43 protein-coding genes and 1 pseudogene (1 of these 44 running past the window's edge) are annotated in these 57,671 nt (G+C 61.8%); 21 read left to right on the top strand and 23 right to left on the bottom strand.

Going from position 1 to position 57,671, the window contains the following annotated elements; genetic code table 11:
• The 5 genes from BGC09_RS14840 to BGC09_RS14820 all read left to right on the top strand — a co-directional run.
• Positions 1 to 8, top strand: the final stretch of a protein-coding gene (locus tag BGC09_RS14840; RefSeq protein ID WP_069804766.1) for an EXLDI protein. 514 nt of this gene lie to the left of the window's left edge; only the last 8 of its 522 coding nucleotides appear in the window; the start codon falls outside the window, past its left edge; the stop codon is at positions 6 to 8.
• Positions 9 to 535: 527 nt separating this feature from the next.
• Positions 536 to 1,570, top strand: coding sequence for an ABC transporter ATP-binding protein (locus BGC09_RS14835; RefSeq protein WP_069804765.1), 1,035 nt, complete (start codon positions 536 to 538; stop codon positions 1,568 to 1,570).
• On the top strand, positions 1,567 to 2,430 hold the full coding sequence (locus BGC09_RS14830) for an ABC transporter permease (protein ID WP_141727800.1): 864 nt from the start codon (positions 1,567 to 1,569) through the stop codon (positions 2,428 to 2,430). Before BGC09_RS14835 ends, BGC09_RS14830 begins: the two co-directional genes overlap by 4 nt.
• A 346-nt stretch (positions 2,431 to 2,776) precedes the next feature.
• On the top strand, positions 2,777 to 5,077 hold the full coding sequence (locus BGC09_RS14825; protein WP_069804764.1) for a sensor histidine kinase: 2,301 nt from the start codon (positions 2,777 to 2,779) through the stop codon (positions 5,075 to 5,077).
• Between the two features lie 317 nt (positions 5,078 to 5,394).
• Positions 5,395 to 7,056 carry a tetratricopeptide repeat protein gene (locus BGC09_RS14820; protein ID WP_069804763.1) on the top strand — a complete coding sequence of 554 codons (1,662 nt, stop codon included), beginning with the start codon at positions 5,395 to 5,397 and terminating at the stop codon, positions 7,054 to 7,056.
• Between the two features lie 160 nt (positions 7,057 to 7,216).
• Here the strand turns inward: BGC09_RS14820 and BGC09_RS14815 are convergent, their stop codons facing one another.
• Positions 7,217 to 8,170, bottom strand: coding sequence for an alpha/beta fold hydrolase (locus BGC09_RS14815; RefSeq protein ID WP_069804762.1), 954 nt, complete (start codon positions 8,168 to 8,170; stop codon positions 7,217 to 7,219).
• A 499-nt stretch (positions 8,171 to 8,669) separates the two neighbouring features.
• On the opposite strand from BGC09_RS14815, the gene BGC09_RS14810 reads away from it, so the two are divergent.
• Together BGC09_RS14810 and BGC09_RS14805 are read left to right on the top strand one after the other, a co-directional pair.
• On the top strand, positions 8,670 to 9,476 hold the full coding sequence (locus tag BGC09_RS14810) for a class I SAM-dependent methyltransferase (protein ID WP_069804761.1): 807 nt from the start codon (positions 8,670 to 8,672) through the stop codon (positions 9,474 to 9,476).
• A 168-nt stretch (positions 9,477 to 9,644) separates the two neighbouring features.
• Entirely contained in the window at positions 9,645 to 10,535 is an 891-nt protein-coding gene (locus BGC09_RS14805) for a DNA methyltransferase (RefSeq protein ID WP_069804760.1), read from the top strand.
• A 128-nt stretch (positions 10,536 to 10,663) separates the two neighbouring features.
• On the opposite strand, the gene BGC09_RS14800 is transcribed toward BGC09_RS14805, so the two are convergent.
• The gene (locus tag BGC09_RS14800) at positions 10,664 to 12,754 is read right to left on the bottom strand and encodes a WD40 repeat domain-containing serine/threonine-protein kinase (protein ID WP_069804759.1); all 2,091 of its coding nucleotides are present in this window, start codon (positions 12,752 to 12,754) and stop codon (positions 10,664 to 10,666) included.
• 198 nt (positions 12,755 to 12,952) lie between these two features.
• Here BGC09_RS14800 and BGC09_RS14795 point away from each other — a divergent pair, with 198 nt between their 5' ends.
• A complete protein-coding gene (locus BGC09_RS14795) occupies positions 12,953 to 13,564 on the top strand; it encodes a class I SAM-dependent methyltransferase (RefSeq protein WP_069804758.1) in 612 nt (203 codons plus the stop codon).
• On the opposite strand, the gene BGC09_RS14790 is transcribed toward BGC09_RS14795, so the two are convergent.
• Positions 13,554 to 14,609, bottom strand: coding sequence for a WD40 repeat domain-containing protein (locus BGC09_RS14790; RefSeq protein ID WP_069804757.1), 1,056 nt, complete (start codon positions 14,607 to 14,609; stop codon positions 13,554 to 13,556). The genes BGC09_RS14795 and BGC09_RS14790 overlap by 11 nt on opposite strands.
• A gap of 499 nt (positions 14,610 to 15,108) precedes the next feature.
• Between BGC09_RS14790 and ruvB the strand changes: the two genes are divergently transcribed.
• Positions 15,109 to 16,230, top strand: a complete 1,122-nt coding sequence (gene ruvB / locus BGC09_RS14785) for a Holliday junction branch migration DNA helicase RuvB (RefSeq protein WP_084658934.1) — start codon at positions 15,109 to 15,111, stop codon at positions 16,228 to 16,230.
• Positions 16,231 to 16,283: 53 nt separating this feature from the next.
• Here the strand turns inward: ruvB and recF are convergent, their stop codons facing one another.
• The 4 genes from recF to BGC09_RS14765 all read right to left on the bottom strand — a co-directional run bounded on the left by recF (position 16,284) and on the right by BGC09_RS14765 (position 21,861).
• Positions 16,284 to 17,465 carry a DNA replication/repair protein RecF gene (gene recF / locus BGC09_RS14780; protein ID WP_069804756.1) on the bottom strand — a complete coding sequence of 394 codons (1,182 nt, stop codon included), beginning with the start codon at positions 17,463 to 17,465 and terminating at the stop codon, positions 16,284 to 16,286.
• A 345-nt stretch (positions 17,466 to 17,810) separates the two neighbouring features.
• The gene (gene dnaN / locus BGC09_RS14775) at positions 17,811 to 18,959 is read right to left on the bottom strand and encodes a DNA polymerase III subunit beta (protein ID WP_069804755.1); all 1,149 of its coding nucleotides are present in this window, start codon (positions 18,957 to 18,959) and stop codon (positions 17,811 to 17,813) included.
• Between the two features lie 271 nt (positions 18,960 to 19,230).
• The gene (locus BGC09_RS14770; protein WP_069804754.1) at positions 19,231 to 20,361 is read right to left on the bottom strand and encodes a CaiB/BaiF CoA transferase family protein; all 1,131 of its coding nucleotides are present in this window, start codon (positions 20,359 to 20,361) and stop codon (positions 19,231 to 19,233) included.
• A 252-nt stretch (positions 20,362 to 20,613) separates the two neighbouring features.
• Entirely contained in the window at positions 20,614 to 21,861 is a 1,248-nt protein-coding gene (locus tag BGC09_RS14765; protein WP_069804753.1) for a MerR family transcriptional regulator, read from the bottom strand.
• Positions 21,862 to 22,786: 925 nt separating this feature from the next.
• On the opposite strand from BGC09_RS14765, the gene rplU reads away from it, so the two are divergent.
• Together rplU and rpmA are read left to right on the top strand one after the other, a co-directional pair.
• Positions 22,787 to 23,311: a 50S ribosomal protein L21 gene (gene rplU / locus BGC09_RS14760; protein ID WP_069804752.1), complete on the top strand. Its 525-nt coding sequence runs from the start codon at positions 22,787 to 22,789 to the stop codon at positions 23,309 to 23,311.
• 31 nt (positions 23,312 to 23,342) lie between these two features.
• Positions 23,343 to 23,663: a 50S ribosomal protein L27 gene (gene rpmA, locus BGC09_RS14755; RefSeq protein ID WP_052890943.1), complete on the top strand. Its 321-nt coding sequence runs from the start codon at positions 23,343 to 23,345 to the stop codon at positions 23,661 to 23,663.
• 315 nt (positions 23,664 to 23,978) lie between these two features.
• Here the strand turns inward: rpmA and BGC09_RS14750 are convergent, their stop codons facing one another.
• A complete protein-coding gene (locus BGC09_RS14750; RefSeq protein ID WP_069804751.1) occupies positions 23,979 to 25,460 on the bottom strand; it encodes a hypothetical protein in 1,482 nt (493 codons plus the stop codon).
• A gap of 725 nt (positions 25,461 to 26,185) precedes the next feature.
• On the opposite strand from BGC09_RS14750, the gene purH reads away from it, so the two are divergent.
• Entirely contained in the window at positions 26,186 to 27,757 is a 1,572-nt protein-coding gene (purH, locus tag BGC09_RS14745) for a bifunctional phosphoribosylaminoimidazolecarboxamide formyltransferase/IMP cyclohydrolase (protein ID WP_069804750.1), read from the top strand.
• A gap of 153 nt (positions 27,758 to 27,910) precedes the next feature.
• Here the strand turns inward: purH and BGC09_RS14740 are convergent, their stop codons facing one another.
• From BGC09_RS14740 to BGC09_RS14725, 4 genes are all read right to left on the bottom strand, one after another.
• Complete coding sequence (locus BGC09_RS14740; RefSeq protein WP_052890941.1) at positions 27,911 to 28,288, bottom strand: hypothetical protein; 378 nt, start codon at positions 28,286 to 28,288, stop codon at positions 27,911 to 27,913.
• 264 nt (positions 28,289 to 28,552) lie between these two features.
• Positions 28,553 to 29,497: a pseudouridine-5'-phosphate glycosidase gene (locus tag BGC09_RS14735; protein ID WP_069804749.1), complete on the bottom strand. Its 945-nt coding sequence runs from the start codon at positions 29,495 to 29,497 to the stop codon at positions 28,553 to 28,555.
• A 79-nt stretch (positions 29,498 to 29,576) separates the two neighbouring features.
• Positions 29,577 to 30,797, bottom strand: coding sequence for a M20 family metallopeptidase (locus tag BGC09_RS14730; protein ID WP_069804748.1), 1,221 nt, complete (start codon positions 30,795 to 30,797; stop codon positions 29,577 to 29,579).
• Positions 30,798 to 31,058: 261 nt separating this feature from the next.
• A complete protein-coding gene (locus BGC09_RS14725; protein WP_069804747.1) occupies positions 31,059 to 31,742 on the bottom strand; it encodes a sigma-70 RNA polymerase sigma factor region 4 domain-containing protein in 684 nt (227 codons plus the stop codon).
• A gap of 577 nt (positions 31,743 to 32,319) precedes the next feature.
• On the opposite strand from BGC09_RS14725, the gene BGC09_RS23130 reads away from it, so the two are divergent.
• Together BGC09_RS23130 and BGC09_RS14715 are read left to right on the top strand one after the other, a co-directional pair.
• A complete protein-coding gene (locus BGC09_RS23130) occupies positions 32,320 to 34,557 on the top strand; it encodes a MerR family transcriptional regulator (RefSeq protein WP_069804746.1) in 2,238 nt (745 codons plus the stop codon).
• Between the two features lie 304 nt (positions 34,558 to 34,861).
• Positions 34,862 to 35,515: an ATP-binding protein gene (locus BGC09_RS14715; protein ID WP_141727799.1), complete on the top strand. Its 654-nt coding sequence runs from the start codon at positions 34,862 to 34,864 to the stop codon at positions 35,513 to 35,515.
• A 201-nt stretch (positions 35,516 to 35,716) separates the two neighbouring features.
• On the opposite strand, the gene BGC09_RS14710 is transcribed toward BGC09_RS14715, so the two are convergent.
• A complete protein-coding gene (locus BGC09_RS14710) occupies positions 35,717 to 36,988 on the bottom strand; it encodes an ABC transporter permease (protein ID WP_084658928.1) in 1,272 nt (423 codons plus the stop codon).
• Between the two features lie 89 nt (positions 36,989 to 37,077).
• On the bottom strand, positions 37,078 to 37,917 hold the full coding sequence (locus tag BGC09_RS14705) for an ABC transporter ATP-binding protein (RefSeq protein WP_218104061.1): 840 nt from the start codon (positions 37,915 to 37,917) through the stop codon (positions 37,078 to 37,080).
• Positions 37,918 to 38,294: 377 nt separating this feature from the next.
• Here BGC09_RS14705 and BGC09_RS14700 point away from each other — a divergent pair, with 377 nt between their 5' ends.
• A complete protein-coding gene (locus BGC09_RS14700; protein WP_069804743.1) occupies positions 38,295 to 38,948 on the top strand; it encodes a hypothetical protein in 654 nt (217 codons plus the stop codon).
• Positions 38,949 to 38,987: 39 nt separating this feature from the next.
• Entirely contained in the window at positions 38,988 to 40,313 is a 1,326-nt protein-coding gene (locus tag BGC09_RS14695) for a thymidine phosphorylase (protein WP_069804742.1), read from the top strand.
• Here BGC09_RS14695 and BGC09_RS14690 read toward each other — a convergent pair.
• Positions 40,274 to 41,647 carry a serine/threonine protein kinase gene (locus BGC09_RS14690; RefSeq protein ID WP_084658924.1) on the bottom strand — a complete coding sequence of 458 codons (1,374 nt, stop codon included), beginning with the start codon at positions 41,645 to 41,647 and terminating at the stop codon, positions 40,274 to 40,276. The two genes, BGC09_RS14695 and BGC09_RS14690, sit on opposite strands and share 40 nt — an antisense overlap.
• 283 nt (positions 41,648 to 41,930) lie before the next feature.
• Between BGC09_RS14690 and BGC09_RS14685 the strand changes: the two genes are divergently transcribed.
• The gene (locus BGC09_RS14685; RefSeq protein ID WP_069804740.1) at positions 41,931 to 42,485 is read left to right on the top strand and encodes a gamma carbonic anhydrase family protein; all 555 of its coding nucleotides are present in this window, start codon (positions 41,931 to 41,933) and stop codon (positions 42,483 to 42,485) included.
• A gap of 110 nt (positions 42,486 to 42,595) precedes the next feature.
• Here BGC09_RS14685 and BGC09_RS14680 read toward each other — a convergent pair whose 3' ends face one another.
• Complete coding sequence (locus tag BGC09_RS14680; RefSeq protein WP_069804739.1) at positions 42,596 to 44,623, bottom strand: copper resistance CopC/CopD family protein; 2,028 nt, start codon at positions 44,621 to 44,623, stop codon at positions 42,596 to 42,598.
• 487 nt (positions 44,624 to 45,110) lie between these two features.
• Between BGC09_RS14680 and BGC09_RS23290 the strand changes: the two are divergent.
• Positions 45,111 to 46,343: pseudogene (locus BGC09_RS23290) on the top strand (glycosyltransferase); the annotation flags it as partial.
• A 33-nt stretch (positions 46,344 to 46,376) separates the two neighbouring features.
• Here BGC09_RS23290 and BGC09_RS22260 read toward each other — a convergent pair.
• Positions 46,377 to 47,039, bottom strand: a complete 663-nt coding sequence (locus tag BGC09_RS22260; RefSeq protein WP_084658940.1) for a response regulator transcription factor — start codon at positions 47,037 to 47,039, stop codon at positions 46,377 to 46,379.
• 669 nt (positions 47,040 to 47,708) lie between these two features.
• Between BGC09_RS22260 and BGC09_RS14665 the strand changes: the two genes are divergently transcribed.
• The 3 genes from BGC09_RS14665 (at position 47,709) to BGC09_RS14655 (ending at position 51,512) form a co-directional block, all read left to right on the top strand.
• Positions 47,709 to 48,668: a phosphate ABC transporter substrate-binding protein gene (locus BGC09_RS14665; protein WP_084658922.1), complete on the top strand. Its 960-nt coding sequence runs from the start codon at positions 47,709 to 47,711 to the stop codon at positions 48,666 to 48,668.
• 2 nt (positions 48,669 to 48,670) lie between these two features.
• Positions 48,671 to 50,683, top strand: a complete 2,013-nt coding sequence (locus tag BGC09_RS14660) for a HAMP domain-containing protein (protein ID WP_069804735.1) — start codon at positions 48,671 to 48,673, stop codon at positions 50,681 to 50,683.
• Positions 50,684 to 51,296: 613 nt separating this feature from the next.
• Complete coding sequence (locus BGC09_RS14655; protein ID WP_069804734.1) at positions 51,297 to 51,512, top strand: helix-turn-helix domain-containing protein; 216 nt, start codon at positions 51,297 to 51,299, stop codon at positions 51,510 to 51,512.
• A 409-nt stretch (positions 51,513 to 51,921) separates the two neighbouring features.
• Here BGC09_RS14655 and BGC09_RS14650 read toward each other — a convergent pair whose 3' ends face one another.
• The 6 genes from BGC09_RS14650 to BGC09_RS14625 all read right to left on the bottom strand — a co-directional run.
• Positions 51,922 to 52,461, bottom strand: coding sequence for a DinB family protein (locus BGC09_RS14650; RefSeq protein ID WP_069804733.1), 540 nt, complete (start codon positions 52,459 to 52,461; stop codon positions 51,922 to 51,924).
• 15 nt (positions 52,462 to 52,476) lie between these two features.
• Positions 52,477 to 53,526 carry a ParB/RepB/Spo0J family partition protein gene (locus BGC09_RS14645; protein WP_069804732.1) on the bottom strand — a complete coding sequence of 350 codons (1,050 nt, stop codon included), beginning with the start codon at positions 53,524 to 53,526 and terminating at the stop codon, positions 52,477 to 52,479.
• Positions 53,519 to 54,289, bottom strand: coding sequence for a ParA family protein (locus BGC09_RS14640; protein ID WP_052890922.1), 771 nt, complete (start codon positions 54,287 to 54,289; stop codon positions 53,519 to 53,521). The genes BGC09_RS14645 and BGC09_RS14640 overlap by 8 nt, the downstream gene beginning before the upstream one ends.
• A gap of 301 nt (positions 54,290 to 54,590) precedes the next feature.
• A complete protein-coding gene (locus BGC09_RS14635) occupies positions 54,591 to 55,442 on the bottom strand; it encodes an ABC transporter permease (protein ID WP_069804731.1) in 852 nt (283 codons plus the stop codon).
• Positions 55,435 to 56,319: a molybdate ABC transporter substrate-binding protein gene (gene modA / locus BGC09_RS14630; RefSeq protein WP_218104059.1), complete on the bottom strand. Its 885-nt coding sequence runs from the start codon at positions 56,317 to 56,319 to the stop codon at positions 55,435 to 55,437. The genes BGC09_RS14635 and modA overlap by 8 nt, the downstream gene beginning before the upstream one ends.
• 249 nt (positions 56,320 to 56,568) lie before the next feature.
• The coding region (locus tag BGC09_RS14625; RefSeq protein ID WP_069804730.1) for a magnesium transporter at positions 56,569 to 57,671 on the bottom strand (1,103 nt) is incomplete at its 5' end.

The following is a 57,671-nucleotide window of genomic DNA, read 5'->3' as shown; positions in this document are numbered from 1 at the left end:
ATATCTAGCAGGGACCTGACGGGGCAGGAACGTATCTCTTCGCCACCTATCATGGTATTCTTAACCATGAAAATGTTGATATTTTCGTGGGACCATGATAAAATCTCAAGAGATATGGCATATATAGCCACATAGTTGGAGAATTGTGCCAGACAGGAGGCCCTTCCGGGAAAACAGGCGCGCCAGCCTGTCGCGGACTGCCCTGACTCACTCGCGGATGCGGACCTCAGCCTGGGCCATGACAACCTTGCTGTGAGCCTGACCGGTAAACTGCCAGCACCGCCGGGAGGAGAGCCGTCAGCAGCGGGTCCTGCTCAGCCAGGCAGCCTGGATTGTCTTGGAGGGAGGGGACTACAACACTGGCTCACTCACGCTGTCTATGGGGAGTGTCTAGGTAATCATAGCAGCTTAAGCCGGTCTCCTCCCGTTGCGGTAGCGCTGCGCCTGTTTGCAGATCTATCGCGGCTGGTGAAGCTTTAGAAAGTGAGCAAAGATCGTAAAAATGCCTCAAACAGATATGGAGAGAAAGACACTGATGCAGAGAGAGGAGACAGAAGAGCTGGCCATTGAGGTGCGCGATCTGGTCAAACGCTATCCGCGCAGTAAGGTGAATGCCGTCGATGGCATTTCCTTCAGCGTGCGTCGCGGTGAGATCTTCGGTCTGCTCGGCCCCAATGGGGCAGGGAAGACCACGACCATCGGTATTCTGACGACCAGCGTCCTGCCCACCAGCGGCACGGTGCAGATCATGGGCATTGATGTGGTGCGTGATCCCATCGGCGTCAAGCAGCGCATCTCGATGGTGCCCCAGCGCAGTAATCTGGACCAGAGCCTGCGTGCGCGCGAGATTCTGACCTTCCATGCTGCCTATCATGGCGTGCCACGGGCGGAGCGCGAGGCGCGCGCCGAGGCCTTGCTCAAGGAGCTGGGCCTGGAGGGGCGAGGGCGCGAAAAGATCAGGCGCTACTCGGGCGGAATGGCGCAGCGGCTGATGCTGGCCCGCGCCCTGATGCACTCGCCAGACGTGCTCTTCCTCGACGAGCCGACTAATAGCCTTGATCCGCAGTCGCGCCTCTTCTTGTGGGACCGCATTCGCGCCATGCACGAGCGTGGGGTGACGATTCTCTTGACCACACACGATATGGAGGAGGCCGAGCAGCTCTGCGAGCGCATTGCCATTATGGACCATGGCCATATCCTGGTGCTTGATACGCCCGATAATCTCAAGAAGCTGGTGCCAGGTGGGACGCGCCTGGAGCTGCGTCTGCGCCTTCCCCAGGCGGCTGTGGCTTCCCATAACGGGGATGGCGCTCCCTCCCCCGATGGTCTGCGCGCTCTGCTAGAGCAGTTGCCAGGGTCACCCCGCGTCGAAGAGCTGCCCGCCGAGGATGGACAGGAGAATCATGGGACCCGCTCCTTCCGCCTCTATGGCGAAGAGGCGGGCGAGCTGGCAGTCGAGGCCATGCGCGTCGTCAGCACCAGCGGCGCTGAGCTGCGCGATCTCCACGTGGCCCGCCCAAGCCTTGAGGACGTCTTCATCTACCTGACAGGGAGGAATCTCCGTTCATGAGTGTTGAAACATCGATAGATGCAATTTTTCTTGAGAAGAAGACGAAGGAGAGGCGGCCCCGCAGCCGGCTGCTGATGATCCTGGTGGCCTTTCTGGCCATCTTGCGCCGCGACCTGGTAGTGACGGGGCGGGAGTTCATTCCCTTCCTGATTCAGGTGCTCCTTCAGCCGCTCTTCTTTCTCTTCATCTTTGGCAAGGTGCTGCCCTCGATTGGCGCTGCTCAGCAGAGCTATGCCTCGCTCCTGCTGCCTGGCATCGTCGGTCTAACGGTGGTCACCACGGCTCTCCAGGGCGTGACTTTGCCTCTGGTGCTCGATCTGGGCTTTGGGCGCGAGATCGATGATCGTCTGTTGGCGCCGCTGCCGGTGAGCCTGGTGGCGCTCGAAAAGATTCTCTTTGCGGCCCTGTGTGGGTTGGTGGCCGGCGCGATCATCTTCCCACTGGCCTATTGGGTCCTCGGCAGCAGTTACAGCGTGCGTGCCGATGCCATCGGGATCATCATCGGCATTATGGTGCTCACCGCTCTGGCGGGGGCCACTCTTGGCCTGACGATTGGGACATTGGTGAAGCCTGAGCAGATTGGTCTGATGTTCGCTCTGATCTTTACGCCGCTCATCTTCACTGGCTGCACCTACTATCCCTGGAGTCAGCTGGATGGTATCCGCTGGTTTCAGGTGATCGCCCTTTTCAATCCTCTGACTTATGCCTGTGAGGGCCTGCGCTATGCAATGGTGCCTCCGATCCACGGCTATACCCTGCCGACTCTGGAAATTGGCTGGGTGCTGCTGGGTTTGGGCGTGACCTTCGTTGCCTTCCTCTTCCTGGGCATCTATACCTTCCGCCGCGCAGTGGTCAGCTAGGCTGCGGCTGGCCCCTGTCGCTCAGAATCTGCCGGGGACGAGTGCTTCCGAGACTGAAACGGCCTGCCCTCTGCCGGACCGCCGCCCGCGGTTCAACAGACGGCGGGCCGTCCTTGTGCGGCCTGGCTGCAACGCAGGCCCGTTTGATCAGGCCCCCCGTAGACAAGCATATGAGCGAGCTTGTAAAAACTTGACGTACTCCCGCTCTCCCTGTTACACTTAGACTGCTGCCACAAAACATATTGATATATCTATTCCAAGAGAAATGCCCGTATTGGTGGAACTTCCTCGAAAGCGTCTCTGAGCCGAAAGCTGAAATAGCGGTGAAGGAAAGAGCAGGAGCGCCATGAGCACATTCCCGGAACTGCCACCGGTTCCCTCTGGGGAGAGCCTTTCTCCGCCGGCGGGCGAAGCTGCCGGCATTGAAGAGCGCCTTCGGCGTAGTGAAGAGCGCTACCGCTCGCTGGTAGCGGCCACTGCTCAGATTGTCTGGGTTGCCAATGCTCAGGGACTGGTTGAGGAAGACTCGCCCTCTTGGCGGGCCTATACCGGGCAGAGTGTGGAAGAAGTCCTGGGGTTAGGCTGGCTCGATGCTGTCCATCCTGATGACCGGCCCGGGACGCTGCACGTCTGGTCGCAGGCGCTGGCCTGCGGTGGTTTTTACGAGATTGAGTATCGCATTCGGCGCTACGACGGTGTCTATCGCACCTTCTGGGTACGCGGCGTTCCGGTCCGCGAGGCCGACGGCAGCATTCGCGAATGGGTTGGCACCTGCACCGACATCACAGACCGCAAGCGACTCGAAGACGAGCTTATTCAGACGGCCTATGAGGCGACGCTGCGAGCTAATCAGCTGGAGGCGACCTTTGAGGCGATGACCGATGCGGTCTTTATCTTCGACAGCGAAGGGCAGATTCTCAGCGTCAATGCCGCGGCCCGTCGCTTCTTGAGCCGGGTGGCGCCACTCCCTGAAAAGGAGATGACCGTCGATGACTATCTGGCCAGGCTCGATCTGCGCGATGCCACTGGACAGCCACTAGCACGTGACCAGTGGCCCTCGCAGCGCTTACTTCAGGGCGAGGTACTCGCCGATGCTCCGTTCAGCGATCTCCTCTTGTGCCTGCCCAACGGCTGTCAGCGGCGCATTAGTGTGAGTGGCTCGCCAGTGCGCGATGACCGCGGCTCTGTGATTGGGGCTGTGGCCATTGCTCGCGATGTGACCGAGCGCTATCTGCTGGAACGTCGCACCCATGAAGCTCTAGAGGCCCTGCTTGCGCTGGCCGAAGCCCTGGTAGAGATCCCGCGCGATCTGGTCGCCTCTCCTCAGTCTCAGCCAGCAAGCTTGCGATCCACTGAGGCAGGTCCCCCTTGCGAGCAGCAGCAGCACGAAATCACCCACCACCTCGCCCGACTGATCTGCCAGGTCCTGACCTGCCATCAGGTCTCCATCCTGCGTTTGTCTCCCGAGAATGAAACGCTTCAGCTCTTGGCGTATGCTGGCGATAACGACCATGACGGACGCTGGCCGCAGTGGTTGCCCGGGGATGACGCGGCTGAGCCACAGCTCACTCGGTGTTTCCCTCCCGAGGCTGTGGCTGCCCTGCGCGCCGATCGTTTGCTCGGCCAGAGTGATGCTGACTGCAGAACGTTTCCAATTCAGGCGGGTGAGCGTTATGCTGCAGTGATTGCCCCGATGCTCATTGACCAGCAGCTGATTGGTCTGATCCGTATTCAGCATGTCGAGCGTGAGCACGAATATAGCGCTGAAGAGGTGGCGCTCATCAGAGCTGTGGCTCGTCTGGCGGCCCTGGTCACCGAGCACGAGCGTCTCTTGCACGAGCGGGCGGAAGCGCGCGCCAATGAGCTGGCCTTGCGCGAGAGCAACCGCCGCATGGATGAGTTCCTTAGCATTGCCAGTCACGAGCTCAGGACCCCACTGACCACCATCAAAGGGAATGTACAACTCGCCCGGCGCCATCTGCAGCGTCTGCCTCTGACCGCTGAGCAGCGTGAGAAACTGGCCATCGTCCAGGAGCTGCTGGAGCGGGCGGATCGTCAGACCGGTCTTCTCACGCGCCTGGTGCGCGACTTATTGGAATCCTCGCGGGCCCAGGCCGATCGCCTCGTGGTACAGCGTCGGCCAGAGAATCTGCTGGCCATCGTCCGCCAGACGGTGAGCGATCTGCAGTCGACCTCGACTCAGCGGCGTATTCGCCTCCTGGTTGCTGGCCAGGAGCTGGTGCCGGAGAGCGAGCCGGAGCCCGTCATGGTGCTGGCTGACGCTGAGAGCGTTGGCCTGGTTGTCACCAATTATCTCACCAACGCCATTAAATACTCGCCGCGCGAAAGCCCGATTGAGGTCTCTGTTGAGTGTGAAGACTGCCAGGTTCGGGTCGCTGTCCGTGATCAGGGGCCGGGTTTGCCCCCTGCTGAGCAGCGGCGCATCTGGGAGCGCTTCTATCGCGTGCCTGGCATCCAGGCCCAGGGGAGCGCCAGCCCGGGCCTGGGCCTGGGCCTGCACATCTGCAAGACCATCATTGAGCGCCACCAGGGGAGCGTCGGGGTCTCCAGTCAACCGGGAGTCGGCTCAACCTTCTGGTTTACCCTTCCCCTGCTCACAGAGGCTGGCGAGGGGGTAGGCCAGTGAAGCGCGCTCTGGCTGTCTGCTGGCCTTGCCTGTCTGCTTGAATGCTTGACAGATGTGGCTCCATTTTCTAAGCTAAAAGTGTCAGCCAGATCAACCCATCGCTCATCGTCTCTCGCCGTAGCTCATCGACCAATCTGCCCCTGTCGTCCGCCGCTGGCTTGTCTATAGCTTGTTGCCTTGCTCTACATTGCAAGGAGCGAGGGCCGTCAGATCAAAGAGATCCAGCGGCTCTGGTGGACGAGTATCTCAAGCGAGGGCTGGAACAGTCGATTGTTCCAGTAGGGACGAAGTAATCCAGCAGGGGGCTGAGTGCTGGTATGATCAACCATCATGATATGCGACAAGATGCCGAGTGGGCAGCGGCGCAGCTTGAGCGTGGTCATATCCTTGCGAAGCTGTCCGCTGGAGATCGGCAACAACAACTGAGAGAAGCCATTGCCTGCTATGAGGCGGCGCTGCAGGTCTACACGCGGGAGGAGCATCCGCGCGAGTGGGCCTCTGCTCAGAAGGGGCTAGGGGATGCTCTGGCCCAGCTGTCCGCTGGTGAGCGTGAAGCGAATTTGAGACGGGCCAAGAGCTGCTACGAGGCGGCGCTGCAGGTCTACACGCGGGAGGCCTACCCACGCGAGTGGGCGCAGCTCCAGCACAACCTGGGCACTGTCTACAGCCAGCTGCCAGGCAGAGAGCGCGGAGAGCAGCTGAGGCGGGCCATTGCCTGCTACGAGGCCGCCCTGCAAATATATACCCATGTCACCCATCCCTACGAATGGGCGACCGTGCAACAGAAGCGCGGCAACGCCTATCTACAGCTGCCTGGTCAGCCACGTCGCCTCACTATTGAGAGCGCCATCATGTGCTACCAGGCGGCCAAGCGAGTCTTTACTCGCGAGGCCTATCCGTGGGAGTGGGCGCGGCTCCAGAACAATCTTGGCATTGCCTATGCTGAACTGGCCAGCGTCGGCCAGCAAGAGGAGCGGCGTCCTTTTCTGGATCGGGCCTTGATTTGCCTGCAGGCTGCGCTGGAGATGCGCACACCCGAGACTGCGCCGCTGGACTGGGCGGCGACGCAGCTCAACCTGGGCAATGTCTACCGCAGTCTGCCCGGGCGCAAGCGTCAGGAATATCTGGCGCGGGCCATCGACTGCTACCGGGCCGCCCTGCGTGTCTATAGCCGGGCCAGCCATCCCGTCGAGTGGGCACTGGTGCAGAGCAATCTCGGCAACGCCTATGCTGATTGTGTGGGGCCGGCCCGCTGCGCCTTCTTACACAAGGCCATTGCGGCCTATCGGGCGGCGCTACAGGTCTACAGACGGGAGGCTTTCCCGTACGAATGGGCCAGAGTCCAGCACAATCTGGGCGTGGCTCTGCAGCAGTTGGCGGACCAGCAGGCGGGCCTGCTCCACCAGGCGCTGCGCTGTTATCAGGCAGCGCTGCAGGTCTACAGGCGCGAAAGCCATCCCGAGGAATGGGCCCAGCTTCAGCGCGCCCTGGGAGACGCCTGGAGCAGCCTGCGTGAAGGTAGTCATTACCGTCATCTGCAGCAGGCTATAGCCTGCTATACAGCGGCCCTGGAGGTCTACCGGCCTGAGAGCGCGCCGACCCTCTGGGCGGCTACTCTCCAGGCCCTGGGTCGGGCCTACCGCCGTCTGCCGGCTCGAGGCCAACGGCGTCAGGGGGCACTGCGCCAGGCGCTGGCCTGCTACGATCAGGCCCTGCAGGTCTACAGGCGCGAAGCCTTCCCCTTTGAGTGGGCCCAGCTACAATTTGAACGCGGCAAAGCCTACAGCCAGTTGGGGCGTGATCCTCGCAGCAGAAGTGGCTACCTGGAGCAGGCGCGCAACTGCTACCGGGCCGCTCTGCGCGTTTTCTACCGCCTGCGGATGGATCGTCAGGCTGCAGCGGTGGACCTGGCCCTCAGTCGCCTCCAGCAGGCTCAGGCCCTGCAGTTCCGCCCCCATCAGCCGCATCGTCGCTCATGAGCCTGAGCGCAAGGGAAGAAGACAGCGGGGGCCAGAGCGAACGAAAGAAGCCGCCGCCTCACCGAACGGGGCGGTGGCTTCTTTCTGGGCCTTGATCGTGCAATCCGGGCGCCCGCAGGCGCTGCCTGGGGGAACTCTTGTCTGGCAGGGTCAGGGTCACTTAGACGGCGCTGCCGACAAAGGAGCGCAGCAGCGAATGGAAGGTCTCCGGCTGCTCCTCCTGCAGATGCTCACCGCAGCGTTCAAGCACGTGCGTTTCAATCTGGGGATTGACTCGCTTGAAGGCCGCGCTGGTGCCCGCCCCGTTCTGGCCCCAGAGCGCCATCACAGGCACAGTCAGACGCGCGAGTGGCTCACTGACATCGGCGTGCAGGTTGCCGGCCAGGAGGTCGGCCACGGGGAAGCGTGCATCGGGCTGATGAGCGCTGATATAGGCATATTCGATCAGCTCGTCGCTGATGAGAGAGGGATCGTAGTAGGCGCGCTCTTCATAGTAGTTGCGGATGGCGCGCCGGGTTGTTACTACATTGTAGGCGAACTGACCGACGAGGGGCAGACGCAGGCCGAGGCGCAGGGCTGCCCGAAGCGGACTCAGGGAAGGCTCTTCGAGCATGGTCGCCGGGGGCGAAACCAGAACCAGCCGCTCGTAGCTGCCCGGATGGCGGTAGGCATCGGCGATAGCATAGGCCCCGCTCAGTCCACGTGCCGCAACGAGGGCCGGAGCACGCACCGCCTCACGCAGGAAATCGCTGATCAGGTCGCTGAAAATCTGCGGTTCGTAGGCAATGGCCGGGCGATCGGAGAGGCCGAAGCCGAGCAGATCCAGGGCATAGACGCGAAAATCTTGCGCCAGGACCTCAAGGTTACGCCGCCACTCGTAGGACGAGGCACCGGGCCCGAGGCCGTGGACGAGAACCACAGGCTTCGCCTCGCGCGGTCCCTGTATGGTGTAAAAGACGTCACCGTATTTCCAGGGATAGCGGCGCCCCTCGCCGGCAAGGCCGGGGCTGAGTTCGCCGGCCAGCGCTTCAGTAATCTTATTGACCACTGCCACCGTCCCCAGAACACCACTGGCAATGAGGCCGGTCGCCACAATTTTCCCTCTGATTTTCATAGAGATGCTCCTTATGTTCTTCGGCTGCTGAGAAAAGTATCAGTATTGTTTTGTTCGCAAATGGATGGCGGCTATCCAGCGGGAACAGTCAGCGCGCCCCCGACCGCTCTCCTGGTGAGAGCTGTTTGCTGCCGGCGCCTCCGCGTCGTCAGGCGCCTGCCCTGCTGTCAGGCGGGCGCGGACATGGGTCAACCGTAATATATCACGTGGGCTGAAGGAGCGGGAGAGCGGGATCAGCCAAAGAGGATAAAGGCGTCATCAAGGGGAGGTTCAAGGCCCCTTGCGTAGCAGGCCCACCATGTGTTAAACTCTACTATAGATGGTGAGAGCGGTTCCTCTGCCGTTCTCCTCCATCGTTTTCCTTCTCTAACCGTTTCCCCTGTCTCTGCTACTGCCCCTGCAAAGGGGCATTTGTGCGTAGCAAGCCTGTACTGAAATCTGTACTGGACCTGCTCTTTACGCACCGTCTTGTGTTGATGTCTGGCTGGTGAGGACCAGTATGGCCTATTGTGTTGGTGAGTATTACGAGCGAGCTGAGGATTACGATCTGGAATATCAAAGCCAGAGCGAACAGGATGTTCCCTTCTGGCACGAACTTATCAAGGAATATCGATCCAGGCATGTGCTAGAGCTGGCCTGCGGCAGCGGGCGTCTTGGCCTGCCCCTGGCGCGCAGCTTTCCCGAACTGCTCATTGAGGGCCTGGATAGCTCGCCCCAGATGCTCGCCGCCTACCGGCGCAAGCTCGGAGGCGAGCCACTGGAGGTGCAGCGCCGCGTCATCCTCCATGAAGGGGACATGCGCGACTATCACTTGCCCGCCTGCGGCGACTTTGACCTGATCTTTCTGCCCTTCAACTCGGCTGGCCATCTCTATACCATTGAAGAGCAGCTGGCCACCTTTCGCTGCACCTATGATCACCTGGCGCCTGGCGGGCGCTTCGTTGTTGATGTGCTGCTCCCCAACCTTGACTATCTCAGCGCGGCTCTCAATCGTCCCACCCAGCTCTATCTGGAAGACGAAATCAGCGATCCCGCCGACGAGAGCACCCTGCTCATCTACAGCAGCCGTCGCTACGATCCCTGTGAGCAGCTTGAGCACATGGTCTGGATTCACGAACGCTTTTCCGAGCAAGGAGAGAACGAGCGCTATCTGACGCAGCTTGATCTTCACATGTACTTTCCGCGTGAGCTACAGCTGCTCTTGCTGGCCAGTGGTTTCGCGGTCGAGACCATCTATGGTGATTACGAGCGGCGGCCTTTTGGTAATGGTACCAGGCAGATTATTGTTGGGCGCAAAAGAACGTAGTCTGAGGAGGTAGAATAATAGAGTAGGTAGATAGATCGATCCAGTCAGCCAGGAGCAAGAGAGCTGACGGGTCGTGAGTCTTGGTCCAGGTCCCTGTTGCGATAGCCAAACACCACCCTGCCTGTCTCCGGGCGAGCGGGGGGCGGGAAGGGAGGGACAGCCAGCCTCATGGAAGCCCAACCGAAGAAACTCATAATTAGTGGCCAACGTACCTGCCACTGTGATCCCTCCCATCTTAACTGCCTGACGCCCAAAGAATGGATCAAATGCCAGTTGGGCGTCTGGCAGTTCTCCTACGAGAAACGCGATATTCGCGACAAGCAGAAGCATCCGGCGGCCTTCCCTATTGCCCTGGCGCGGCGCTGCATTGAACTCTTCACACACTGTGGGGAGCTGGTGCTTGATCCCTTTATGGGCAGCGGGACCACGCTCATTGCGGCCCGTGATGTTGGGCGCAACGCCGTCGGCTTCGACATCCATCCTGACTATGTTGCCCTGGCGGAGGAGCGGCTCAGCCGTGAGTTGCGGCCTGGCGATCCGCGGGTGGTCCAGACTCGTCAGCTGGCCCTTCAGGATGACGCGCGCAACATCCCCTTGTACCTGGACCCCGAGAGTGTTGCCTGTATTGTCACCTCGCCCCCCTATGCTAACCTGCTCAATCGGGCGCGCCTCAACAAAAGCCGGCGCGGTCAGGCGCGGAAGAACGATCAATACCACCGCGTTGAGCAGTACAGCCAGCTGCCTGAAGACCTGGGGACGCTCGAGCTAGAGGCTTATGCCCAGGCCATGCGCGAGATCTTCGCCGGGCTACGGCCCTTGCTCAAGAAGCGTGCTCATTGTGTGGTCAACGTCACCGACATGTGGTGGGAGAATCAGCGTATCACCATTCACCTGGCCGTGATCGAGGCGCTGCGCCTGGCTGGCTATGAGCTGCGCAACATCATCATCTGGGACCGTACCAATATTGTCAATCGTGTAGGGATCTTCGGCTGGCCCAGCAATTATATCACTATGGGCACCACCTTCGAGTACCTGCTTGACTTCTGGAAACCCGAGTGAGCGCTGGTCAGTGGGCAGAAAGTGCCCATGCCTTTCCCGGCGAGGTCAGGCGCGGGAAGGGCATGGGTGGAGCGAGGAGCCACCTGCCTGGGCGGGGGCGGGGCAGGCCGGGCGCCCGGCCCGCCTCATCAGGCTACCTGCCAGACGTGGATCTGGCCATCGTCGCCGGCGGAGGCCAGGCGTGTGCTGTCGGGCGACCAGGCTACGGCGTTGACGTCCTCGGGGTGCTCGCTGTAGGTCAGGAGGTGGTCGCCACTCGTGGCATCCCAGACCTGGACGGTCTTATCTTCGCTGGCGGAGGCCAGGCGCGTTCCATCGGGCGACCAGGCCAGGGCTGTCACCTCATCGCTATGATTGGTATATGTTAAAATATGATGCCCGTTGGTGGCGTCCCAGACCTGGACGGTCTTATCTTCGCCGGCGGAGGCCAGGCGCGTGCTGTCGGGTGACCAGACCAGGGTCGTGACGCTGTCGGAGTGGCCTTGATAGACGAAGATGACCTCCCAGGAGCTGGCGTCGTAGATGCGCACTGTCTTATCCAGGCTGCCAGAGGCGATGCGCGTTCCATCGGGTGACCAGGCCACGGCGCTCACCAGGCTTGTATGGCCGCGCAATGTCGCCACGCGCTTACCCGTCATGGCCTCCCACACAAGGGCCTGCTTGCTCAGGCTGGCGGAGACGATCAGGTCTCCATTGGGGGACCAGCTCAGCGAGATCACCGAATCCTGATGGCCGCGGAAGGCTGTCACACGGCGTCCGCTGGCGGCCTCCCAGACATGGGCTGTATGATCGTTGCTTCCCGAGGCGATATGGTTCCCATCGGGCGACCAGGCGGCGGTGCGTACCGGCTCTTGATGGCCGCGGTAAGCGAAGATCTCCCGTCCCGTCGTGGCGTCCCAGACCTGGAGGGTGTGATCGTAGCCGCCAGAGACCAGGCGGCGCCCGTCGGGTGACCAGGCCAGGGCAAAGACGCGCTCGCTGTGGCCGCTGTAGGTATAGAGACGCCGGCCAGGCGTTGGGGTTGACGGCGACACCTCCAGGCGTGGAGTAATAGAGGATGCGCCAGGTGCTGGCGTCGGTAGCGGCGTCCGCGTCGAGATCACCTCGGGTGGTGCGCCTGATCCGGCAGGAGTGGCCGGTGGAGCGAGGACGGGCGTCTCCGACGAGGCCGCCGTCTGCGAGGGCAGCGTCTGCGACTGATTGATAAGCTGGCCGCTTGTCTGAAGCGCGGCGATGCGTTGCAGCTCCTGCTTAATAGCGGCCATCGAAGCCGGGCGCTGCTGCTCATCGAGGCTGACCATCAGCATAATCAGCTTCTCCAGCTCGTACTCCAGCGGCTGGGTATAGGAGTGCAGTGCCGTAAAGCGGAAAGGGGACTGCGTAGGATTCTGGCCGGTCAGCAGGTGATGCAAAGTGGCGCCCAGGCTATAGACATCGGAGCGCGGCGTTGTCTGCGCCTTGCCGTACTGTTCGGGGGCGGCGTAGCCCCAGGAGGCGAAGGCGCGGGTATCGCGCACCTGGCCTGGCTTAAAGTGGCGAGCGATGCCAAAATCGATCAGGTAGAGATGGCCCTCGGTGGTGCGCATCACATTGCTCGGCTTCAGATCGCGGAAAATGATCGGCGGCTGGCGGCTATGGAGATAGCCGAGCACCGAGCTGAGCTGAATACCGATATCCAGCACCTCAGCGATCGGCAGGCCGGGTGGGCCATTTGGATGCTCCCGCTGCCAGCGCAGCAAATACTGCTCCAGAGACTCGCCTTCGATGAAATCCATCACCAGGTACCATTGTCCCTCTTCCGAGAAATGGTCGTAGATGCGCGGCAGATTAGGGTGCATCAGGTTCGCCAGGAGCAGCGCCTCCTGCTTGAAGGCCACCGCTGCTTCAGTGATCTCTTCCGGGCTTAGACCACTCTGGCTCATCTCCTTGATCGCCACCGGGCGGTCGCCAAACTGCGTATCCTGAGCGCGATAGACGGCTCCCATACCGCCCTTGCCGAGCAGGGCCACGATGCGGTAGCGCTGCCGCAGCAGATGATTGAGCGGGAGCTTGCCGGTGCTGGCGCTCACGTCAGACGCGGTTTCCCTCTCGATCCCGGGCATCGTCGAGAGAGGGCGCTCTGGCAAGGGCTGCCCGCAGTGGAAGCAGAAGCGAGCCTGTGAGCGATTTGCCTGGCCGCAGCGGTCGCAATAGATGGGAGTAGCATCGTCGTTGTTCATCCGTTACGTTACTCCGTTGAGAGAGGAGCCGGGCCGACCAGGACGCAGACAGAGACTGGGGCCACGGTCTCCGGTCGTCGTTGCGTTGCGTGCTTCTGTATACTGCACGTTAGCTGAGGCGCGCAGGTTGCCGGTGTAGGAGAGTCGGCTCGCGCTCTCAGCTATAGTAACATTCTCTCAAGAAAGCTGTCAAACGCCATGCAGAGTATTCATCATCCGCTTTTTGCCGCCGTTTACGAGCGGCTGAGCCGGGCAGGAGGAGAGTGGGAGGAGGCCCTTAGAAGGGAAGTAGTAGGGGCAGCCCAGGGCCATGTTCTGGAGGTGGGGGCTGGCACGGGGCTAAACTTCGCCTATTACGACCCTCGTCGAGTGGAGGGGGTCGAGGCAGTTGAACCAGACCCGGCTATGCTGCGCTATGCGCAGCGGCGCCAGGGGGAGGCCCCTGTGCCCTTGCGGCTGCACCAGGCCCGTGTAGAAGAGCTACCCTTTGCCAACGAAACCTTTGACAGCGCGCTTGCCACCCTGGTCTTTTGTTCGGTTGAGGAGCCGGCGCGAGGCTTCGCCGAGATTCGGCGGGTGCTCAAGCCGGGCGGCCTCTTGCTCCTGGCAGAGCATGTACGCGCAGCCAGCCCTGTGACGGCGCGGCTACAAGATCTGCTGACGCCCCTGACGAGGCGCTGTGCAGGCAACTGTCACTGGAATCGGGCCACTCTCACCACGCTCGCCGGGGCCGGGCTGCGCGTCATCTCCAGGCGCGATGAAGGGGGCGGTCTCATGCCGCTGGTCATCGTCCGGGCGGTCAAGGAGTGAACCAGACTTGCACAGTCTGGTCATCGCCGGCGGAGGCGATGCGGTTCCCATCAGGGGACCAGGCCAGGGCATTGACTTGATCGCTGTGACCGGCGTAGGTGAAGGTAATCTCGCGTGCGGCCAGCTCCCAGAGGTGGACCTTGCCGTCGTCCCCGCCAGAGGCCAGGTAGCGCCCATCAGGGGACCAGGCCAGGGCGTTGACCCAACCGGGATGGGCCACGTAGCTGCAGAGAGCCTCGCCTGTGGTCGCATGCCAGAGATAGACCTGGCCTCCGAAGCCGCCGCAGGCCAGATACTGGCCGTCAGGCGACCAGGCTAAGGCCCCGAGCGGGGTGCCATGCTGCACAGGGGCAAAGAGCTGATGACCATTGCTCGCCTCCCAGACCTGCAGGGTGCCATCCCAGGAGGCCGAAGCGACACACTCTCCCTCTGGCGACCAGGCCAGAGCCAGCACCTTATGGCTGTGACCATCGTAGGTAAAGATGATGTCGCCGTCCTTCAAACTCCAAATCTCCACCAGGCCGTCTTCGCTGCCAGAAGCCAGCCTGGCCCCCACTGGTGACCAGGCCAGGGCCAGAATGTAGCGCGCGTGGTCGCGACGCGAGAGCAGCCGCTCACCATCGGCGGCATTCCATATCTGCATGGTCCGATCGTTACCACCTGTTGCTACATAGGCCCCATTAGGCGACCAGGCCAGCGTCAGAACCTGGCCCCGATGCCCGGTATAGGTAAAGCGCTCGCTGCCCGTGGCGGCCTCCCAGACTTGCACCGTGCCGTCCATGCTGGCAGAAGCGATACATGTCCCATCGGGCGACCAGTCCAGCGTACGCACCCAGTTGCGATGGTCGCGATAAACATAGAGCGTCGTTCCAGGTGTGGACACGGCCAGGACCCCCGTCGCTGCTTTTGCTGCTGTCGCTGTCGCTACACCGTTGCCGCTATGGCCACCGGCTGTGGCAGTGGCGTTTGCGCGGGCGAAAAGCCAGACTCGTGAAGGTGGACGGGAAGGCTGAGAGACGGCGTAGCGGCTGGAGCGGTTGATCATCCTCGATCCTCTTCTTCCTTCCTTCCTTCCTTACCTTATCCTCTCGCTGGGTAGTTCGTGGATCGATTGTAGGAGAGCAACGTACCAGTGTCAAGGTGCCTCTCTGGAATGGTACTTTTGCATGACCAGATGCTCAGCGCTTCTTTGCTCCCTGCCCTTCTCTCTGCCCTGCTGACCTGCTGAGCTCGCGCAGCAAAACGCTGGTCCGCCGCGGTCAACCCAATGGAGGCCAGCCTGTCTGGCGTCTGGCGCTTTCTCCCCCCGGGCTTCCGCTGCTATAATGTAGGGAAAGAAATAGAGGGGTAGGGATCATACTGAATGTTCCTTCTCCGAAGAGAGAGGAAAGGTAGGGCGACCCTGGTTTGGGTGGGCGAGAAGAGGCTCCCCAACTGAGAGCGGAGGAAGGTGCGCAAGCCCCCACCTCCTGGATGGCAGCCGATGGAGCAGCCCCCGACGCTGGCCCAATCAGATACAGGAGAAAGAGCACGAGGAGAGAACTATGAGCGACCGGCTCGTCTCGCCGCGCGTGAGCCAGGAAGAGGAGATTATCGAGAGCAGTCTGCGCCCCCGCCGCTTGTCCGAGTATATTGGGCAAGAGCGCATTAAGGAGAATCTCGCTATTTTGCTGGAGGCGGCCCGGCGCAGGAATGAACCTGTGGATCATGTTCTGTTGTATGGGCCGCCTGGCCTGGGCAAGACCACGCTCTGTAATATTATTGCCGCCGAGATGGGGGTCAATCTGAAAACGACCTCCGGCCCGGCCATCGAGCACGCCGGCGATCTCGCCTCCATCTTGACCTCGCTGCAAGAGGGCGAGGTGCTCTTTATTGATGAGATCCATCGGCTCGCGCGTGCCGTGGAGGAGCGCCTCTATTCGGCGATGGAGGACTTCGCCATCGATGTGGTGATTGGCAAGGGGCCGGGGGCTCGCTCGCTGCGGATCTCTTTGCCGCCTTTCACCGTGGTCGGGGCCACAACGCGCGTTGGCGCTCTTTCGGCTCCCTTACGCGACCGCTTCGGAGCCATCTATCGCCTGGAATATTATGGTGTTGAAGCCCTCAAGCAGATTCTGCGCCGCTCGGCGCGCATCTTGCGCGTCCCTGCTGAGGAGGAGGGCATTGAAGAAATCGCGACCCGGGCCCGAGGCACGCCGCGCATTGTCAATCGTCTGCTGCGGCGCGTGCGCGATTATGCTCAGGTCAAGGCTGACGGCGTGATTACGCGCGAGATCGCCCGTGCTGCCCTCGATGCTCTGGAAATCGATCACATTGGCCTGGACCAGACCGACCGTCATCTCTTGCTGACCATTATCCATAAGTTCGATGGGGGGCCGGTCGGCCTTGAGACGCTGGCGGCCAGCACGAGCGAGGACCCGGAGACGATCGAAGATGTCTACGAGCCATACCTGCTCCAGCTCGGCTTTATTGCCCGCACCCCGCGTGGGCGAGTCGCCACGCGCCTGGCCTATGAGCACCTCGGCATCAATCCTCCTGCTCCTGGCCTGGCCGGGCGTTCCTCCGCCGCTCAAAGTCCAGCCGCTGGCGCTGGTCCCGAGCTGTGGACCGCCGGCGAGGCTCGCGAGCGCTCGACGGCCTCTTCTGATGGCGAGGCGGCGCACTGAGGAGAGGGCGCGCACAGCAAGCCGCCCGCCCCTGTCCAAGTCAAGCGGCTCCCTCACCAGGGGTGCAGCTGGCCGTTGACCACCTGGAACTTAGAGGCCCGCTCCAGCACCTCTGGAGGAAAATGAGCAGCGTCAGTCGTGGTCAGCAGCACCTGCTCATGATCGAGGATGGCCTGCAGGAGCTGCTCCCGTCGCCGCTGATCCAGCTCGCTGAAGACATCGTCCAGCAACAGCACCGGCTCGTCTCCCGTTGCGGCCCGCATATAGGCCAGCTCGGCGAACTTTGTCGCCAGGGCCACCGTGCGTTGCTGCCCGCGCGAGCCGTAGGTGATCACGCTCATCCCATTGACCAAGAACTCCAGATCGTCTCGGTGCGGCCCCAGCAAGCAGACTCCCTGGTGGATCTCCTTTTGCCGCACAGCGTGGAGCTGTCTCAGATAATGCTCCTGAGCCTCAGTGAGCGAGCGCTGCGGCTGAGGCTGGAAGGAAGGGCGATAGACAATCTGCAGCTGCTCGCGTCCTCCACTCAGTTGCTCCTGAAACGGCGCCGCCAGCTCGTTGAGAGCCGAGAGCATGCGCTCGCGCTCGAACATGATCATCGTAGCCAGCAGCGTCAGTCGCTCATCGAGGTAGTCCAGCAGGCGAGGGTCTTCGTGGTAGTCGCGGATGCGCTTCAGCAGAGCGGCGCGCTGCATAGTGACCTTCCGATACTGCTGCAGCGCCTGGCAATAGCGAGGGCGCACCTGGCATAGACTGCGATCGATAAAACGTCGACGCTCGTCGGGCGAGCCATCGACCAGATGGAGATCGGCGGGGGCGAAGAGCACATTGGTCATGCTGCCGATAAGATCAAGCGCCCGGCGGGGCACCTCGTTGATCTTGATGCGCTTGCGCTGCGTACCGCCGGGCCAGTGGGGGGGGCGAACCGCCTGCTCGCCACTGCCCAACAGCGGAGGCGTCGGATCGAAGATGACGATTTCCACATGCAACTCGCCATCGCGTCGCCGGACGCGCGCATCGAGGCGGGCCAGATGGTCGGGCGCATACCAGTTGACCACCTCGCGATCTGCCGTGGCGTGAAACGAAGTGCTCGTCGCGATCATCGAGACGGCTTCCAGCAGGTTTGTCTTGCCCTGAGCGTTGTCCCCGCAGAAGAGAAAAAGGCCCGGCCCCAGAGGCAGATCAAGCTGTCTATAGTTGCGAAAGTCGGTCAGCGCGAGATGTACGAGGTGCATCGAGGCTCCATCTACCTACCTGTCTCCAATAAAAGCAGCCGCTGCCCCACCATACGCCGGACAGACAGGCAATGCTGGCCTGCCTGGTAATGAGCCGCCTGCCTCACCATACGAGCAGCGACGGGAACGAGAGGCCACGCTAAAAAAGCCTCCCTCCGCTGCTGGCAGTCGACCAACGAGGGAGGTCCAGCCTCTAACTAAGAGAGCGAGCATAGTCGAGGCGCTGGCGTAGCAGCGGCCCAGGTCCGGCCTCTGCAGGGCGAGAGCTGGCGGGCGGGCCCGGCGGGTGCCCTTGGCCGATCCCTCCTGGACAGGACAAAAGGGCAGGGCGAGCAGGCCCGCCAATCAGGCGCGATTCGTATGCATGGGCATAATGACATACGTATAGTCGGTGGCATCCACCGGGCGCAACACGCCGGGACGCATAGGTGAAGTCACCTCCAGAGCCACCTCTGGTGCATCCAGGACATTGAGCACATCGACCAGATAATCCACATTGAAAATGATCTGAATCTCCTCGCCGTCGACGGCGGCGGTCAGTGTACTGGTCGTATCGCCCAAATCCTCAGCGGTCGCCTCAATTGTCACTGTGCCGGTCTCCGAGCCATTGGCGCCCTGTGGCGAGATCTTCAAGCGCGTGATGTTCGAGCTATTGCGCGCGAAGAGAGCGGCGGCCTTCACACGCTCGGTCAGCGCCTTTGTCTCCAATACCGCGCGCGTCTTATACTCCGCCGGAATGATGGCGCGGTAGTTCGGGAAGGTGCCGTCGAGCAGGCGAGAGACGAGATCGATCTGCTCCGTATGGAAGAGCACCTGACGATGGTTGGGGGTGACGATCATCTCAACGGGGCCCTCGTTGGGCAGGATGCGCGCCAGCTCAGTCAGGGTACGTGCCGGGATCAAGATATCCTCGCGTGGCTCAGTGGCTCCCGGCAGCGGAGCCGTCCGCGTGGCCAGGCGGAAGGCATCGGCGGCCACAAAGGTCACCTGCTCGTTGCGGACCTGCACCAGCACGCCTGTGAAAACCGGGCGCGACTCGTCCTTTGCCGCGGCAAAGGCCACCTGGCTGATCATCTCCTTGAGCAGGGGCGCCTCCAACAAGATCGGCGGCTCGCCTCCCTCGGCGGTCGGAATCAGCGGGAACTCGGAGGGGTCCATGCCCTTGACATTCGTATTGATGCCCAGACCCAGACACTGCAGATTGACCACATGGGTGTCGGCCTGGGCCGCGACCTGGACCGCCCCCTGGGGAAGGCTATTGACCAGCTCTGTGAAGAGGCGGGCCGGGACTGTCGTTGTTCCCTCCTCCTCGATCTGGGCCTCAACCCAGCAATTGATACCGATCTCCAAATTGGTCGCTGCCAACTTCAGCCGCCCCTGCTCCGCGCTCAGCAGCACATTGGCCAGGATCGGCAGGGTGCTGCGACTTGAGACGGCGTGGCTTACTACCGAGAGACCACGGCTCAAATCCTGCTGCTTACAAGTGAATTTCACGTTCTTCCTCCAGATACACCATTATGTCCTCGATTAGTATATCCTATGGGGTCGAGGGGCACAACAGTCAGACCCATTTGTCGCTACGCTGACGACCCGGCGCGTTCCGCTCGCAGACGGGCCTGGCTCGCGTGGCTGGTCGCCCTTGTGAGGGGCCAGCGGAGCGAATCCTGCCCTTTCCCTCCTGGCTGGTGGGGACCTGACCTTCCATTGCAATGGGTTCTTTTGATCATTCTCCGGGGCAAGCGAGGGAACGGATAGGCGGACTGGGTCAGACCTTATCATTATCCTCGCCGAGCAAGGGAGGTGCCTTATAGAGTCGGGCCGGGGTCTCAGACAGGCGCAGTGGAGAGCCAACCAGCTTGATGGGGCCCGCCGTTGGGTGCTCGCACTCCCAGACGAAGCCGCGGGCCTCGATATGCGGATCGCGGAAGACCTCGCTTACCTTATTGATTGCTCCGCAGGGGATGCCGGCCTCGCGCAGCTCTTGCAGCCAGCTCTCGCTGTCCTTCGTGAGGAGTACCTCCTGCAAGATTGGGATCAGGGCCTCGCGGTTGCGTACGCGCTGGGGATTGGTCGCGAAGCGCGGATCGTCGGCCAGCTCCTCGTGGCCGAGCAAGCGGCAAAGTGAACGGAAGAGGCGATCGTTCCCGCAGGTGATCACAATATAGCCATCGCGCGTGCGGAACGCCTGATAGGGCACGATATTGGGGTGTCCATTGCCATAGCGCTGGGCCTCCTCGCCCGAGATCAGGTGGTTAGAGGCCACATTGCCCAGGAGCGTAATTGTGGCTTCCAGCAGAGAGATATCGATATACTGGCCGCGGCCTGTGCGATCGCGCACGCGCAGAGCCGTCAGAATAGCGATGCAGGCGAAGGTGCCGGCGGTCAGGTCACCGACAGGTGTACCCACGCGCATCGGCTCCCCATCGACCTCGCCGGTCACCGCCATGATGCCCGACTCGGCCTGGGCGACGAAGTCGTAGCCGGCGCGCTGGGCATAAGGGCCGGTCTGGCCATAGCCGCTGATTGAACAATAGATCAAGCCGGGGTTGATCTCGCGCAAATCCTCATACCCCAGGCCGTAGCGGGCCAGCGTCCCGGGGCGGAAGTTCTCCACCAGAACAGTCGCCTTCTTAATCAGCTCTAAGAGGCGTTGACGATCGTCTTCGCGCGTGAAATCCAGGGTGATGCTCAGCTTGTTGCGGTTGAGTCCCAAATAGTAGGCGCTCTCGCCGGCGATGTAGGGCGGACCGAACTGGCGCGTGTCGTCGCCTTTGCCTGGCTGCTCGACTTTGATCACTGTGGCCCCGAGATCGCCGAGAATCATCGTACAATAGGGGCCGGCCAAAACACGCGAGAGATCGATGACGAGGACATCGGAGAGAGCTGCTTCCTTCATTGTTCTTCCCTTTCGCTTCAAGCCTGTCTAAGCTGTCCCGTTGCCTGTTGCCTGCTCCCTGTATAGCTTGCTGGCAAGATAAGAAAGAGGGCGCTGATACCGCAGGCCCAGGCTCCAGCCTGACTGGCTGGTTAGCTGGCTGGCTGGCTGCTATCCGCCGGGGAGAGCGCGAGCGAGAGCAGAGCGCCCGGCCCGGCCCATTGCCATAGAGACAGTTAAGCGGAAGGAGCAGGGACCTGTCAAGTCATGGTGCTAGGGGGTGGGACGCGTCGGTGAAAAGGACGGGAGGGCGCCGCCCGGGGAGCTGTCGGCATCAGGGTTGGCATTGCTCTGCGACTCGTGTGAGCGCGCCGGGCCACTGGCCAGGTAATCGTGTAGGACCTGACGCAGCTCGTGAACGACCTGCTGGATGGGGCCGCTCAGGTAGAGGCCGCCAGGTACGTGGTGGGCCAGCTCGCTATGGTAGAGAAAAGCCTGCCCGCCGAAAACCAGCAGTGGGCGCGGCTCAGGCTGTTCCTGTAGGCGGCGTGCCAGGTCGATCAGGGTCGCCACATAGGCCGGCATCGTGACCGAGATGCAGAGCATGACCGGCTGCATCTCGCGCACCACTTCCAGCAAGCTACCGATCTCGATGCTCTGGCCGAGGTAAATCGTGCGCATCCCGGCGCGGCGCAGGAGCAAAGCGAGCATCAGCGCGGCCAGCTCGTGCGGCTCGCCTGGCGCGCAGCCGCAGATGATCAGCGGCCCATAATTCTCGTTCACCGAAATATAGAGCAGGTTGGTGAGGAAGCCGCGGACGAAATTGCTGGCGAAGTGCTCGATGGCCACACTGAGGCGGCCTGTCTCCCAGAGGTGACCGACCTGCCAAAGCACTGGGGTCACCACCTCGGCACAGACCTGTTCGACCGGGTAGACGGCCAGCAGCGAGGCCAGGAGGCGCTGGGCACGGATGTCATCCAGGCACTTAAAGGCATCGATCAGCTCCTCCTGTACTCTGCGAATGTTGTACAAGGCAGGAGAGGCGTTTGCTGGCAGCGTGCTGCTGGTGGCAGGCGGGTTGGCGTTGCTCGGGGGCTGTGGCTCCGCTATCGTTTGGGGGCTGCTGCCTCCTTCAGGGCGGACTGATGTTGCCCCAAAGGGGAGGGCAATATGGAAGGCTGGGCGGCGCTCAGCTGGCCACTCAGCGGCCATCTGCTGGAGCTGGCGCGCCTTCTGATATTCCTCCTCCAGATGACGCCAGAGGGCCACCGCCTGGCTGATAGCCATGCCGCTGTCAACGCGCTCTTTGAGCCAGCGAATGAGGGCGATATCGCGCTCGGAATAGAGACGATAGGCGTTAGTGGCTCGCTCTGGTGAGAGGATGGCGTAGCGACTCTCCCAGGCTCGCAGCGTAGGCGCCGGTATACCGGTCTGCTGAACGACGGCTTTCGTATTGAAGAGGGGGCTGTCCGAATAGCGCTCCAGCTCGGGCCGCTCGATATGCCCGCTTTTTCTTTCCATCACTGCAACGCGCTCCGATCTGGCCTGGCAAGCGGCTTGACCGGGCGGTCGACACCGCTGACTACCACAACTATAGCATATCATAGCACGGGCCGGCCACGTGTTGGCTGCGCTGGCGCTGGTTACCATATAGCCTATAGGGTCCATCTGTGATAGCGGCCTGTTCCCTCCCCCGGCTCGCTGGCTAGCCAGGGTGAGCGGACCCATGCTTGACAAAGCGCTTGTGGGCTTGCTATCATGACGAAGCATCTAACGTATCGCTCTCGGGTGTCGCGGTCCAGCCCTGCAGGTGCAGCGCTGGCTGCGCACTGCAAACAAGCATCCGCTCCCGCCCGGGCCTGGGCGGCAAGACTGCCCGCGGCGGCAGGGTGTGTCAGTCAGGTCCAGTCAAGCCAGGGTTTGCCTCGCGCCAGGTAGTCTCATCCCAGATGGTGGCTGAGATCAGTCTCGTGGCCTGGCCCAGGCAGTCAGGTAGGCAGGCAGGGCCAGAGACGCGCCCTCTCCAGGCTCGAACAGAAATCGTATCCTGATTATCGCTGGCCGTGTGCGCTCTCTTCTGGTGAGCAGATGGACAGGCAGAACAGGCCGAATCGAGCGAGGTTGCTCCTTCCCGAGTGAAGGTCTGCCGCTCTTTCTCTCTGGTGCAGCTGCTGCCACTTTCTCTGCCTGGTTCTGTCCTGCGCTCGACCGAGGGGAACAACTGAGCACTCTTATGCGCACGGCCCGGGAACTGTGCCGAAGGTCTCCACCCACGCCTTCGACGTATCCCGCCCGCACCGCATACCTGTTGTGTGTATGCCGTGACTCATCCTGGCTGTTGGCTCAAGGCAGGCAGCAAGGCCGAGTGGCGATTGAAGTCTGGAGAAAGTGATTGCCGCACAGCGTTGATGAGCGGAGGTAGAGGTAAAGGAGCCGAACAGAAGCAATGTTCGCAGTTATTAAAAGTGGTGGGAGACAATTCAAAGTTGAGGTAGGCGAGACCCTGGAGGTCAATCGCCTCCCCGTGCAGGAGGGCACCCAGATCCGCGTTGGCGATGTCCTGCTGCTCTCGGACGCTGATCGCACCTTGATCGGGCGTCCGCTGGTGGAGAACGCCACCGTGTTGGCTACCGTCAAGCAGCATGCACGGGGTCATAAAGTCGTTGTCTTCAAGTATAAGTCGAAGAAGCGCTATCGCCGTCGCCGGGGTCATCGCCAGGAGATTAGCATCCTGACCATCGATGACATCCTGCTCGACGGGGTGAGCCTCGTGACTGGCCAGGCCCCCGCTGCGGCTGAGCAGGGCACACCGGTGTCGGGGGCGGCTCTGCAGCCCGCGGCTGCAGAGCCAGGAGCTGCCGCCGAGACTGCTGCCAGCGCCGCCGAAGCAGAGGGGCAGGCCCGGACTCGTCGCCGTCGCCGCGTACGGTCCCAGGAGGGTGAAGCTTCTCAAGCCTCAAGCGAAGAGTAGAGTAGAGTAGAGATCGTGAGGTTTACCAGCTATGGCGCATAAAAAAGGTGTTGGTAGCTCGCGCAATGGTCGCGATAGCAAGGCGAAGCGCCTGGGCGTGAAGCGCTACGATGGCCAGCTTGTGACCGCCGGGACCATTATCGTACGGCAGCGCGGTACGAAGATCAAGCCCGGCGACAATGTGGGGGTTGGGCGCGATTACACGCTCTTTGCGCTCATCGACGGATATGTGAAGTTTGGCCATGCCTCGCGCACGCAGCGCAAGGTGAGTGTCTACCCGACGTTTCCCGGGCGCCCTTCTGTTGAGGAGTTGGTAGCTCAGGCCCAGGCTCAGCTTGAGGCGGGAAGCTAGCCGGCTTCCCTCCTCAACCTGATCTGTCTGGCAGCAGCAGGACGTAAGATAGCCTAGAATAGCGTGCGTGCTGCTGCCGGGGTGCAGGACAGCCTACCCGGCAGCAGCGGAGAGAGCAAGCAGGTTGGGCCCATCTCCTTCCTGCCTGCTCTCTCTTTTTTGGGGTCAGGCTATGGGTCGCTGGCGTCCATGTAGTGTTATTGGCCAGAGACAATGCTCACCGGCCTACTGGCGCTCACGTTCCTCCCTGCTGGCTGACCTCGCTTCGGTTCAGGAGCGCAAGCCGCACCGGGTCGAGGTCCCGCCTCTCCTCGCTCACTGGCGCTGACTGGCCGGGCAGGTGACCACAATCTGGTGGGTACGCCGATCGCTCATCAGGCTACAGGTCTGGCCGTTGAGGGTTGCCGTCCCATTGCAGCCTACCACCAGCGTGCCATTGACGTTGCAGTCGAGTGGGGTGTTAATGACCTCGCCGTTGATCGTGGCCGCGATAGCGACGCCCTGCGGCGTGCGCTGAACCTGCACCGGATCGGGGACATGCAGCAGTCTGGTGCAATTGAGGCCATCGGCTTCAAACGTTGTAATGAAGCGCTGGGCCAGGAAAGTAAAGAGCGAGTTAGCCACCGCTGGATCGGGGGAGGGGCGAGTTTTCGTGAGCGAGGCGTCGACGAGCAAGCGCAGCGGGGCGATCGCCAGCAGATTGGCGCAGTAGAGAGTAGTGCTGGCGTAGACCTGATCGCGCACCTGGGGCTGGTCGACACCAGCGCGGTAGGCGTTGAGCTTCGCCAGGTTGGGATGGCCATCAACGGTCGCCATCGGGTCGCCATTAGGAACCAGGGCGACCGGCGCCCGCTGCCAGACGGCGGCCTGCAGCTCGTTGAGCGGCAGAGCTGTTGTCATCTGGCCTGGATCGGCCAGATCGGGGGCCATCCAGGGGGTGCAGCCCAGAGCACCGTCCAGCCCGAGCGCCAGCAGACGGTTATCGCTGCCATTCACCTGGGGCTGAGCATGCTGGAGCACGGCAATGGCGTGGCGTGTCATCTGAGCGGTGCGCCCGTCCCTGGTGACCAGATAGGCCGTGGTGACATTATCGCTCTGGTCCTGGTCGACCAGCGAAAAATCGCGCACGCTGGGGCAGGGGAGGCCGTCGCGTGCCCGCCCTAGCGGCGGCGGCTTCAACTTGCCGGCTCGCATGGCCTGATTGGCGGCGGCAAAGAAAGCAGGCGCGTTGCAATAGGCGAACTGGCCGAAGAGCGAGCCGCGGATGCCATTCACGCAGTGGCCTTCGGCTAGACTATTGCCACTGCTGCGCAGCGTCAGATTCTCGCCGTTGAAGCCGAACCAGAGCGCCACCACCCCCCCTGTGGGCAGACGCGGCACCACCGGGGCCAGCGCCGGCCTCTGACCGCGGTCGACCACCAGGGGATTATAAATAGCAAGCCGCCCCGTTGCTGGATCAATGACTGCCGCCTGGACAAAGGCCGCTTGATCGGGATTGGCCTCGTGGCAGGGACCACGGGCCGGGTTGGTTGCCACGAGCTGATAGGGCGTGGCCAGACCCTGCGCCGTGAGCGGATGGGGCGGAACAATCAGCGTACAATCGCTATTGGCGGGCGCGGCAGCCTGTGAGCCGGTGAGTCGCGGGAGCAGATAGAGGGCGCCGCTCGCCAGCGCCAGGACCAGCGGCACCGCAATCCCCACCAACACCAGCGGGGAGAAACGTCGACGCCTTCGTCGGCGTTCGGACTCCAGACCGGTGCGGGCCGGCCTGGAAGCCTCTTTGAGCAGTGACTTCATTGATGTTCAGACCCCCCCTTGAGAGCGCCAGGTCGCTGGCGTGCGAACCAGCACCCTTGTGAATCCTGCTGAAACGCAGTGAAAGGCTCCTGCATCGAATAACGCATCTTGATCAATGCAGTCTGGATGAGATAATACTCTGAGCCTCTGCCGATCCTGAGACTTCAGCCAGAAGCTGGCAGGAAAGTACCATCGGGCGGTTAAGAAAGCAAGCGCTGGCTGAGGGGCGGCGGCAGAGCAGCGAAAGAGAGAGAACCAGGCTCCGGCCTTTGGCCACCAACACAGCGCTAGTCGAGGGGTCTCCCCTTTTTGCTATACTATGCATTGAAATCTCTTCTCCTCCGGCCAGCAAACCAGCCAGGCAAGGGGCTATCCTGTCTGATCCATCTCATCTATCTGCATCAACGGTCACGAGACCTGTCTCAAGGAGTAGAGAGTGTATTTCTGCTGGGGCGCGATAGAGCGACCCCTCGGCCTGTAACCATAAAAGTAAAAGAGGATGGAGAGCAGGCGGAGAGAAGGAGGATCACCTGCCATCTGGCGACAGGCGCCGGTCGGAGCGGAGCGCTGGCCCCGTCGGGAGCGGGTGTCGTGGCGGCCACTCAGCTTGTGAAGCCATGTGAGCGCGGGCGGGGCAGACAGGTACGAAGGCGAGCGCATAGCTCAGTAACCAACGTGGAAAGTGGCTCTACTGGCAGCCAGCCAAGCGAAAGGAACGAACCAGCATGCGAGCAATCATCAGCGTAGCCAATCGCGAACGTCTAGACGAGCTAGGGCGGGCCCTGGCAGAGCGCCAGGTGACCATCTTTGCCACTGGGGGAACCGCGGCGGCCCTCCAAAGCGCTGGCGTAGCGGTGCAACCAGTCAGCGGCCTCATCCAATTTCCAGAGATCCTCGGGGGGCGAGTCAAGACCCTCCACCCCCATATTTATGGTGGCATTCTGGCGCGGCGCTCTGACCCGGCCCACATGCGCGAGCTAGAAGAGCACGGCATTGTTCCCATCGATCTGGTGGCCGTTAATCTCTATCCGTTTATCGAGACCGTCGCCCGTGAAGGCGTGAGCCTGGAAGAAGCCCAGGAGCAAATCGACATTGGGGGTGTCGCCCTCATTCGCGCCGCTGCCAAGAACTTCCAGGATGTCGTTGTCCTGGTGCGTCCCCAGGATTACGAGCTGGTCCTGCAGGAGTGGCAGGAGCGTGGGGAAGTCAGCCAGGAGACCCGGCGCCGGCTGGCCGCCATTGCCTTCCAGTATACAGCCAGTTATGATACGGCCATTGCCGAATATCTACGCAGCCAGGACACCGACTACTTCCCCGAGGAACTGACCCTACCTCTGCAGCGTATTCAGGCCCTACGCTACGGCGAGAATCCCCATCAGCGGGCGGCCTTCTACCGCTGGGGAGGCCTCTCAACCGTCAAAGAGTCTCGACCGGCGGTTGCCACGGCTGAAGTCCTGCATGGCAAGGAGCTTTCTTTCAACAACCTGCTTGACCTGGACGCAGCCCTGGCTGCCGCTGGCAGCTTTGCCGCCCCTACGGTTGCCATCATCAAGCATACCAACCCTTGTGGCCTGGCCTGCGGCGATACCCTGCTCGAAGCCTATCGCAAAGCCCATGCCGGAGACCCGGTCTCGGCCTATGGCGGGATCATCGGCTGCAACCGGCCCGTAGAGGTCGACGTGGCCCAAGAAATTCATCAGCTCTTCTACGAGGCAGTCATCGCCCCCGAATTCACGCCCGAGGCCCTGGCCATCCTGCGCCAGAAAAAAAACATTCGTCTGCTTGCCACGCATGCCCCCATTGATCCCTCGACACTCAACGCCCAGATCTTCAAATCCGGGCGCTTTGACATCCGCAGCGTCAGCGGCGGGGTCCTGCTCCAGACAGCCGACTTCATTGGCGAGCACGAGCTAGAATATCGCGTCGTCACCGAACGCAAACCGACGCTTGAAGAAATGACCGATCTCATGTTCGCCTGGAAAGTCGTGCGCCACGTCAAATCGAATGCCATCGTCCTGGCGCATAAGCTGGCCGTCGTAGGGGTCGGGGCTGGCCAGATGAACCGCGTCACCAGCGTGCAACTGGCCGTCGAGAAAGCCGGCGAGCGTGCCCGGGGGGCTGTCCTGGCCTCAGACGCCTTCTTCCCCTTTGCCGATGGCGTCGAGGCTGCCGCCAAAGCCGGAGTGACGGCCATCATTCAACCTGGTGGCTCCATTCGCGACGAGGACTCTATCCGCGTTGCCAACCAGCACGCCATCGCCATGATCTTCACCGGCAAGCGACACTTCCGCCATTAGGCGAGCGCTCATCTTCTCAGCCGCTGGCCGCCCTGCTTGCCGCGTTCCCGAGCGCAGATGTCCGGGCAAAACAAGAGCAGCCGCTCCTCGAAATTGGGGAGCGGCTGCCAGGTGTCTGTCGTGTGAATTACGATCTCAACAGAAGCGAGACCCTCAAATAAGCTCATCGCAGAAGAAGTAGACCCACAGGATCGCAACACCGAGTCCACCGATCAGGGTAAAGAAGCCAACGGCGCCCGCCGCCGTATTATTGGGGTCCTTAAAGGGATAGAAAATGATCAGGGCAAGCCAGACCAAAGTCAGGGCAACCGTCAGGCTCAGCTTCGTAATAATCGGCGGGGACGGGTAGAAAATGTGATAAAGTACCAGCACCAGCAGGCCGATAATCGCCGCCAGCAGGAGCAGGTTAATCATCACCCCACCGCCGAAGTCGAAGACCAGTGTCGGCTTTATGAAAAGAAAGCAGCAGATCCAGAGGATCGTCAGAAGAATGCTGCCGATGACTTTGCCCTTTGGTGCAACAGAAATCACGTGACAAAGCTCCTTTCGCGGGTACCCAGGGGGTCCGCGGCGAGGTCAAGTAACCAGGCCCCGACCTGCCAAGCGAACAGCGTCGTCGCCCGGGATCTCAAGGCACGTCTCCTTTCTGGCACGTGCTTTCCAGCTTCCTATTGTAGTCCTTAGCCGGCCAGAAATCAACAGGAAGGAGCCGACCTCTGGCAGGCGACCTGTCATTCTGGTCAATCGCATTCAGTGAGAAGAGGCGGATCGCGGAAAGCCAGGCGCCTGGCAGGCTCAGAGCTGCCCGGTGGAGGAACCATAAGCGCGCGCAATGCGAGCAGCCACGCGAGCATTATTGATCAACAAGGCGCGATTAGCCTCGATGCTGGCGCCTCCCGTAGTCTCGGCGACCTGGCGCAGCAAGAAAGGCGTCAGAGAGGAGCCGTGGATTCCCTTGGCCTCGGCTTCGGACAGCGCCGAGGCGATCGCCGTCTCCACCTGTGCGGCGGGCAAGGCCGCCTCCGCCGGCACTGGCGAGCACACCAGCAACCCGGCCAGACCGCAATCCCAGTGCGTGCGGGCAATAGCGGCCACCTGCGCCTCATCATCTACGCGCTGCTGCAAGCGCAGACCGCTGCGCGGTGTATAGAACGCCGGAAACTCATCCGTTTGCCAACCGAGGACTGGCACCCCCTGAGTCTCCAGATATTCCAACGTCCGGGGCAGGTCCAAAATCGCCTTGGCTCCCGCGCAGACCACCAGGACCGGCGTTCGACTCAGCTCCATCAGATCGGCGGAGATATCTAACGTACTTTCGCCTCCGCGATGCACGCCCCCGATGCCGCCGGTGGCAAAAAAGCGGATACCGGCCAGATGGGCGCAAAGCATCGTCCCTGAGACTGTCGTGGCCCCCAGCCGCTGGCTCGCCAGAGCAAAGGCCAGATCGCGCCGACTCACCTTCAAGACATCCTCAGCCGTGGCCAGCTCCTCCAGGCTCGCTCTTTCCAGACCGACCATAATCCGCCCGTCGCCGATGGCGATGGTGGCCGGCACTGCCCCCTCCGCCCGGATGGCCTCCTCCATTGCCAGAGCCGTCTCCACATTGGTCGGATAAGGTAGCCCATGAGCGATCACCGTGGACTCCAGAGCCACCAGAGGGAGGCCCTCGGCCAAAGCATCGCGTACCGTGGGCGCCAGCGATAAATAGCGATCAGCAGCAGCTGCTGCAGAGAAAGGCATGCTTTCCCTCACCTCAACTAAGCTAGCATAGGCAGGCGCCGCGCCTTCCAGCCCGGCGAGAATAGAGGCAATGGCTCGCTCAAGACCGGGCGGGCGCGTCCTCGCCCTCTGCCGCTGGTGCAGCCTGAAGCGCCAACTGACGGATCACGCCCGCCAGCAAGGCCCCACGCAGCGCCAGCGAAGGGATGCGCAGAAACTCCTCGCGCAAAACATGCATCTTGCCCCCGACTGGCCCGAGGCTATCCAGAGTTGGGAGGCCGGCCTGCATCAAGAGATTGGCGTCTGAGACGCCCCCCTTAGCCTCTGCCACCAGCTCCAGACCGAGCGCCTGGGCCTCCAGACGAGCCACCTCCACCAAAGCCCGAACCTGGGGGGTAGCCTGGTAGGGCACACGGCCCCGGGTGCGCGTCAGGCGGGCCCGGGTACCGGGCACACTGGAGCAGGCAGCGACCTGCTCCAGGGCCTCAGCGGCGGCCTCCAGTCCCTCTTGAGTATAGGCCCGCACCGAAATCCAGCAACGAGCCATCTCGGGCACCACATTCAACAGCTCACTGCTGCCGAGCCTGGTCACATTAAAAGTCACTCCTGGCAGAAGCGCATGCAAGTGATCGATCGCCACAATCTTATGGGCCAGCTCAATGACTGCCGAGCGGCCCCGATGTGGCTCAGCTCCCGAATGGGCGGGCCGGCCACTGATCTCCAGCAGATAGCGATCGGCTCCCTTACGGGCCTCCGTAATAATCTCCGGGGAGCGCGTTGGCTCCAGCACCAGGCCGACATCGGCCTGGCGAGCCAGCTCCCAGAGGAGCGGAGTGCTCGAGGGAGAACCCATCTCCTCATCGCCATTGAGGACCAGGCAGATCTCCGAGAAGTCTGAGAAGTGCGACTCCAGCAGGACGCGCAGGCTATAGAGCGCCATAATGACGCCCGACTTCATATCGATCACGCCGGGGCCGAAAGCCAGCTCACCATCGCGGCGGAAAGGACAGGCTGACGCGGAGCCTGGGGCATAGACAGTATCGACGTGCCCCACCAGCAAGAAGCGCCTGCCACCAACGAGGCGGCCTCCGCTCAGGCGGGCCACCAGGTGGGGGCCATACTGACCGCCGTCGTGAAGAGTCACCGAGCAACCGAGCGTCTCCAACCAGGAGCGGAGGTAGCCTATAATGCGCGTGATCCCCTCGACCTGGCCAGTACCCGAATCGATATTGACCAGCAGGGCCAGCCGCTGCAGCATCTCCTCCTCATAGGGCTGCAGGGCCGAGAGGTAGGCTTGTGAGAATGTGGCTGACGCTGACATAACACCTGTTTCAAGGGAACCAACCAGGGCCAGCACCGGAAAGCGAGCTGGCCGCTGTGAGCGAACATAGCGCGAGAAGCGCCGCGCAGTTGCTCTTATTGTACCGTTCGCAGCGGAGCGGCTGCAAGCCGTGGGTGAGAGGGGGAACGGGCGAAGGAAGAGAAAGGAGAGGAGACCTGAGCGGAGCCGGGTTCAGGCTGACCCGTTTCTGAAGGGAGAGGAGCGAGACCGCAGAGAGAGCCGGAAGCCAGCGCAGTCAGCTCAGGCGGCCTGAGCGCGCAGCTGGCCCTGAACGATTCTGGCGAGGCGCTTATAGGCCAGGCTCAACAGAGAAGCGTGGCGTCCGCGCTCCGCAGGATCGGCGGGCAACTCGCGCTGATACTGCTGCAGATCGATGCCGACCTCCAGAAAGGCGCGTTGGAGGACCGTCGGCTGGGGACCAAAATGCATGCGGTTGGCCAGGTCCATCAGGAGGGCGGTGCGCTGTTTCTCAGGAAAGTTGACAATCTCGCGGGCCAGGAAAGAGAAGAGCCATTCTTCGAAGACGTGATCAAGGACGGCCTCGAACTGGTCAAGGGAGGAGGAGAGTGAGCTGGCGCGCTGAGCGGCGTAATCCTGCTGTATAATATAGATGAGGCAATGATCGCGGCGCCAGAGATCGCGGAAACAATTATAGGCCACGATCAGGCTCAGGTGCTCTAACGAATCGATTGGTGCCACCTCTCCTCGTTCGGCTCGTCGTGCGTAGTTGAGCAGGCGTATCATCGTCTCCTGGACGATGTCAGTGATGATCTCATCGCGCTGTCTAGACCAGGAAGAGAGAGAAGAAGAGTGGACCCAGTGAGCCACTCTGGGGCGCAGGATGCAGTAGAGCTGTTCCCAGGGCATGTCGCTGCCAGGGAGATCGGGAGAGCTGCGGCAGGAAGAACCAGAACGCAAAGTCATAAGCGCTTCCTTTCGCCTCTGACCAACAGAGGTAGGTCTACGCACAAGAATTGCGAAGAGGGCCTCTGGATAAAGCGGGCGAGCCGCAGAAACCCAGAGATGCCCAGCCAGGCCAGTGCCTTCCCCTCTTGATCCCTGCCACACAAGCGAGCGCTCCCTGAACCAGGAGAAGGAGCTAAATATAAAGAAATCTGAGAAAGTCTGAAGATAATCTTAGTATGCATCAGTAGTATACAGCAGGAAACTTCTTTCTGTCAAGAGGAGTCTTCCTGAAAGGTCATAAAAGTTGACATAGAGATAATGTTTCGTTATAATAGGGACATGGGAGCATAGGGCCGGTAGAATGTTTGTCATTGTTACAACGTTTGCAGCACGTATGCCGAGCATTGTAGCAGGTGGAGGGGGTGCTGGGCGGTTGCTCTCGCGCGTATCCCGTTGTCAGTGTGAGCGTTTGTGAGCGGGCGTGTCTACTTTTCTATCAGCCGGCCAATCAACCAGGCAGCTCGCTCGCTAGCTCGCTTGTTGTCGTTGGAGAAGGAAGGACGCTTTGTCTGGTGAATCAGGAGAGGAGGACAGGATGGATGATCGCGTGCTTCAGAGCATTCGCAAGCATCTGCAGCAGCCAGAGACCTGGGAGCGGATTCGCGGCTATCTCCAGCTCGTCAGTGAGAAGTTGACGGTGACGATTGGGGAGGCTGCCCAGCTCTTCGATTTTACGGAGAACCAGCTACGTGACTGGGAGGAGCGTGGCCTGCTGCGCCCTTTGCGCTCGCGCCCGAATACCGGCCAGCGGCGCTATCCGCCCGCTGAGCTAGAGAAGCTGGCGATTATCCGTGATCTGATCAATGCCGGCTACCCGCCTGGGGCCATTCCTCTCGACATTGCCGATCTCTGGCATGCACTGGGCCCGGCCAGCTTCAATGGTGAGGGTCATGGGGTGGCCGGGAGCCATCTGGCCAGCCCTCCGTTGCCGCTTGATCGGCGCGTCGCCCAGGTGGAGAGCGCGGTCTTCTGGCGCTATTTTGCCAGTCAGGCGCTTCATCATGCCCTGCTCTTGCTCTGTGAGGATCTCTCGCGCAGCCATGCGGCGATTCTTTTGCCACGTCAGGCTTCTGACGGTGGCCGGTTCTGGCAGCCGCGCCTGCCCGAGGAGCTGGCACGGCTTGGTGAGTCCCTGATTGGCTGGCTCAGCCTCGGTCGTACCCTTCACCTCTTTCTTGAAGTGGCTCCCGCCTTCGAATACCCCAGCGATTTCCGCATTCAGCCCCTGCTTGCCGAGGGAGAGGCCCGGCCTGCCGATCCAACCTTGCTGATCGTTCCGCGCCAGATGCATGCTCTCAATCTGCAGCGCCCGGTCGTCCAGACCGTGCGCCGTCTGCTCGCTCCTCTCTATGCCTGTGCCGACCAGTGGGCTGTGTATTTCGCTCCCGATCTCCGCAACTGGCTCTATCCTGCGCGCGCCTTTCCCAGGGGCATAGATCCCTCGGATACCGTGCTCAATGGCCTGATGGATCTGATTATTGCCTTGGGGGGGCAGACGCCAGGGGGTGCTGACCGCTGGCATTGTTGTTGTCTGATGATGCCTGAAGATCCAGCGGCCCCGCCGGGGCAGCAGGTCCTGATAGTCATGGCCTGCAGTCGTCATTCGCCGCATCGTGCAGGTCAATCGCGCATCTTCCCTAATGAGAGCTATCTCTATTTCCGTGCCCTGCGCAGTCCCTATCTCCTCTACCGTCCTCGCCTGGCCATTCGCGACAGCGCGGGCCTCTCGCAGTGGCCTGAGCATTTTGGGGGCGGTGGCTCGGCTGTGGCCATTCCCATTGGCTGTCAGTCTGGGCCGGCGCTCGGCGTCCTCTATGTCTTCGCCCTTACCCAGGAAGCTTTTTCCGAAGACGATCTCCGTTTGCTACGCCTCATGGCGCTGATCGTAGAGGACCTGCTCTTGCTCTATCGGGCCAGACTCGATGCCATGCAGGGCCTGGAGCAGCTGGTGAAGGCGCCCGAGGTCGTCAATAGCTCCTTCATCAATTTCCTCTCGGAGAACGAGTTTATCCGTGATCTCGAGGTCTTGCTGGCCCATTTGCAGCAACAAACAGCTCTGGCTGGAGATGGGGCCGTAAGGACCGGGTCGGACATGGGTCAGGAGCGGCAGGAAGAGCACTCGCCTGCTGGCGCCTCTAAGGGAACTCCAACTGTGGCGGACGCTGGACCCGCGGAGCTGCTCTATCTCTTTCCGCTACGCGAGGCGGGCGAACTGGAGACCCTTTCGATTATTGCCCTTGATATTGACAATCAAAGCCAGATAGTCCGTCGCTATGGCGAGCTGGCTCTACGTAATCTGACTCAGGCCATTGGCCAGCGCATTCAGCGTCAGCTCGTCGATTGCCGTCTCTACCATATCTATGGGGGACGCTTCTATCTGCTCCTCAAGAATATTTCGCTAGAACGGGCGCGGCAGATTGCTCAGACGCTGCGCCAGGCCCTGCGGCGCCCTTATCGCGTCGAGCTGCTGCAGCAGTCGGTCTGGCAGTTGGAGCCTCCCGAGACCAGCGTGGAGCTGGCGGATGTGAGCGTCCGCCTCGGGGTGACGCTCTATCTGCGGGCGAAGCTGGTCGAACTGCTGCAGCGCTATGCTACGGCCCCTACCTCGGCCCTGGCTGAGGTGCGCAGTCTGATTGTCGGTGACCTCGATCAGGCGCTCAGCCTGGGGCAGGAGGAAGGCGGCAATTGCGTGATCAGCTGGGACCCCCAGGCCGAGGACCGTGGCCCCCATGTCCGGCGCTTTATCCGACTTGAAACCCCCAGCAACTTGTGAACTGGCCATCCTCCTCTCCCTGACGACGGGCGGGCCAGACTGCCTCATCCAGGCTCGCCCGTCTGCTCCTTTGCCCCTCTTCCCAAACGAATTTTTTGGCCTTCCCCTCTGACAACGGTACCGCAATCGCTTCCTGCGGGGAATGACGGCGAAAAGTTCTCCCCCTGAGACGTTATATTCATGTGAAAATGTTATTTAAAGGCAGAGGCTGTAACACAAGAAGCCCGTGCTTGATCCTCCACTTCGTTATACAAGACGACTGCTGAAGGGGCGCGGGAACCCGTGAGGTTGGAAAGGAGTTGGTATGATGGCGCTCACAGTATTACTCCTCGGGAGACCGGGAAGTGGCAAGACGACGGCAGCTCACTATTTCCTTCAGCGTGCTGCTGTAGCTGGCCTGCGGGCCACGCATGTCGACGATTACGACCTGCTAGAGGAGAAATGTCAGGCCGATGCAGAGCAACGTCGTTTTCGACCATTGATCGTGAATGGTCGCTACTGTGGCTTCGATGTGCTGGACTTCAGCGTCATGGATGAGGTTCTTCTGGAGGCCGAGGCTCGCGTCGAGCGGCATCTCTCCCGCTATCCTGACAATGGCCTGGCCATGCTTGAATTCGCGCGTGACGATTATCTACATGCCCTCCGCCTGTTCAGCCCCAAATTTCTGCGCAATGCCCGGCTGCTCTACTTTCGTATCGATGTGGAGACCGCCATTCGGCGCGTGCGCCAACGCTACTGCCAGACTGGTTGCCAGCTCGTCTCAGAGCAGATTCTCCGCAACTATTACCATGATGACGGCTTCGTCGAGCAGCTCCCTCTGATTCAAAAGGATTTTCCTTTGCATCAGGCTATAGAAATCTGTGACAATAATGAAACTTTGCAACTCTTTTTACAACGTCTGGATCGCTTCTTTGAGCTGCTCTTGAAACAAGAGGCCTGGGCTGGACTGACCTGCTGAAGCGCACGCTCAGGCCCCTGGCGGCAGCCCTGGCGCGCTCTATCGAGGGCGTCGGTCGAACTGGCTGGAGTCGGGGGCGGTAGGTAGGCCCAGGGAGGGACTGGAACAGCTAACCATGCTCGGTTGTCCCTGGGCCTGCCTGCTGCCGCTGCCTGGGAGGGAGGCAAGGCAATGGGCTGCTTGCCTCCTTCTGGCGGAACGTCAGGCGCTGGTTGTCCTTGGCTGGAAGCGGAAGAGGACCAGGCCAAGAACAAAGCAGACAAGACCGTAGATGATCAACGCGAAGATGTTCGGCAGCACCTCGGCCAGCGTGCGCCCGCTGATCATCAGAGCATTGAGCGCCTCCATAGCCCAGGCCACAATACCCACGTGGGCCACGCCCTGCAGCCAGTCTGGTTCTAGCCACAGTGGCCACCAGGCCCCGCCGATGGCCGAAGTTGTCAGCGTGACGATGGTCAGCACCGGGGCGAGCTGACGGCGCGTTCGCACCAGCGAGACCAGCAAGATGCCGAAGCCGGTCATCGCGAAGCTGGAAACCAGCAGCAGGATGATCACCCCAGGCCAGTTGCTGACGTGCAGCTTGAAGACAAAGCTGCCGATCGCAAAGAGGAGAAGAAGCTGTAACATGGTCACCAGGAACTGGGTGAGCAGCTTGCCGCCGAGCAGGGCATAGCGCTGCACCGGTGCGATCAGCAGGCGGCGCAGGGTACCGCTCTCGCGCTCCTCCAGAATGCTGCCCGCCACCGACTGCAAGCCAAAGAGGGCGAAAAGAATGGCGTAACCGGGCAGGGCCACGTCGAATACATTGACCTGGGGCGGCACATTGCCGGCGTGGAGGCTGGCCACCTGGGCTGCGGGCAGCTCCTTGAAGCTGGCTGCGCCCACATTGCTGGCAATGCTCTGTGGGTTAACGCTGCCCGGCTCGCAATGATTGCCAGGCTGCTGACAGATGCGTTCAACCTCCTGGATGGCGGCGCTACCGGCAAAGGTAGCCGTGGCGAGCTGGCCGACGGCGCTCGTGACCAGGTTCTGCACGATAGCGCTGCTCGGGTCGTTGCTGCTCGGAATGGTATAGATCTGAACCAGGCTCTGCGTTGGCTCACCGCGGGCGGCTGCCTCTTGCAGTTTGGCCGTCGTGCCCGCCGGAATAATCACGCCGGTCACGGAGCCCTGTCCGTCGGCGACAGCTTTTTGGACGCCAGCGGCATCGCTATAGCGTGTCACATTGATCGTGAGCTGCTGGCTATGCTGGTCCAGAGCCTTCAAAACCGTCTGACCGACCAGACCGTGGTCCTGATCGCTGACCGCCACCTGGATCGTGATGGTGTTCTGGCCGGTGCCGTAGACACCGCTGAGGGCGAAGCCGACCGTGGCAACGAGTACCAGTGGAACCAGCAGCATCCAGATAAAGGACCAGCGGTCCTTCATCATTTGTAAGAAGTCTTTTTTCAGAATTGAGAACATAGCTTGCATGGCCGCTCCATCCTCCTAATCTGGCCGCGTGTCTGAGGAAGGCGCCTCTCAGGTGAGTGCCGTCCTGGGCAAGGCCGGGTCGACCGGTCTTAGAGATCGCGCAAGGTTTTGCCGGTTAACTGGATGAACAGTTCCTGTAGACCGTGGGGACGATAGACAGCGCGTGTCTGATCGCGCATGGCCAGAAGCTGCTCCAGCGTCCCCAATGCGATGATGCGCCCCTCGTCCATGATGGCGATGCGCCGACAGAGTCGCTCGGCCTCCTCCATATAGTGGGTGGTATAGAGGACAGTAGTGCCGCTGGCGGCCAGCTTTTCGATGTTCTCGAAGATGTGCTCGCGCGACTGAGGATCGACGCCGACGGTTGGCTCATCCAGCAGCAAGACCCGCGGGCGATGCATCAGGGCCACGGCGAAGTTGAGCCGACGCAGCATCCCACCAGAAAAGTTCTTCAAAGGCTCCTTACGGCGCTCGTAGAGGCCGACGAATTGAAGCACTTCCTCGGCCCGGACCCGGCGCTCGTGGACCGGCACGCCATAGAGCGAGGCGAAGAAATCGAGATTCTCCAAGGCATTGAGATCGCGGTAGAGGGCGATCTCCTGGGGTACCACCCCGAGCAGACGCTTGACGGCCTGGGTCTCTCGTCTTACGGAGTAGCCGCAGACGAGGGCCTCTCCCTCGTCTGGTGGCAGGTAGCCACACAGGATATTGATGATTGTGCTCTTGCCGGCTCCGTTCGGTCCGAGCAGACCGAAGATCTCGCCTTCTGTAATACTAAAGGAGACGCCCTTGACGGCCTCCAGCTTGCCGAAACGCTTGACGAGGTTGCGCACCTCGACAAGGTTCCCGGTCTCGGACCTGGCTGCCGCCACAGATGTGCTCCGGCTCTCAGTCTCAGCCCTGGAGCGTGGCTCTTGCTCTTCTGTCACTCCCTGGTCCCTCCTCTCCTCTCTGTAAATCTGTAAAGGCGACGATAGCTCTCTGAGGCAAGTCGGAGTTCTGGGATCTCTCGCCTGCATTGCTGCTGCTGGTGTTCGTCCCCGTACTCTGTTGCTCTTGCCTGATCTTGATTGCAAAGGTAGTATAAAGGACAGCCAGGCCGGTCAAGAAGGATCGAACGACCTATTTTAGAGAGCGTCAGTGCATGCGTTTATGCCTATGACGAAAGTCACGGCTGGGGGAGCAGGAGCGAAGATGCTGGATGGGCCTGGCCGGGCGAGCGATCCCGCCGTGCATGATATACTGAACTGGCTGATTGCTGGTCAAGAGCCGACCGCTCTGAAGGAGCAGAGGAAGGAAGAGAGCTATGCGTTGCCCCTATTGTGGTCAGGTCAACACGGATGCAACACGCTATTGCCTGCGCTGTGGGAGAGCCATCGGCACGGTGCAGCAACCACCCCTGTCGACGCGCCCCCCAATAGCGCCAGCCGTTCCGCCATCGCCAGTGGTGCGGGGTCAGCGGGGCCGCCTGCCCAGTCCCGGCATCGTCGAAGCCTCAGCTCGGCCCGTAGCCGCAGCCGCGGCCCCACTGGGGGAGACAGTGGCCCCTGCTGGCCCACCGGAGGGCTTTCCACCCAGGACACTGGCGCAACTGCAAGGGCTGGCGGCAGCAGCGGCGCTTGCCTACACGGTGGGGAGCAACAAGCCAGAGGCCGGCAACAAAAAGGTTGTCGAGATCGTGTATCCTCCTTGTCCCGCCTGGCAGCAGGTTGCCACGCTCTACAAAGCCCTCTCTGAGCATGATGACGAGCGCTACGATAGCGTGATTATCCGCGGCTTCTACGAAGAGAGCGATCTGCGCTTTGCTTTCAACAATGGGCGACTCACCTTTGATCGGCGGGCCCGCCTGGGGGGGCAGCTCATCAGGCGCTATCTGATCGAGACCCATCGAGGTTTCGAGGTCAACTCGGTGCGCATTGTGCTCACAGAGGAATGGCCCGCGGAGCAGCTACGCTCTTAGTCTGGCAACGATTACTGGGTGAAGGAAGAGCAGAGCAGTATGCAAGCTGTTGAAATTATCAGAAAGAAGCGAAACGGGGAGGCGCTCACCACCGGAGAGATTGACTGGTTAGTCGAGCAGTACACGCACGAGCACATCCCTGATTACCAGATGGCGGCCTGGTTAATGGCGGTCTGCTGGAGAGGGATGGATGACCGCGAGACGAGCGATCTGACGCTGGCGATGGCCCGTTCGGGCGAGCAGCTGCGTGTCCGCGAGCGGCTGCAGCCGGTCGTAGACAAGCATAGCACTGGTGGAGTGGGAGACAAAGTCACCCTGGCGGTGGCGCCGCTGGTAGCCGCCTGTGGTGTGGCGGTGGCCAAGATGACCGGGCGTGGCCTGGGTCATACGGGGGGGACCGTCGACAAGCTGGAGTCCATCCGTGGACTGCGCACAGCCCTGACCCGCGAAGAATTTCTGAGCATCTTGCAGGAGCACGGCCTGGTCCTCGCGGGCCAATCGGCAGAGCTGGCGCCAGCCGATGGCAAGATGTATGCGCTGCGCGATGTCACGGCGACGGTCGATAGCATTCCCCTGATCGCGGCCAGCATTATGAGCAAGAAACTGGCCGTGGGGGCCTCCCATCTACTGCTGGATGTCAAAGTTGGGGTGGGCGCCTTCATGAAGACACGCGAGGAGGCCCATGAGCTGGCGCGTATCATGGTAGAGATTGGGCAGCGCGCCGGCCTCTATACGGAGGCTGCTGTCACGGCAATGGAGCAACCGCTGGGGCGGGCCGTTGGCAATGCCCTGGAAGTGGCCGAGGCCGTTGCCATCCTGCGTGGTGAGGGGCCAGCGGATGTCAGCCAACTCTGCCGTCACGAGGCTGCCGAGCTGCTCGTCATGACCGGGGCTGCGCCCACACACGAGGAGGCCGGGCGACGGGTGCAGGAGGCGATCGAGAGCGGGCGCGCGCTGGCCAGGCTCGCGGAGGTCTGCCAGGCTCAAGGAGGCGACCCGCGGCAGATAGAGCAGCCGGAGCGTCTGCCGCGAGCGCCAGTGATCAGTATGCTGACTGCCCCACGCAGCGGCTATATTGCTGCCATCCATGCTGAGCGTCTGGGGCTGGCGGCCATGCGCCTGGGAGCGGGCCGCTTCAAAAAAGGTGATCCCATCGATCACCGGACCGGGCTACTGCTCCAGGCGAAGGTCGGCGACTATCTCCAGGCGGGTGATCCCCTGGTCGAGATTCACGCGCGCAGTGAGGAGGAGTGCGCCGCCATTCGTCAAGAGCTGCTTGCCTGTTATCACTGGAGCGAGACCCCGGTCAGCAGCGGCCCGCTGATCTACGAGATCCTGACCCCCAGCCAGAAAGGGGCGTCCTGAAGCTGGCTGAGCAGGTAGAGGCTCAGGCTGAAGATGCCCAGCAGCAGGAGCACGAGCAAGACGAGGAAAAAAACAAGCCGTCGGTGGCGGCGCTTGAACTGCTGTGAGGGACGAAGAGGGCGCTCCTGGGTCTGGGGCAGGACGGCTGGCACCTGGGCAGTCTGCTCTGAGGGGGAGGCGGCGGCTTTGAGCTGCTCGGCGGGGATCGCCATCGTTGGCTCGGCGGCGAACTCTTCGGGCGAGCAGGTTGGGGGAGTTGACTGAGAGCCAGTGGGGGCCAGCGCTTTAAGCGTGATGGCGGCGGCTCCCGCCGCCCCACTCGAAGCCGGGCTGGAGCCAGCGGGGTTGGCGCCACGGCTCAGATGCAGGCGCATCAGCCGCTGATAGGCCCGGCGCTCTTCGAGAGAGACGATCCGTTCGAGCGCGTGAAAGAAGGCCCGCGCCGACTGGAAGCGATAGAGCGGGTCCGCCCGCGTGGCGATGGTGATCAGGGCACTCAGCGCCGGCGAGAGGCCAGGGTTGAGACGCGCCACCGGCTCCAGGCGCCCGTTCTTGCCAAGCGGATTCTGACCGGTGACCATTTCGTGGAGCAGGACGCCCAGGCTGAAGAGGTCTGATCGCTCGTCGCACTGGCCGCCGCGTTGATACTGCTCGGGAGCGGCGTAGCCCGGAACGCCCGGCTCGAAGTCGGCATAGAGCTGGCCGTTGCGCAGATAGCAGGCACACCCAAGGTCAAAAAAGACCAGCCGCCCGCCCGAGGTCAGAATCACACTGGCAGGGCGCAGGCCGCGGTAGATCACCGGAGGCATCTGGGAGTGCAGATAGTCAAAGAAGTCGCAGATCTGCATGGCATAGCTGAGCGCCTCCAGCGGTGGCAGCGCCCCTTGCTGGCGCAGATAGCTGGCCAGCGTTGGCCCTGCACAGTATTCCAGGACGAGGTACCAGTAGCCATCTTCGAAGAAGTAATCGTAGAGCACCGGTATGGCCGAGTGACGCAGGCGCACCAGCAGGAGCGCTTCGCGCACGAAGCGATCGGTGTATGAGCCACCGCTCAGGGGAAAGTCTTCCTGCCGCCCAGACAACGGCGCCTTCTTCTGTCGGTGGGTCAGGGCAAGGTCTAGCTCCTCAGCGACACTCTCCGGTAATGGCCGGTCGCCCGGTAGCTGCTTGAGCGCCAGCGGCGTGTCCAGCGTCACGTGTGACGCCAGGAAAAGGCGCCCGGCTCCTCCATAGCTCAATGCTCCTTCAATGCGATATTCGCCATGACGCAAGGTGCGGCCTGTGCCGTGTAGCGATGGTCTCTCACTCTTCCAACCGGTCGATAGACCTGACATCGTTTCTACCCTTCCTGCACTGCTACCGCCTGACAGACAGTGTGTCAATATAACGCTTCTATACTAAACGAGGATAGCCACCGCGTCAAGAAGAAAAAACGCCTTTTGCATCTAATATAGTTATATATATCGATAGAAGAAGACATGTAGAAGCCGGGGAAGCGTTGTCGGGCGGCCAGGACGGTGAGTACTATGATGAGAGAGCGGGCGAGCGTCGGCCAGGGAACTGGCCGTTGCTCTGGTGGCCCGCAGCCGTTGGAAACTTTCCTGTGAGGAGAGCGAAATGCCTGTATTGCCTTTTAAAGGAATATTGCCACGCATTGCTCACGATGTCTTTATTGCTCCTGGAGCCTATGTCATAGGCGATGTTACCATTGGTGAGGGAGCGAGCATCTGGTATAACAGCGTGATTCGCGGAGACACGGGGCCGATTGTCATCGGGAAGCGCACCAACATTCAAGACAACTGTATCTTGCATCTTGATGCTGACGCTCCCCTGACCATCGGCGAGGAATGCACCATTGGTCATGGCTGTGTCATCCACGGTGCGACTCTGGGCGACCGTGTCCTGTTGGGCATGAAAGCGGTTGTTCTCAATCATGCCCGCATTGGGGAAGAGACCATAATTGGGGCCTGTGCCCTGGTGAGCGAGGGCAAAACGATTCCGGGTGGGGTTCTTGCCTTTGGGTTGCCAGTGCGCGTCGTACGCACTCTGACGCCGGAGGAGATCGAGCACATCCGTGGCAGCGCTCAGCGCTATGTGGAGCGGGCGGCTCATCATCGGGAGGCGTTACGCGAGATCGGCCAGCGCGGCGAGGAACGTCCCCCCAACCTTTAGGCGATTGGTCTGGCTGGCTGACTGGCTGGGTGCTGTCTGCTGGTTAGCCAACCAAGCCAGCCAACCAGCCAGCCAGGGAGTGAGGACCAGGGTGAGATTTCGCGCTCGACTCAGCTCAGTGAGAATTCAAAGGTCGTTTGCAGCGGTGCCTGGCCGGGGCGCTCGATGGTCAGCTCAAGCTTCCACAGACCCGCCATATCGAAGGTTGTGCGTGGAGGGAAGGTTGCCACATAGGCTGGCTGTCCTTGATTCAGCGTCTGCTGGACCGTGCCCATATCCATCAGCACCATATTGATGGCCAGGATCAGGCGGGCGTTAGTCACGGGCTGGCCGTGGCTATCCGTGAGCACAATCACGACCGTATTGGGGCTATTGACGCGGCCTGGCGTGACCAGGAGCGAGACCGTCAGGTCGCCAACCTGTTGCGCCGCGGTCACTGGTGCGTTTGGAGACGCTGTCTGCCCTGTCTGATTCTGGTTCTGGGCTGCCTGCGCGTAGTTGAGCTGAGGGAAAGCGATAGGGGGAGCGAAGAAGCTCATCAGGGCGGCGCAGAGCAGGATCGCCATGCCGACCCACGACTGTGCCTTGAGCAGGCGCCCGAGCTGACGCTCTGTCTGGAGGAGGGCCTCGCGGCGCGTACGGCGGGCTGGCAGCTCGGCGTCGACCACCGGCAAGAGCAGCGTCTGGCGTGCCAGCCGGGGTGTGATGCGGAAGAGCATGAAGAGCGTCAGGGCCAGGAGGAGAGCGATCAGGGCCTGGCGCACCAGCAGAGTGCGGCCATAGGCGGTTGAGAGCAGGGCCTGGAGATCAGAGAAGACGCTCTCCGCGAGGAAGAGCTGACTGACCAGCAGCACAGCCATTGCCGTCAGTAGCAGGGGGGTCAGGCGACGGGTCAGGGTCACCAGCAGATCGGCGTGGTGATCCGGCTCAACGGCTGCGAGCAAGGGCAGCAAGACGTAGCCCAGGTAGGCCAGGCCCCCGAACCAGACGGCCTGAGCCAGCAGGGCCAGCCAGGAGAGCACGATGGCGCTGATGTGGAGGGAGGTCTGTTGCACCTCATCGCTGGTCAATGTCCAGGCGAGCAAGTAGAGGGCGGCCAGGGTCAGCCAGAGCACGGTATCCCAGGGCGAAAGAGGGAGGTTACTGCCGCCTGGGGGAATTTCCTCGGTCGTCACCAGCTCCTTTGTCACCCGGTACTCCTGCGTCACCTGGCGCCGGAGCTGTCCGAAGCGCGAACCGCGGCGGCGCTGGAGCACGCGCGCCACGCCGGCGGTCGCTCCTTTGGGGGTACGCCGGCGGCCAGTCACCGCCAGCCAGAGCAGTGCCAGGGCGATCAGGGCCAGCCGCGCCAACCAGAGCGGGCCATAAGAGGTTGTCAGCAGCACAGCCCGCAGGGCCTGCCACTCGATGCCCCCGCTAGCCGAGGTCTGGCTGAGGCTGGCGGAGCGCAGAATCAAGGTAATCACCTCGCCGACCAGCAGCGCAGTCAGGCAGAGCCATTGTAGTGGACGGGCCCGCGCCCGTGCCCGCATGAGCAGGTCCAGCGAGCGGGCTCGGCGCTCCATGACCAGTTGCTCCATGACCAGCAGACCGACCCAGAAGGTCAGAGCCAGCAGGACCAGCCACTCCCAGGCTACCGAGAGGATGCCGAGCAGGTCCAATGTTGGCAAATAGTTACTGGTGGTCGGACCAAGGATAGTCTGGCCGGGCAGGCCGGTGCTGGAGTGACCGATATTGAAACCAATTGCCCCCTGGGTTGTGCGCCCGTCGTTGGCGGCCAGGGCTGTCCAGCGAACCAGATAGCTCCCTTCGCTTAAATTCGGCTGCAAAGGGGTATCCAGCTCCCGGGGATGACCGGAAGGGATATAGCTGGCGGTAGCGTTCACAACGCGCTCGTTCGGATCGAAGACCAGGGCCCTGCTGGCGGAGCTGATGGGGCCATTAAAAAAGATCCGCACCATCCTTGGCGGTGTTGCGACCGTTGAGCCGTCAATCGGCTCGGAGCCAATCACAAAAGCGTGCGCCTGTACTGCCGGAGCCGGCGTCAGGGGGGACCAGGCGTGAAGCAAGATGATACCCGCAATGAAAAGCGCGCTGAGTGCTAGCCTGGGGTATCGTCCGTACCGTCCATACCGCATGCTATTCCTCTTTTTTTCAATCCCTTTTCAATCCCTTTTCAATCCCTAAGCGGGCTCAAGCGGCGTTCTGACGGTCCCCCCTCTAGAGGAGTAGCATCTGGAGCGGCGTCGGTCAAGGGTGTTCGATGATCCCCAAAAAACGGTCACGAGTAGCCGCTTCTATGCGGTCATGATGCCAGCCCCTGTGGCCCTGCGGCGGCCAGGGAAGCCTTTCCACAGCCGGGCGAAAAGATGGCAGGGAGGTTCTCCTCTCTTCTGCTGCCTGTGCTGAATGGTGCAGCCCCAGGCGCTCCGCTCGGGTCTCCCCATCTCGGGGACGCCCGCCAGACCGCTGTCGCGTCGGCATATGCCGCCGCAGCGGGACGACACGCCTCTATGCCAGCTCGGCCTGTCACAAGCAAGAATGTTTCACTCTTCGTGATTGTACATCAGCGGGGACGCGGTCGCAATATTTCAAGCATCGGCCAGGAGCTGCTATAATAAGACTATGAGCCGGAAGTTGCTCAGGCGGGTCGCCCTGGTGTCGAAGCAACCTGGTCGGACCGCGCGTCTTGTGCTCCGCTGCTACGGCCTGGCGACGGCGGCCTTCTACCTCTTCCTACACTGGATTGCCCACCCGTATCGACGGAGCGCCCCCCTGCGGCATCAGCCGCCCGGGGCAGGGACCCGGGGGCTGCCCGTTGTTTCGATCATCGTGCCGGCACGCAATGAAGAAGCCACTATCTGGCGCTGCGTGCGCTCGCTGCTCTTCCAGGACTACCCCGCCGACTACGAGGTGATTGTGGTCGACGACGGCTCGACTGACCAGACGTGGGCCATTCTGGAACGCCTGGCGAGGGAGCCAGCCGCGGCGGGCCGTCTGCGCCTGATCTCGCTCGGCGAGGAACTCCCCCCGGGCTGGGCGGGCAAGCCGCATGCTCTGCACAGCGGGGCCAGTCAGGCCCGCGGCACCTGGCTCGTCTTTACCGATGCCGACAGCTTCTGGGCGCCGCATACCTTGCGCCTGACCCTGGGCGAGGCCCTGGCACGAGGTCTTGATCTGCTCTCACTGGTGCCCGAGCAGATTATCGCCGATGGGTGGAACCGCCTTACGCTCCCTCTGGCCCTCATGGGCATGAGCCTCCAGTTCCCTCCACCCCTTGTCAATCAGCCGTGCTGTCCGCTGGCCACAGCCAATGGTCAGTATATCCTGCTGCGCCGTTCTGTGTACGAGGCTCTCGGTGGCTATGCCCATCCCAGACTGCGCCACTCGCCGCTTGATGATCGCGACCTGGCCGCCCTCCTGAAGCGTCACGGCTATCGCCTGGCCCTCTGCGATGGGCGAGGGCTGGTACGTGTCCAGATGTATCGGGGACTGTCAGCTCTCTGGCGGGGCTGGCGCAAAACCATCTTTGTCGGCAGTGGAGGACTCCCTTTTATGGTGGCCGCCCTGCTGGGGCTGCCGCTTGTTGTAGTGGGGCCTTTCCTGTTACCCCTGCTGCTCTGGCTGGGACGAAACTGGTGGCGCCAGCAAGGGGTCGGCACAGGTGAGGCTGTGCTTGCTAGCTGCCTCACACTGCTCCCCCTCCTTACCTATCGTCGTGCGCTCGATCAGTCCCTCGGCTTACCCTGGTACCAGGCCCTGGCCCATCCGCTGGGCGGCCTCCTGTTCATAGGCATTCTGGCCCAGGCCTGTTGGCACAGACTCACAGGACGCGGCGTCGAATGGCGTGGCAGGATCTATGGCGCTTCCTCGCGCGCCGCGGCTCCCGGCTCACAGCCCCTCGTCGGCCAGCAGGCCCTGACGCAGACCAAAGATAGCCGCCTGGGTGCGGTCGCGAATGCCGAGCTTCTGGAAGATGACCGAAAGGTAATTCTTGACGGTCTTCTCCGAGTAGGAAAGCTGAGCGGCGATTTCGCGGTTGCTCATACCTTGCGCAACGTAGCGAATGATCTCTATTTCTTTTTCCGTCAGGTCATTCAGAGTTGGAGCGCCTGGCGCACCTGGTTGCTGAGAGAGACGGCGTAGCTCGGCGAGCACAGGGCCAGTCAATTCCGGCTCAATCAACGCCCCGCCAGCGTGCACTGTGCGAATAGCGCGGATCAGTTCCTGTGAGGAAGCGCTCTTGAGGAGGTAGCCGCGGGCGCCATTCTTGATGGCTCGCAGGACCTGGGGATGCTGGCGGTGCATGGTCAGGATGATGATGGCGACCTGGGGCAGCTCCTCGGCCAGCTGGCGCGTCAGCGCCAGGCCGTCCATCTGCGGCATGCTGATGTCGAGCAGGACCACGTCGGGAGAGAGTTGGCGAATGACACGGAGGGCTTCCGGGCCATCGGCAGCCTCGCCGACAACCTTGAGATCCGGCTCTAGTTCGAGCAGATGGCGCAGGCCCTCGCGCATCAAGGTATGATCATCGGCCAGCACAACACGGATCACACTCTGCTCCCCCGACCTCTCCGAGACCACCTGCTCCGCTGGCCGGATAGAAGGCGAGACGACAGCTGTCTCTGCGGTAGCGATCGGAACTGAGGCGGTGGGCGGCAGCACGCTGGTCGCTCCGACTCCAGGGGCCATTCTCAAGGTGGGCGTTGCCGTACCTGACCGGCTATGACTGCTATAGCTAGAGGAATGTTGCTTTTTACGCTGCTGGGGCATAGCTCGCTTACCTTTCGCCAGACGACTCCATATTCTTTTTCAAGATAAAAGGCTGCTCTCCTCTCAAAGTGTGTCTTCCTGGTTAGATTATACCAGGCAGTCAAGCAGTGGAGCCAGGGCGACCAGGAGAGTGTATCAGCGCCCTCCCTCCGCTGAGCAGCCACCTGCTCAAAGGAGCAGCCAGCCGTTTCCCTTCTCAGCAAGCTGACCTCCTTGCGGCGAGACGGTGGAGAGATTTAACATTGCGATCAACTTTCTTTCACCTGCGATTAACGGCAGCTTAAACAAAGTCTTGCATAAGATGTGAAGGAGGCACCCAAGGCTCTGCGGGCCTGCGAACCCGCCGATCCAGGCGGTCGCCGGGCGCGCAGAGCGCCAGGCGAGTGTGCCAGATCTGGTGGTCTTTTTCAATTATCGATTTTTTTCAATGACTGATACCAATTGATAAAAATGGTAAGCAGAAAAAGAAGGAGAGGAAACAGCGCTGCCCTGATCGGTTTTGGTCTCATCGTACTCATCATCCTGGCGGGGTGTGGGGAAGGAGCAGACTCGCAAAGTGCTCTCAGTGGGAGGCTGCACATTGCGGGGTCGACCGCCTTGCAGCCTCTGGTCAGTGCTGCTGCCAGCCTTTTTGAACGCCAGCATCCCCAGGTACATATTCAGGTGGACGGAGGAGGGAGCCGGGCCGGCCTGGCCGCTGTTACCAGCCACCAGGCAGACATCGGCGACTCAGATATCTACGCGGACCCGGCCATTTATCCCGATCCCAACCTGACCGATCATATTGTCTGCGTGATCCCTTTTGCAATGGTGGTCAATTCCGATGTCACCATCACCTCGCTGACACGCCAACAGATCATAGATATTTTCTCGACGGGGCGCATCAGCAACTGGAGCCAGGTAGGCGGCCCTGACCTGCCCATTGTGCCAGTTGTGCGTCCCCAGACCTCCGGCACGCGCGACACCTTCCGCAAATACATTTTGGGAGGGCGCGACGAGAAGGGCAAGCTCCTGCAGACCGACTCTTCCGTGACCGTGCGCGAGACCGTAGCGCACACGCCGGGGGCCATTGGCTACCTGGCGCTCTCTGTGCTGACCCCGGCGGTGCGTGTTCTGGCTATCGAAGGAGCCAGGCCCACGCTCGCCGATATTGTGGCCGGTCGCTATGTTTTCTGGAGCTATGAACACATGTATACGCTGGGCGACGACAATCCCCTGCTGAGCGCCTTCCTTGACTTCATGCTCAGCGCACCAGTACAGCAGAAGGCGCAGGAGATGGGTTATATTCCCATTGCGGCTATGAACCTCAACGGGAGCAGCGGAAAAGGTGCCAGTGCGCTCTCCCTGGCCGTAGTGACTGGGCCAGCGCAAGAGCGCGCCTTCGCCTTCAGCCGCAGGAAGGAGGGGTAAGGATGCAGCAGCCAGCCCAGAGAAAGGGCCAGGCGCAACTCCCCTCGCTGGCGACCTCCTCGCTACCACAAGCGGGAGTGGCCTTCGGCGACGGCCCCAGCCTGCGCATTCGTCCGCGCTCGCGGCGCAGCGGCAACCTGCTCCTCAATCTCTCTATTGGCAAACGTCTCACGCTTGGCTTCCTGCTGGCCGCTCTCATCGCGGCCATCGCCGCGGGCCTGATTGGTGTCTTGCGCTCTCAATCCCTCAGTCGACAGTCGGGCTTTTATCAGAAACTGCTGAGTATCAACACCTCGCTCACCACCGGCGCCGACTATCTCCAGCTCATGAACACCGAAGTACACAATCTCATGGCCTCCGCCAGCGCCCCGGCACCATCCCACGAAACGATCACTCAGGAGCGTCAGGCCATCGCGGGACTGGCGACGCGCTATGACACCATCCTGTCGACCTACGTTGCTCAGGATCTGCTGGTCAACCATCCTGATGAGATGGGACTGCTCGCCGAGGCCGGTCAGAGCGGCCAGCAAGGGCAGCAACAAACCCTCCTGGCCAGCGCCCTACGGACCTGGCATCTCTATCGCGCCGCCCAGGACCAGGTTTTGCAGGACATTGCCCAGGGCAATCTCAGCGAGGCCCAGAACCTGCTACGCTTCCAGGTTGAGCCGACCAATGCCGACGCGCTCAGCGCTCTGCGGGCCCTCATTCAGCTCAATCAGCGCCTGGCCGCCGCCGTGCAGCAGGCGGCAGCCGTCGAAGAGCGCAACCAGCTCATCACCAGCATCATCGGTGCCATCGTCGCTTCACTGGCCATCGTCCTCGTCGGCTGGTTCATCTCAGGCACGCTCGTCCGTCGTCTGCGCCACCTGCAGCAAGTCACGCGAGCCATCGAGAGCGGGCAGCTGGAGGCGCGCGTCACCGTCATCGGGCGCGACGAGATCGCAGAGGTCTCGGCGGCCTTTAATGCCATGCTGGAGACCCTGCTCAACCTGCTGGAAGAGACCCGGCGCCAGCGCGATGCCCTGACCAACGCTGCCGAGCATCTCTTCAGCGACATGCGCGTTGTCAGCGCCGGCGATCTGCGTATTAATGCCCCGGTAAGCGATGACCCCATTGGCCTGCTTGCCAACGCTTTCAATTTCACCGTCGGGCGCTTCCGGCGCTTTGTCCTGCGGGTGCAAGTGGCGATTCAGCAGCTGGAGGTCATCGCACGCCGGCAACAAGAGCATGCCGAGGCCCTCAGTCAGAACCTGCACCTCCTGCAGGTCCCAGCGCGGCCAGAGAGCCAGACCCCGGGCCTGGGAGGCAGCTCGCTCTCTCTGACCGAGAGAGGCCGTACGCCCTCCGGTGCCTTGACGACGCCCCCGGCGGCTGGCAAGAACCTGGGTGAGAGGGTGGAGCGCGAGCTGAGCGAGCTGAAAGGCCGCCTGCGCCGCAGCCGTGAGCGTCTGCAGGGGGTGCTCGACGGCACCACCGTCGAGCAGCTGCAGCGCCTGAGCGCTCTGCTACGCCAGATCGAGGAGGAGGCCGCCCGACCTTCCCGCTGGACTGCCAACGCTCAGGGCATTCGCCGCGAGCTGCACATTCCTACTCCTCTGCTCCAACAACTGGAGCAGGGACTGAGCGCCCTCCAAGAGCAGCTAGCATCTTCATTGAAAGATGTCGATCGAGAGCTGCTGACTGTAGGGCAAGAGATGAACCGGCTGCGGATGAAGCTGAACACCGTTGGCGGCGCGGCCTCTGGTAGTGCAGGAGGAACAGCGGGAGGAGGAGAGAGTGCTGAGGTGGTGCGTCTCGCCCTGGCCTTCGCCAGCGAGGTCAATACGCTGGCCCAACAGCTAACGACGGTGATCCAAGAGATGCGCAGCAGCCTGGTTGGTTTCCAGTTCGAAACAGTGGAGGCAGGGAGCGCCAGCAGCGAGCCATCGGGGCGGCTGCAAGCGCCGGGAGGGGCAACGATTGGGCACATTTCCGCTTCTCCTACCGATCTGCTTTCACGTTCCCTGCGCCTTTAGCGCTGGCCTGACCAGGCCCTGACCAGGCCCTGACCAGGCCCTGACCAGGCCCTGACATGGGGTCCCCCTCTCTTGGGCGGGAGATCCATCTTTGCCCCGGGGGTGGGTCGGGCCAGCGCCCCTCGTTGGCTGGCTGACCGGTAGCCTGGAGCCGCCGCAAGAGAGAGGCTGCTTCTGAGCTGGCGTGGGATTGGGCCCCAGGCTCTCTTTCTTCCTGACACTCTCTCCTGGCCCTCTCCCCCGTGAGAGATCTTCTTGCCTGCTTGTTTGCTCATGGGAGCGTCAGGCGCGCCCGGCGCTCCCTGCCCTCATCTCCTTAACATAGCGCTCTGCATTGTTGCGAACATGCGATGTGTTTGAGAGGCGCTCATGTTCACTCTGTGCGACACTTTTAGCTTCGCTGTCAGCGCGAAGACTCCCCTTCATGGCTATTTCTGTCGCAAACCCTTGAAAAAGAAAACGTGATCGCATATGATAGGCACATATCAATGAGATACATACATACGTTCATACCGTCATCAGTAATTATATGGCTCAGGAGGGAGGCGGTCACGATGCGTGAAGCCCGTCTTCCGTTTCCTATCCCTCTGTACCTGGAAAGGAGTGACCATACATGGAAGAATTGTTAACCGTCAGCGAAGTTGCCCGCCTCTTGCGCGTCGAGACCACCACCGTGAGGCGCTGGATCAAGAACGGCATGCTAGAGGCCATTCTGCTCCCCCATCACGAGAAGGAGAGCAAGCGGCATGGCTACCGGATCAAGCGCACGACGCTTGATAAGCTCCTGGGCGAGTCGCCTCGTGACTCGGTCTCAGAGCCGCAGAGCTGACTGACGGCGAGCAGGCAGATACGGGCAGGGAGCCAGGCACGACCGACGGAAAGTCTGGTTCCCTCTGCTATCCTGAGCCGGGCCGAGGCCGAAGGTGCTGTCCGTCCGGTCCGGTCCGGTCGAAATGGGCTGATGGGTAGTAGTCGGCGGTGAGCTGTCTTTCCCTCCGTATGTGTTTGTACGTTCTGAAGTAAAAAACGAAACAAGAGCAGGTAGGGTTTCCTTCCTGCTCTTTTCGTTTCTTGCTCTTGCTCTGGCGCCGAACTGCTGAGCTGAGGACTGGACGGAGGGGGGGCCGACAGAGTGGAGAAGGAGGTCTCCAACCGGCCTGATGAGGTTAATGAGGCGCCGCTGATCTCATCTCGCACAAAAGACGAGAGCGAGGGCGGACTGGCTCAGCGGGAGGCGTTCAAGAGGGGGAAAGCGAAGAATTCGCCGACGCCGCCTGCGAGGTCCCGCTGTCGCTACTGCGAAGGCGCTCGCGGATCTCCACCAACTGGTGGGCATGCTGCCGATCATGCTGAGCCAGGACATTCACCAGCTGGTAGAACTTCAGCGCCCCCCAGGCGTGGTGGTGGCAGGGGCGTTCCCAGGCGGCAGGAGGCAGCTCAGCCAGGAACTGGAGGATCTCCTCGCGGCGGGCCGCCATGCCAGCCAGCACCGCGTCCAGCGAGAGGTCGCGCGCCGTCTCGCGTGTCACTCGCGGCCCCTCTGCCTCCAGCGCTGGCAGCTCGGGATTGTCCTCCTCCTGCACACGTCGCATTTCCTGCAGGGTCAGCCCGTCGACCACGTAGAGATGATAGGCCACTTCCAGAGCTGACCAGTCCTCGGGTGAGGGGTGGCGCTCCAGCTCGGCGGCCTGAAAGCGAGCTAACTCAGCCAGAAACTCGGTGCGTGCCGCCACTAACTTCGGACGCACCTTTCCAAAAGGATCTTCCAAGGTAGCCATCGCAGCCTCCCGAAACTACTCCACTTCGTTTTTGACCAGGCGGGCGTAGAGTCGCTCCAGCTCCTCCTGATTATTGAAATGCAGAACGAGCGTGCCTTTCCCCCTGGCGTTGCAGCGCAGATCGACTTTCACCATCAGCGAATTACGAAACTGAGACTCCAGCTCCTCCAGGTCGGGCGAGCGTACCGGGGCCGCGCGGCTGGGAGTGGGACGGGTGGGCTGCTCCAGACTTTTCCAGCCGCGCACCAGCTCCTCCGTCTCGCGCACCGTGAGGCGGCGAGAGAGCACCTGATGGAGCGCCTCCTCCTGGTCCTCGTAGCTAGAGAGGCCGGCGATCGCCCGGGCGTGGCCTTCCGTAAAGTGCTCGCCGGGGTTCAGTAGCCTCTCGCGGACGGTAGGGGCCAGATTCAGCAGGCGCAACGTATTGGTGATAGTTGTGCGCTGCTTGCCGACGCGCTCGGCGATCTGCTCATGAGTCAGGCCGAACTCCTGGGCCAGAGTCTGGTAAGCCAGGGCCTCCTCGATTGGGTTCAGATCGGCCCGCTGGACGTTCTCGATCAAAGCCAGTTCCAGCATCTGCTGGGGGCTGGCCTCCTTGACAATCACCGGTACCTGAGAGAGGCCGGCCAGGCGTGCAGCTCTCCAGCGGCGCTCACCGGCGATCAACTGGTAGCGAAGTGGAGAGGAGGCGGTGCTCGCCCGCGCCTCCGAGGCGGGAGCAGGAGCGGCCCAGGGGTCATCTTCGGGAGCGCCAGCCCAGGGATCAGGGGGGGCGACGCTCTCCTCCTCCAGGCGTGTCACGATCAGCGGCTGCAGCAGACCATGCTCTTTAATGGAGGCGCTCAGCTCCAGCAGAGCGGGGTCGTCGTCACGGCAGAGGCGCCGCGGCTGACGTGGGTTAGGCAAAATACTGTCGATGGGAACCAGCTGAATCGCGCCCTCGGCCTCCGCCCGCGGCAGCGGTTGGTGCGCGACGGGGGCCTCCGTGGCGGGAACGGGAGAGGCGCCCGAGCCAGAGAACAGAACATCGAGACCGCGCCCGATTGGAGACTTCTTATTAACCACGGGCCATTACCTCCTCTGCCAGCGCGCGATAGGCGAGGGCGCCGGGCGAATCGGGATCGTAGTCCAGAATCGGCTGCCCGAAGCTGGGGGCCTCGCTGAGGCGCACATTGCGATTCACGATCGTATTAAAGACCTCGTTCGGAAAATGCCCGCGAACCTCACGGACGATCTCGCCGGCCAGGCGCGTGCGGGGATCGTACATCGTCAGCAGGACGCCGGCGATGTAGAGGTCGGGGTTCAATTTATTCTTCACGAGCTGGATCGTATTCAGTAACTTGGTGAGGCCCTCCAGGGCCAAATATTCGCACTGGATCGGAATAATGACGCCATCGGCGGCCACCAGCGCATTGACGGTCAGCAGGCCGAGCGAGGGTGGACAATCGATCAAGATATAGTCACAGCGGCGCCGAATAGGCTCCAGCGCCTGGCGCAGGCGCTGCTCGCGGGCCAGGGCGCTAACCAGCTCGATCTCCGCCGCGGCCAGATCAACGGTACAGGGCGCGACTACTAGCTCACGGCGTTTGGTCGGTACGATGACATCAAAAATGGTGACACCTTCGTCCTGCCTGACCAGCAGGTCATAGACGGTGTGTTCGCGCACCTTCGGAGCAACGCCAATGCCGCTGGTCGTATTGGCCTGCGGGTCCATATCAACCAGGAGCACTTTGCGACCCGCGGCTGCCAGATAGGTTGCAAGGTTGATAGCGGTGGTGGTTTTGCCCACACCGCCCTTCTGGTTGGCGATTGCGTAGACTTTCGACACTGGTTACTTCCGTACCTTTCTGATCGAACCGATCCGTCGCCGGGCGGGTGTAAAGGATGTACTGACAGCATGACCGCGCGTGTTGCAAGTGGCACCTACATTGTAACAAATGGGAAGAGCTGACGCAACTAGGAACAGCTTTTCTCGCCCCCGCCCTCCTCCCTCTCCGCTCTCCTCTCTCCTCAGCCTCTCGCCGACCGTCCTTGCTTTGCTTGCCTCTCTGGGGGCGAGAAGCCTCTTTGAGAGGTCAGGCTGAGGTGCGTTGCGTGCCTGGGGAGAGCTACGCCTGCGCCTCTTTTCTTTAGCTCTCGCGCCCCAGGCGCAGGGCCAGCAGCAAGGCGAAGGAGACCGCCAGCACCAGTACCGAGAGCGCTACCGCCGCATCGAGATTGGTTTCTGCTGCGATGTAGATGGCGATCGGCATGGTTTGCGTCGTTCCGGGGAAGTTGCCGGCGAAGGTAATGGTGGCTCCAAACTCGCCCAGGGCCCGGGCCCAGGTCAGGCCCATGCCGCTCAGCAGGGCCGGGCGGATCAAGGGCAGGACCACGCGGCGAAAGGTATAGAAGGGCGAGGCCCGTAGTGTATAGGCCGCTTGCTCGTAGCGAGGATCGAGTTGCTCCAGGCCGGCGCGGGCGCTGTTGACGAAGAACGGGGCCGATACGAAGGTCTGAGCCATGACCACGGCCACTGTTGTAAACGGCAGGCTGATCCCTGCGGCGCTCAGGTAGCGGCCCAGCAGCCCGAAGCGACCGAAGGTCAGCAGCAAGGCCACGCCGGCCACCACCGGCGGTAGCACTGTTGGCATCGTCACCAGGGTTTCTAAGAGCCGTCGGCCTGGCAGCCGTGTGCGTGCCAGAACCCAGGCCACCGGGAGACCAAAGAGCACGCTGAGCACCGTGCTGGCAGTGGTAGTGATCAGGCTCAACTGCAGGGCCGCAAAGGTGTCAGGCTGGGTCAAGGCGCTCCAGAGCTGCTGTGGCGGCTCATGCACGAGCAGGGCCGCCAGGGGAATGCCCAGAAAGAGCAGAAAGCTGGCGGCCAGCAGTCCGACCAGGATAGCCATCAGGGCGCGGCCCTGCGCGGGTGAAAGCCAGGGACGCCGGCCTCGTGGCCTGGTTGTGCCGGGGGCCGGCGTCTGCTGCACATCAACCATTCTTCGGAATGAACTGATACTTCTCCAGGGTCGCCTGTCCCTGCGGCCCAAGGACATAGTCCACAAAGCCCTGCGCCTCAGAGGCGTGCGCCGAGGTCTTGACGACCGCGATCGGGTATTGAGCGATGACGTTAAACTCGTCCGGGATCGGGATGATCTTGACTTTGCCCTGAGCGCTGGCGGCATCGGTCTGGTAGACGCAGCCGGCATCGGCCTCGCCCAGCTCAACCTTCTGCAGCACTGCCGTCACATTGTCCTCCTGGGAAATGACGTTGCTCAGCAGGGCCTTCTCGAACTGAGGACCGTAGGTCGAAGATTGGGCCATCTTATCGAAAGCCTGGCGGCAGTATTTCCCTGCGGGCACGGTGGAGGCGGCGATGTCGAACTTCAGGCCCTTCTTGGCCAGGTCTTGCAGCGAATTGACACCGGCGGGGTTGGAGGAGGGCACGATGATGACCAGCCGATTCTTGGCGAAAACCTGGGGATTGCTAACCAGGCCAGCCTGGCTGGCTTTGTTCATATTATCCAGATCGGCTGAGGCGAAGACGTCCGCCGGCGCACCATTGGCTAATTGCTGCTCCAGTACCTGCGAGCCGGCAAAGTTGAACTTGAAGCTGACGTTGGAGTGGGCCTTGTGATACTGGTTGGCGATGTCCTGAAAGGCATTCTTGAGGGAAGCTGCAGCGAAAACATTAAGGGTGACCGCCGGGGCGCTGGCGCCACCGGTGCTGCTCGTGCTTCCACTGCTGCTGCCGCAGGCGGCCAGCCCCAGGGCCAGAGCCAGAACCAGCATGAGGGCGCCGGGCCAGAGCCGCCAGCGGGCCTGGCGGCGCGGCAAGGTTGAGAAATAGGCTGTTCGCGCGGGGACAGTGGACATGGTGGGCCTCCTTCTTCTCCCTACTCTCTAGCTATGAGCGCGCTTGAAATAGAGGTGAAAACTCTATTTTTGAGTATTCACAAATTGAGTATAGAGAAGGAATTGCCGAGATGTCAAGCCAGGAAAGGAGTCAGGCGGAGCGAGAATGAGCGGGGGAGGAAAGAAGAAGGCAGGGGTTAGCCATCCGAGCAGGGGCGGGTCGCGCTCTGGCTGTTCGTGGTCGACGACCCGCCATCCCTGTAGCAGGAGTCAGCCCGTATAGAGTGGGCCTGTCAGCAAAGGCAGCGTGATGCCCAGAAAAGCGCAGACGCTGAGGACCGCGATCAGTGGGTCCAGCAGTGGGGCATTGAGCAGGCTACCGCGCAGATGGAGGCGATAGAAGAGCGTTGGCAGCACCAGGCCCAGGATAGCGGCCAGGAGGAGCGTCAGGCCCAGGCCGAACCCCATCGCCAGCGCCAACAAGGGCGAGCCGAAGAGGACCCAACTGAGTATGGCCACGCAGACGCTCGCCAGGATGCCGCCGGCGGTTCCCAGCTGTAGCTCGCGGAAGAAGCCGCGCCAGAAATCGCGTCCGCGCTGTGAACGCAGCTGCCAGCCGGTGACGCCGAGCGCCTGTGAGCCCACACTACCGCTGGTGAGCAAGAGCATGGGCAGCAGCGAGACCATGCCGCTGAGCGTGGTAGGTGAGTGGAGCGCGCGCAAGAGGCCGCCGAAGGTCGCCGGGTCCTGAGCCAGGCGAGCGCTGGCGCGCAAGACTGGGCCGAACAGGCCATGCAAGAGCAGTGCCAGCAGCAGGCCAGCGGCGACATTGACCGCCAGCCAGGTCACGCGCCCGAGCACGGCGCGCCAAGAGAGCGTTTCCTCTTCGGCAGTGAACTCTTCGACGCTCGTGCCGGCAATCTCTGAGAGATCCTCGGCTTGCTCTTCGCGGATCACGTCGATCACGTCGTCCACCGTAATCAGGCCGACCAGGCGGCCCTCCTCATCGAGCACTGGCAGCGCCAGCAAATCGTAGTGCGAGATCAGGCGAGCTACCTCTTCCTGGTCGGTATCGGTGTGGACGTGGATCACATCAGGATTGAGCAGGTCTTGCAAGCGTGTCTGCGGATCGGCGGTCACCAGGCTCCGCAGGGAGACCACGCCCGCCAGGTGCTGCTCATCATCGACTACGTAGAGGTAGTAGATGGTCTCCAAATGATCGGCGTGGCGGCGCAGGTAGGCCAGTGCCTCCTCGACCGTCAAGTGTTGCGGCAGCCCGAGCACGCGAGTTGTCATCAGGCCGCCGGCAGTTTGTTTGTCATAGTGAAGCAGATCGCGCACCTGGCGGGCCGCCTCGGCAGGCAACAGATTCA

It is taken from the genome of Thermogemmatispora onikobensis (genome assembly GCF_001748285.1).
Lineage (GTDB): Bacteria > Chloroflexota > Ktedonobacteria > Ktedonobacterales > Ktedonobacteraceae > Thermogemmatispora > Thermogemmatispora onikobensis.
This window is presented reverse-complemented; position numbering and strand designations above follow the sequence as displayed.

Coding starts and splice junctions, on each gene's coding strand:
- BGC09_RS14835 (WP_069804765.1), top strand. CDS start 536: ATGCAGAGAGAGGAGACAGAAGAGCTGGCCATTGAGGTGCGCGATCTG.
- BGC09_RS14830 (WP_141727800.1), top strand. CDS start 1,567: ATGAGTGTTGAAACATCGATAGATGCAATTTTTCTTGAGAAGAAGACG.
- BGC09_RS14825 (WP_069804764.1), top strand. CDS start 2,777: ATGAGCACATTCCCGGAACTGCCACCGGTTCCCTCTGGGGAGAGCCTT.
- BGC09_RS14820 (WP_069804763.1), top strand. CDS start 5,395: ATGATCAACCATCATGATATGCGACAAGATGCCGAGTGGGCAGCGGCG.
- BGC09_RS14815 (WP_069804762.1), bottom strand. CDS start 8,170: ATGAAAATCAGAGGGAAAATTGTGGCGACCGGCCTCATTGCCAGTGGT.
- BGC09_RS14810 (WP_069804761.1), top strand. CDS start 8,670: ATGGCCTATTGTGTTGGTGAGTATTACGAGCGAGCTGAGGATTACGAT.
- BGC09_RS14805 (WP_069804760.1), top strand. CDS start 9,645: ATGGAAGCCCAACCGAAGAAACTCATAATTAGTGGCCAACGTACCTGC.
- BGC09_RS14800 (WP_069804759.1), bottom strand. CDS start 12,754: ATGAACAACGACGATGCTACTCCCATCTATTGCGACCGCTGCGGCCAG.
- BGC09_RS14795 (WP_069804758.1), top strand. CDS start 12,953: ATGCAGAGTATTCATCATCCGCTTTTTGCCGCCGTTTACGAGCGGCTG.
- BGC09_RS14790 (WP_069804757.1), bottom strand. CDS start 14,609: ATGATCAACCGCTCCAGCCGCTACGCCGTCTCTCAGCCTTCCCGTCCA.
- ruvB (WP_084658934.1), top strand. CDS start 15,109: ATGAGCGACCGGCTCGTCTCGCCGCGCGTGAGCCAGGAAGAGGAGATT.
- recF (WP_069804756.1), bottom strand. CDS start 17,465: ATGCACCTCGTACATCTCGCGCTGACCGACTTTCGCAACTATAGACAG.
- BGC09_RS14770 (WP_069804754.1), bottom strand. CDS start 20,361: ATGAAGGAAGCAGCTCTCTCCGATGTCCTCGTCATCGATCTCTCGCGT.
- BGC09_RS14765 (WP_069804753.1), bottom strand. CDS start 21,861: ATGGAAAGAAAAAGCGGGCATATCGAGCGGCCCGAGCTGGAGCGCTAT.
- rplU (WP_069804752.1), top strand. CDS start 22,787: ATGTTCGCAGTTATTAAAAGTGGTGGGAGACAATTCAAAGTTGAGGTA.
- rpmA (WP_052890943.1), top strand. CDS start 23,343: ATGGCGCATAAAAAAGGTGTTGGTAGCTCGCGCAATGGTCGCGATAGC.
- BGC09_RS14750 (WP_069804751.1), bottom strand. CDS start 25,460: ATGAAGTCACTGCTCAAAGAGGCTTCCAGGCCGGCCCGCACCGGTCTG.
- purH (WP_069804750.1), top strand. CDS start 26,186: ATGCGAGCAATCATCAGCGTAGCCAATCGCGAACGTCTAGACGAGCTA.
- BGC09_RS14735 (WP_069804749.1), bottom strand. CDS start 29,497: ATGCCTTTCTCTGCAGCAGCTGCTGCTGATCGCTATTTATCGCTGGCG.
- BGC09_RS14730 (WP_069804748.1), bottom strand. CDS start 30,797: ATGTCAGCGTCAGCCACATTCTCACAAGCCTACCTCTCGGCCCTGCAG.
- BGC09_RS14725 (WP_069804747.1), bottom strand. CDS start 31,742: ATGACTTTGCGTTCTGGTTCTTCCTGCCGCAGCTCTCCCGATCTCCCT.
- BGC09_RS23130 (WP_069804746.1), top strand. CDS start 32,320: ATGGATGATCGCGTGCTTCAGAGCATTCGCAAGCATCTGCAGCAGCCA.
- BGC09_RS14715 (WP_141727799.1), top strand. CDS start 34,862: ATGATGGCGCTCACAGTATTACTCCTCGGGAGACCGGGAAGTGGCAAG.
- BGC09_RS14710 (WP_084658928.1), bottom strand. CDS start 36,988: ATGCAAGCTATGTTCTCAATTCTGAAAAAAGACTTCTTACAAATGATG.
- BGC09_RS14700 (WP_069804743.1), top strand. CDS start 38,295: ATGCGTTGCCCCTATTGTGGTCAGGTCAACACGGATGCAACACGCTAT.
- BGC09_RS14695 (WP_069804742.1), top strand. CDS start 38,988: ATGCAAGCTGTTGAAATTATCAGAAAGAAGCGAAACGGGGAGGCGCTC.
- BGC09_RS14690 (WP_084658924.1), bottom strand. CDS start 41,647: ATGTCAGGTCTATCGACCGGTTGGAAGAGTGAGAGACCATCGCTACAC.
- BGC09_RS14685 (WP_069804740.1), top strand. CDS start 41,931: ATGCCTGTATTGCCTTTTAAAGGAATATTGCCACGCATTGCTCACGAT.
- BGC09_RS14680 (WP_069804739.1), bottom strand. CDS start 44,623: ATGCGGTATGGACGGTACGGACGATACCCCAGGCTAGCACTCAGCGCG.
- BGC09_RS14665 (WP_084658922.1), top strand. CDS start 47,709: ATGGTAAGCAGAAAAAGAAGGAGAGGAAACAGCGCTGCCCTGATCGGT.
- BGC09_RS14660 (WP_069804735.1), top strand. CDS start 48,671: ATGCAGCAGCCAGCCCAGAGAAAGGGCCAGGCGCAACTCCCCTCGCTG.
- BGC09_RS14655 (WP_069804734.1), top strand. CDS start 51,297: ATGGAAGAATTGTTAACCGTCAGCGAAGTTGCCCGCCTCTTGCGCGTC.
- BGC09_RS14650 (WP_069804733.1), bottom strand. CDS start 52,461: ATGGCTACCTTGGAAGATCCTTTTGGAAAGGTGCGTCCGAAGTTAGTG.
- BGC09_RS14635 (WP_069804731.1), bottom strand. CDS start 55,442: ATGGTTGATGTGCAGCAGACGCCGGCCCCCGGCACAACCAGGCCACGA.
- modA (WP_218104059.1), bottom strand. CDS start 56,319: ATGTCCACTGTCCCCGCGCGAACAGCCTATTTCTCAACCTTGCCGCGC.